We start from the raw sequence: 45,591 nt of genomic DNA on the forward strand, positions 1-45,591 counted from the left end.
CGGCTCGACCCTCTCGCGGCGCCCCTGGCGGATCCTGGCCGCCGGCGGGAGGTCCGGGCCCCTCGCCCGCCTGCGCCCGCTTCGGGCCGGCGGCGCGCCTGCACAGGCGACAGGGCAAGATCCGAGGGCCATCCGCGGCCCCCGGACCGGCCTGGCGTCAGACGGTTTCCGGCGCGCCGAGGACGGCCGTCACCTGGCTCGACAGGAAACCGCCGTTGGCGTGCGACAGCGCGAGCTTCGCGCCCTCGATCTGCCGTTCGCCCGCGGTTCCGGCCAGCTGCTCCACCGCCTCGACCACCGTGAACAGGCCATACATGCCCGGATGCACACAGCTCAGCCCGCCGCCGTTGGTGTTCACCGGCAGCGACCCGCCCGGCGCGATCCGGCCGCCCGACACGAAGTCTCCACCCTCGCCCTTCTTGCAGAACCCCAGATCCTCGAGGAACAGCAAGGTGTTGATCGAGAACGCATCGTAAAGCTCGACCACGTCGAAGTCCGAGGGTTTCACCCCCGCCTGCGCCATTGCCCGCGGCCCCGACTCGGCCGCGGCCGACACGGTCAGATCGGCCATCGAGCTCACCTGCATATGCGTCGTCGCCGCCGCGATTCCCAGCACATGCGCGGGGACCTTCGCGTGATCCTTCGCGCGATCCGCCCGGGTCATCACGATGGCCGCCGCGCCGTCGGTCACCAGGCAGCAGTCGCGCACCCCCAGCGGATCGGCCACGCGCCGGGCGGACAACACGTCGTCCACGCTCAGATCGCCGCGCATGAACGCCTCGGGGTTCAGCTTCGCCCAGCCCCGGGCCGCCACCGCAACCTCGGCCAGCTGCTCGGGCGTCGTGCCGTACTGGTGCATGTGCCGCGCGGCGGCGAAGGCGTAGGCGGCCACCGGCAGCACCGGCTTGTAGGGCCCGTCCCAGGGATCGGGCCGCGCGGTGGAGACCAGCTTGCCGGTCGAACTGCGCTGGTTCGACCCGTAGGCGATCAGCGCCACGTCGATCAACCCGGCGTCCAACGCCAGCGCCGCCTCATGCATGTGGGTCAGGAACGAGGACCCGCCGACCCGGTTGTTGCCGATGATCCTGGGATGAATGCCCAGATACTGCGCGAAGCTCAGCCCCGCCAGCATGTCGGTGGGCTGGGCGATCCACAGCCCGTCGACGTCGGCGGGCGTCAGACCCGCCCGATCCAGCGCCTTCAGGCCGGCATGGGCGGCGAGGTCGGTCTCGTGAAAGCCGGGGCATTCGCCGATGCCATGCGTGGCGGCGGCGACGATGGCGGTGCGTCCGCGGGGAAATCCGGTCATCTCGCTCTCCTTCACGCCGGATCGAAGACGACCAGCGGGCCGTCCTCCGACTGCGCGATGCGGGCGCTCACCTTCATGCCGATCGCGACCTCCTCGGGGGCCGGGCCCTCGACCCGCGACATCATCCGCGCGCCCTCGGCCAGGTCGATCAGCGCGACGTTGTAGGGCGCGGCCGGCGGGCGCGGGCGCATGACGGTGGTCGAGTAGACGACCCCCTCGCCCGAGGCCTCGACCCACTCGAGGTCCCGGTCGCCCGTGCGCGGCTCGGCCACGCGCGGCGGCCAGAAGCAGCGGCCCGAGCCCTTTGCGCGCAGGATCATGAAGCGCCCCTGGGCCAGGTGCGCCTGAAAGTCGGCCTCGGGCCGTATCTCCTGGGACATGCGGTTTCCTCCTTGCATTTCTTGTCCGTGTCGCCGGGGCGGCGAGCCGCCCCCGCGCTCAGCCGACCACCGCGTAGCCGTTGTCGAGCGCCACCTTGTCCCGCGCGGGAACGCGGACCCGGAAGAACACCTCCTTGCCCTCGAGCCAGAGGTCGGTCTCCAGCGTCTCGCCGGGGAACACCGGCGAGGTGAAGCGCGCGTCAAGCCGTTTCAGCTTGCCCGGCTCCAGCCCGCAGGCGCCCTTGAGCACCGCGAAACCGCCGATCCCGAACGTGCACAGCCCGTGCAGGATCGGCCGCGGAAAGCCCGCCTTCTGCGCCACGCGAGGATCGGAGTGCAGCGGGTTGTAGTCCCCCGACAGCCGGTAAATCAGCGCCTGTTCGGGCCGCGTCTCGCGCGCGAGGGTCAGGTCCGGCGCCCGCTCGGGCATCGTGGCGGGCCGGCGCGAGACCTCGGTCGGGCCGCCGAAGCCGCCGTCGTCGCGCGCGAAGATGGTCTGGCGGACGGTGGCGAGCAGCTTGCCGGTCGCCGTGTCGGTGATCTCGCGCTCGCCGATCAGCAGGGCGCCGCGGCCCTCGCCCTTGTCGACGATCTCGGCCACCCGGGTCTTGCCGACCACGGTCGCGGCCACAGGCAGGGGCGCGTGCAGGGTCAGCGACTGCTCGCCATGCACGACCTTGAGGTAGTTCACCCCGGTGTCCAGGTCCCGCACCCAGGAGCCCTTGGCCCCCAGCACGTTGGCCATCATCGGCAGGGCGGCGAGCCCGTCCTCGAAAACGAAGCCGAGTTCGTCGAGGTCGGTCGGGTCCGCGCCCAGGCCAAGACCCAGCGCATAGAGCATCGTGTCGCGCTCGGAATAGGTCTGCTCGACCGCGGGAATGTCGAGCTTCATCAGCGTGTCGTAGTCGATGGCCATGTCGACCGGTTCCTCCCACCTCGTGTCGCCGCGTCATGATCGTCCGCGCGGCCTCCGCGGCCCTGGCGGCCGCCGCGCGCATGATAAGGCGGACTTGCCAGTTCGTCTCGCCCCGCGAACGTGCGGCCGCGGCGGCCGTCGACATCGCCGGGTCATTCTCCGAAAACGCGTCAGCCGCTAGGGTGGTCCCGCCCGCGCCATGTTCTCGCCAGGAGCCGGATGCCGATCCAAGCCCCCCGACCCGAGCCGCTCGACCTGCCGCCGCGGGGCGCCGCGCGCGAGTCGTGGCTGGACGCGGCGCGGGGGATCGGCATCCTGCTGGTGGTGCTGGGCCACGCGCTGCGGGGGCTCGAGGACTCGCCCGTCGCGCTGGACCCGGGGCTGTTCGCGACCCTCGACGCGGCGATCTACCTGTTTCACATGCCGCTGTTCTTCGTGCTGGCCGGGATCACCTTTCCGCGCTCGGCGCAGCGGCGGCCGGCGACGGCGTTTCTGCGCACGCGGCTGACCCGGCTGCTGCTGCCGATGCTGCTGTGGACCTATGTGTTCCTGGCCTTCCGGGCGCTGGCCGGGTCGGCGGCCAACCACCCCGCCGGACTCGAGGATCTGCTGCGCTGGCCGCTGCCGCCCTATCAGCACCTGTGGTTCCTGTGGGCGCTGTTCCTGATCCAGATGGCGGCTTTCGCGGGCTTCGCGGGGTCCCGGCGGCTGGGGTGGATCCTGCTTGCGGTCCTGTCGGTCGCAGGGCCCGCGGCGCTGGCGCTCTATCTTGTGCCCCACGCCGTCATCAAGTCGGTCGAGCCGGCGCTGAGCCATCTGCCGTTCTTTGCCGTGGGCGCGCTGATCGGGGTTCCGCTGCTTGTGGGGCGCTGGCGCCCGTGGCTCGGCTGGGCGGGGCTGGCCGCCTTCGGGGCGAGCCTGGCGCTCGCGGACCTTTCGCCGGCGCCGGGCGACCGGCCCGCCTTCCTGCTGTCGCTGGCGGCGGCCGTGGGCCTGATCGCGATGGTGCGGGGCAGCGCGCTGGGGCGCACGCGCTGGGCCGTGACCCTGGGGCGCAACTCGTTGTTCATCTACCTCGCCCACACCCTGTTCTCGAGCGCCACGCGCATCGCGCTGCTGGCCGTCGGGATCGAGGATGTCGCCCTGCATGTGACGCTGGGGGTGGCGGCCGGCGTCGCCGGGCCGCTGCTGGCCGCCCCGCTGCTGCGCCGCACCCGGATCGGCGCGGCGCTGGGGGCGTGAGGGGCGTCGGGGGTCCGCGCCGTCCTTCGGCAAAGATATTGCCGCCACGGCGAGCGCATACTAACTAACCCCCGGTCGACGCGGCCGGGGAGGCGGTCGACCGTCCCGCCCTTTCTCGCCCCCCATGCGGAGACCCAGATGATCGACGAAATCTTCAAACGCAACAAAGCCTGGTCCGAGCGGATCCGCACCGCCTCCCCCGACTTCTTCCCTCGCCTCGCCGCCCAGCAGACGCCCGAGTATCTGTGGATCGGCTGTTCGGACAGCCGGGTGCCGGCCAACCAGGTCGCCGGCCTCGATCCGGGGGAGGTGTTCGTCCACCGCAACGTGGCCAACGTGATCCACTCGGCCGACATGAACATGCTCTCGGTGCTGGAGTTCGCGATCTTCGGCCTCGGCGTGAAGGAGATCATCGTCACCGGCCACTACGGCTGCGGGGGCGTGCGCGCCTCCCTGTCGGAACCGACCGGCGCGCTGGTCGACCACTGGCTCGAGCCGGTGCGGCGCCTCTCGCAGATCAACGCCGAGGAGCTCGACCGCATCGAGACCCACGAACAGAAGATCGACCGCCTGTGCGAGCTCAACGTGCTGGAAAGCGTCCGCAAGCTCGCCGACACGCCGATCCTGCGCGAGGCGTGGAAGCGTGGCCTGACCGTCAGCCTGCATGGCCTGTGCTACGGGCTGAAGGACGGGCTCTTGCGCGACATGCGCTGCTCGATCACCCCCGAGGACGCGAAGACGCGCTGATCGCGGCGGCCGGCCGGGCGCGCTGTCGGCGCCTGGCCACACGGCGCGCCCCGGGCTCGTCCCGGGGCCCCCTCCCCCCTTGTCCGCAAGGCGAACGGCGGGACCGATCGCGAGATCCAGCCTTCAGGCGCAGGGCCCGGGTCGAGGGGAGCTGTCGGAGGGAGCTTGCTGGCGCCCCGCGCGCCGTCCGGCGAGGCCGTCCGGACAGGGCTGGCCGGACAGGGCCGGCGCCCGGTCGCCGGTCAGGCCGGCATGAGCGGCGGGGGCGCCCTCAGAAGGGCACGTCGTCCGCGGCGGTGACGAACTTCGCCACCACGTGCTTGAAGCCGGCCTTCTCGAAGTCGATGCCCAGCTTGTCGCCCTCGATCCCGGTGACCGCGCCGTAGCCGAACTTCTGGTGGAAGACGCGGGTTCCGATCTCGAAGGCGGGGACCGCCTCGGCGTCGATCACCAGGTTGGCCGATTCCCGCGGCTGGCTCAGGCCCCGGCCGCCGGCCTGGCGCGCCTGCAAACGCCGCCAGCCCGGAGAGTTGTAGGCATCCGCCCGCGACGCCCGATCCTCGAGCTGCGAGCCCTTCATCACGCCGGGGATCTCGGTCGCCGCCCCGGCCCGCCCGCCGCCATGACCGTAAAGGCCCGGCGGGGTCAGCACCTCGACATGCGCCTCGGGCAGCTCGTCGATGAAGCGCGAGGGCAGCGCGTTGTTCCAGCGCCCGTACATCTGCCGGTTGGCCGCGAAGGACACCGTCAGATGCTCCCGCGCGCGGGTCAGGCCGACATAGGCGAGGCGGCGCTCCTCCTCCAGCCCCTTCTGCCCGCTCTCGTCCATGCTCCGCTGCGAGGGGAACAGACCGTCCTCCCACCCCGGCAGGAACACGGCCGGAAACTCCAGCCCCTTGGCGGCGTGGAGCGTCATGATCGAGACCTTCTCGCCGCCGTCCTCGTTCTCGTTGTCCATCACGAGGCTGACGTGCTCGAGGAAGCCCTGCAGGTTCTCGAACTCGCCGACCGCCTTGATCAGCTCCTTGAGGTTCTCGAGCCGCCCAGGCGATTCGGGCGAGGGGTCGGCCTTCCACATCGCGGTATAGCCGCTCTCGTCCAGCATCAGTTCGGCGAGCTCGACATGCGAGGCGCCGGCCAGCACCTGGGCGTGCCAGCGCCCGATGCTCTCGAGCAGTTCGCGCAGGGCGTTGCGGGCCCGCGCGGTCAGTGTCCCGGCCTCGAGCACGCGCTTTGCGCCCTCGACCAGCGTCACGCCGGCCTCGCGGGCGGCGAGCTGGATCTGCTGCTGGGCCTTGTCGCCGAGCCCCCGCTTGGGGACGTTGACGATCCGCTCGAACGCGAGCCCGTCGTCGGGCGAGACGGCGAGGCGGAAATAGGCCATCGCGTCCCGGATCTCGCGCCGCTCGTAGAAGCGGGGGCCGCCGATCACCCGGTAGGGCATGCCGATGGTCAGGAAGCGGTCCTCGAAGGCGCGCATCTGGAAGCCGGCGCGCACCAGGATCGCGATGTCGTCGAGCCCGACCCGATCATGGCCGCGGGTTCCGCCCTGGAAGGCCTCGATCTCCTCGCCGATCCAGCGGGCTTCCTCCTCCCCGTCCCAGTGGCCGATCAGGCGCACCCGCTCGCCGGCGGCGGCCTCGGTCCACAGGGTCTTGCCCAGACGCGTCTCGTTGGTGTGGATCACGCCCGAGGCGGCGGCGAGGATATGGGGGGTCGAGCGATAGTTCTGCTCCAGCCTGATCACCTTGGCGCCGGGAAAATCCTTCTCGAAGCGCAGGATGTTGCCGACCTCGGCGCCGCGCCAGCCGTAGATTGACTGGTCGTCGTCGCCCACGCAGCAGATGTTCTTCGCGCCGCCGGCCAGCAGGCGCAGCCACAGGTACTGGGCGACGTTGGTGTCCTGGTACTCGTCCACCAGGATGTAGCGGAAGCGCTTGCGCCACCCCTCCAGCACGTCCTCGTGGCTCTGGAAGATGGTGGTCATGTGCAGCAGCAGGTCGCCGAAATCGCAGGCGTTCAGCGTGCGCAGGCGGGACTGGTAGAGGGCGTAGACCTCGCCGCCGCGGCGGTTGAAGGCGGCGTGCTCGGCCGCGGGCAGCTGCTCGGGCCGCCAGCCGCGGTTCTTCCAGCCGTCGATCAGGCTCGCCATCAGACGGGGCGGCCAGCGTTTCTCGTCGATGCCCTCGGCCTGCAGGATCTGCTTGAGCAGGCGCAGCTGGTCGTCGGTGTCGAGGATGGTGAAGTTCGACTTCAGCTCCACCAGCTCCGCGTGCCGGCGCAGCATCTTGGCGCACAGCGCGTGGAACGTGCCCAGCCACGGCATGCCGTCGGCGGGCTGGCGGGTCAGGTCCGCCACGCGATGCTTCATCTCGCGCGCGGCCTTGTTGGTGAAGGTGACCGCCAGGATCTCCCACGGGCGGGCGCGGCCCTGGGCGAGGATATGGGCGATCCGCGCAGTCAGCGCCCGGGTCTTGCCGGTGCCCGCGCCGGCCAGCACCAGCACGGGGCCGTCCAGCGTCTCGACCGCCTCGCGCTGGGGGGGGTTGAGCCCGTCCAGGTAGGGGGTCGGCCGCGCCGCCATGGCCCGCGCCGAGAGGCTCGGCCCGGCCGCGGCTTCGAAGGCCTGCAGCTCGTCGCCGAATCCCTCTCCGTCGAAACCGTCGTCGAATGATCCACGCCCGCTCATGACCCTCAGCCTAGCGCGGGCGGCGTCCCGGCGAAAGAGGGTGTTCGCGTTGCGTTCCGCCCCGTGGCGGCCCGTCGCGCCCTGCGCGGCGACCGAGAGCGCCCACGCCCCTGCGCCTTGCCGCATCCGTGAAGCGCAAGCGTCTAGGATTGCGGCGGCCGCGCGCCTAGATTGGAGCCCAAAGCAGGAGGAGACCGCTCATGTTCTTTTCGCGCCGCACGCCCGAATTGCCGACGGCCGCCACCGCGCTGCCCGGCCGCCCCGACCCGATCCCCACCGCCGAGCTTCACCACGTCAACGGCAACCCCCTGAAGCCGCCCTTCCCCGAGGGTCACCGCACGGCGATCTTCGCCGCCGGCTGCTTCTGGGGGGTCGAGCGCAAGTTCTGGGCCCTGCCCGGCGTCTGGACCACGGCGGTGGGCTACATCGCCGGCGTCACCCCCAACCCCAGCTATCGCGAGATCTGCACCGGCCGCACCGGCCACACCGAGGCGGTGCTGGTGGTCTACGATCCTGCCACGATCTCCTACGACGCGCTGCTCAAGGCTTTCTGGGAGGGGCACGATCCGACCCAGGGCATGCGCCAGGGCAACGACGTGGGCACGCAGTACCGCTCGGGCGTCTACACCGCCTCGGCCGAGGAGAAAGCCGCCGCCGAGGCCAGCCGCGACGCCTACCAGGCGCGCCTGCAGGCCGCCGGCTACGGCAAGATCACGACCGAGATCCTGCCCGCGCCCGAGTTCTACTACGCCGAGGACTATCACCAGCAGTACCTCTCGAAGAACCCGGCCGGCTACTGCGGCGTCGGCGGCACCGGCGTCGCCTGCCCCATCGGCGTCGGCGCCTGACCCCGGCCGCCCCCCGGCGCCCGCAACAACGCGCTCCCGGCGCCCGCAACCAGGCCCGCCGGGAGCGCCTGTTCTCCGGAGCCGTCCGTCGCTGATGCCGTAAGGAGCGACTCGCCCGCCCCGGTCAGGGATCGCCGCAGGCGACCGGCGAAGCCGGCTTGTCCTTGACCGGGGCGGGCGAGTCGCTCAGGCATCACTCAGCGACGGACGGCTGCGGAGAACAGGCGCGGCCTCTGTTCTTGGGTGAGTTCAGAAGCGCCCTCCCGCGCCGCAGGCGCGCATGCCAGGCCCGCCCGCAGGGCGCCCCCTCTCCCCTCCGCCGCCCTTGACCTCGCGCCCCCCAGCCGCCAAAGCGCCCCGGACCCCTGCGCCCATGGCCCCCGGAGCCCCTCGTCATGACCACCTGGACCGCGCTTACCACCCTGCCCGGAGAGGCCCCCGCCTACACGCTCGGAGACGCGGTCGAGGGCCTGCCCCTCTCCCCCCTCGCGCTGGCGGTGCTCGAGATCGAGGACGGCTCGGGCCTGTGGGAGGTCGGCGCCTACTATGACGAGAAGCCCGACGGCGTGGCGCTGGACCTGCTGGCCGCCGCCCATGGCGCCCGACCCTTCGCCGTCTCCAAGCTCGAGGATCGCGACTGGGTCGCCCAGGTGCGGCGAGAGCTGACGCCCGTGCATGCCGGCCGCTACATCGTCTTCGGCACCCATGACGCCCAGACGATCCCCCTGAACCGCGTCGGGCTCGAGATCGAGGCCGCCATGGCCTTCGGCACCGGCCACCACGGCACCACCCGCGGCTGCCTGCTGGCGCTCGAGGGGCTGGTGCGCGAGGGCTGGGTCTTCGACCGCACGCTGGACGTGGGCTGCGGCACCGGCGTTCTGGCGATGGCCGCGGCCGCCACCTTCCGCCGGCTGGCGGTGGCGACCGACATCGACGGGGTGGCGGTGCGCACCGCACGGGCCAACGCGCGGGCCAACGGCCTGCTGCCCTGGATGCGCGTCGGCCAGGCCGACGGGCTCGAGGCGCCGCTGGTGCGCGACGCCGGCCCCTACGGTCTGGTCTTCGCCAACATCCTCGCCCGCCCGCTGAAGCGCCTCGCGCCCTCGATCGCGCGGGCGACGACTCCGGGAGGGTTCGCCGTCCTTTCGGGCCTGCTGGACCGCCAGGCGCCGGGGGTCGAGCAGGTGTTCCTCGCCAACGGCTTCGTGCGCCATCGGGTGGTGAAGCTCGAGGGCTGGACCTCGCTGGTGCTGCGCCGCCGCTGAGCCTGCGCCCCCCCGCACGGCCGCACCCCTGCGCGGGCGGCGCCCCTGCGCGGGCATCGTCTGCCGCCGGCCCCGTGGAGGCCACCCCGCCCCGGAAATGGAAAACGCCGCCCCCGCTTGCGCGAGGACGGCGTTCCGCCGGACCCGAAGGGGGGTCGGATCAGCGGCGCAGGCGGGCCGCGACGGCGTCCAGGTCAGCGCCCAGCAGGCCGATGTCGGCAAGCTGGCGGTCGGACAGGCGCGACAGGGCGCGGGCGGTGTTGCGGCGGGCGTTCCACAGCGCGATCTCGGCGATCAGCGACTCGAGGGCGTTGATGGCCGAGTGGATGGCCAGCGCGCCACGGGGCAGCGCAGGGGCGTTCACGTTGATCTGGGTCATGGTCGGTCTCCTTCGGGCCGGCGATCATACCGGTTGGCGGGACGCGGCGTCGTCCCGTGAGGGCGCATCTAGAGGGCGCCGAATTCTTGTGCAACTGTGCAAAACGCATGGGCGCCTTGCACGGCGCGCATAGCAAAAAGCTTTAGGTTTTCAGACCCTTGCCATTCCCCGACGCCACGTCGGATTCAGAGCATCCGATGTCGGTTGCGGATCGCAAACGTGGCGGAATCCGGGCGAAGCGGCCGTGTTCCTCTGGTCCGATGTTCGCGGTTCGTGCTAGCCTGACGAAAATCGAGCGGAAGAAGGCGGGACAGATGCGGGTGATCGGGGTCGATCCCGGCCTCCGGAAGATGGGCTGGGGGGTGATCGAGACCTCCGGCAGCCGAATCCGGCACGTGGCCAACGGGGTCTGCGAATCGCGGGGGAGCGATCTCGCCACCCGCCTGCTGTCGCTGTTCGAGCAGCTCTCGGAAATTGTCGCCGCCCAGGCCCCCGAGGTCGCCGCCGTCGAGCACACCTTCGTCAACAAGGACGCAGCCGGCACGCTGAAGCTGGGCCAGGCGCGCGCGATCGCCCTGCTGGTCCCCGCCCGAGCCGGGCTGGCGGTGGCCGAATACGCCCCCAACGCGGTGAAGAAGGCCGTGGTCGGCGTCGGCCACGCCGCCAAGCCCCAGGTCGAGCACATGGTCCGCCTTCAGCTCCCCGGCGCGAAGCTCGCCGGTCCCGACGCCACCGACGCGCTCGCCATCGCGCTCTGCCACGCCTTCCACGCCCGCGCCGGCGGCAAGCTCGAGGCCGCGCTCGCCGCCGCCGCCGCCGGGGCCGCGCGATGATCGGCAAGGTCTCCGGCCGGCTCGACTACATCGCCGAGGATCACGCGCTGATCGAGGCGGCGGGCGTGGGCTATGTCATCTACGCCTCGCCCCGAACCCTCGCCGCCCTGCCCGAACCCGGAGAGCCCTGCGCCCTCTACACGGAACTGGTGGTGCGCGAGGACCTGATGCAGCTGTTCGGCTTCCCCACGCTCGCCGAGAAGGAGTGGCACCGCCTGCTGACCTCGGTGCAGGGGGTGGGGCCGCGCAGCGCGCTGGCCATCGTCGGCCTGCTGGGCCCCGAGGGCGCCGGGCGCGCCATCGTCACCGGCGACACCGCCGCGGTGCGCAAGGCGCCGGGCGTGGGCCCCAAGCTCGCCCAGCGCATCGTGCTGGAGCTGCGCGACAAGGCTCCCGCCGTCATGGCGCTGGGCGGACGCGGCGCCCGCGCCGCCGCCCCCACCCTCTCGCCCGTCGCCGACGCGCCGGACGCCCCCGCCCCGAAACGCCGCGCCCGCAAGGCGCCCGAGGCGCCCGACGCCGGCGCCGCGTCCGCCGCAGCCCAGGCCGACGCCCTTTCGGCCCTGGTCAACCTGGGCTACCCCGAGGGACAGGCCGCCGCCGCCGTGGCGGAGGCCGCGGCCGAGGGGGACGCCCCCCCGACCTCCGCCGCCCTGATCCGCGCCGCCCTGCGCGCCCTGGCCCCGAAGTGAGCCCCTGAATGGCCTCCGACGCCCCGCCCTCCGGCCGTCTCACCGACCGAGAGCCCCTGCCCGGGGACGAGGCCGACCGCGCGCTTCGCCCCAAGGCGCTCGACGATTTCGTCGGCCAGCCCGAGGCGCGGGCCAACCTGCGCGTCTTCGTGGAATCCGCCCGCCGGCGGGGCGAGGCCATGGACCACACGCTGTTCCACGGCCCCCCCGGCCTGGGCAAGACCACCCTCGCCCAGATCGTGGCGCGCGAGCTGGGGGTGAACTTCCGCATGACCTCGGGCCCCGTGCTGGCCAAGGCGGGGGACCTGGCCGCGATCCTGACCAACCTCGACGCCCGCGACGTCCTGTTCATCGACGAGATCCACCGCATGTCCCCGGTGGTCGAGGAGATCCTCTATCCCGCGATGGAGGACTACGCCCTCGACCTCGTCATCGGCGAGGGGCCGGCCGCGCGCACCGTGCGCATCGACCTGCCGCCCTTCACCCTGGTCGGCGCCACCACGCGCCTCGGCCTGCTGACCACGCCGCTCCGCGACCGCTTCGGCATCCCGGTGCGGCTCGAGTTCTATTCGGTCGAGGATCTGGTGAAGATCGTCGACCGCGCCGCCCGCCTGCTCAACGCCCCCGCGTCCCCCGACGGCGCGCAGGAGATCGCGCGCCGCGCCCGCGGCACCCCGCGCATCGCCGGCCGCCTGCTGCGCCGGGTGGTGGATTTCGCGGTGGTCGAGGGCGACGGGACCGTCACCCAGGCGCTCGCCGACCGGGCGCTGACCCGGCTGGGGGTGGACGACCTTGGGCTCGACGGCGGCGACCGGCGCTATCTGCGGCTGCTGGCCGACCACTACGGCGGCGGGCCGGTGGGGATCGAGACGATCTCGGCCGCCCTCTCCGAGGCCCGCGACGCGCTCGAGGAGGTGATCGAGCCGTTCCTCCTGCAATCGGGCCTGATCCAGCGCACCCCGCGCGGGCGGATGCTGGCGGCCAAGGCCTGGCGCCACCTGGGGCTGGAGGCGCCCAGCCCGCCCGAGGCCCCGCGCCCCGCCCCCGACCTGTTCGACGAGCCATGACCGAGCATCGCCTGACCGTCCGCGTCTACTATGAGGACACCGACCTCGCCGGCGTGGTCTTCTACGCCAACTACCTGCGCTACTACGAGCGCGGCCGCTCGGACGCGCTGCGCGAGCTCGGCGTGGACCAGAGCGCGCTGAAGGCCGCCGGCGTGGTCTTCGTGGTGCGCCGGATCGAGGTCGACTACCTCGCCCCCGCCCGCTTCGAGGACCTGCTGGAGGTCGCAACCCGGGTCGAGACGCTGAAAGGCGCCTCGGCCACGATGCTCCAGGAGGTCCGGCGCGACGGGCGGGTCCTGAACCGGGCGAGGGTCTCGGTCGCCTGCATGACGCTCGACGGCCGCCCCGTCCGCCTGCCGCCCGAGGCCCGCGCGGCGATGGAGCGCCTCGCGGGCTGATCCCCCGCGCCCCGCCCGAACGCCTGCCCCGAACGCTCGCCCCGGGCGCCGCTCGCCCCCCGCGCCGACGCCCGCCACGCGCCGCGGGCGGACCCGCGGGCCCGGCGCCCGGCCCGACGCGGCGCCTCCGCCGGCGCCGCCGGGGGCGCCGCCCCTCCGAAAGCGCCGCAGCGAGGCCCCTGCCCCCCCGAAATCGCCCGCGCTTCGCCGTCGCAGGGCGCCGATCCGCCATAATGCCGCCGCGCTGCTGTTTCACCGCTCGCGCTTGCTTTATACTGCGCCCGTGATAACCGCCCGGGGTGGGCGGAGACGGCGGGCGCGCGCGGACCAAGGGCCCCGAAAGACGGGTCGACCGCGATGGGCAGAGGCGGAGACGAGGCATGAATCCCGAGCAGGCGGCCGACGCGATCGCCGCGGCGCACGAACTTGATTTTTCCCTGGCGGCGCTGTTCCTGCGCGCCACGCTGACGGTGCAGATCGTGATGATCCTGCTGGTCATGGCCTCGATCTGGTCATGGGCGGTCACGATCTCGAAGTATCTCGCCTACCGCCGGGCCCGCAGCGACGCGGAGCGGTTCGAGACCGCCTTCTGGTCCGGCCAGCCGCTCGACGAGCTGCACGAGCGGCTGGGCGAACGCCCGCGTTCGGCGCTCGAGCGGATCTTCACCGCCGGCATGAACGAATGGCGCAAGTCCCACGCGACCGGCGGCAAGCTGATCGCGGGGGCCGAGGCGCGCATCAACCGGGTGATGAACGTCGCCATCGGGCGCGAGGCCGAGGCGCTGGAATCGCGTCTCTCGAGCCTCGCCACCGTGGGCTCGGTGACGCCGTTCGTGGGCCTGTTCGGCACCGTCTGGGGCATCAAGAACAGCTTCGAGGCGATCGCGATGAGCCAGAACACCAACCTCGCCGTCGTGGCGCCGGGCATCGCCGAGGCGCTGGTCGCGACCGCCCTCGGTCTCGTGACCGCAATTCCGGCCGTGATCTTCTACAACATGCTGTCGGGCGACGCCGACAGGCTGGTCAGCCGGATGGAGGCCTTCTCGGACGAGTTCGGCGCCATCCTCGACCGGCAGATGCAGAAGCGGGAGAGCTGAGCCATGGCCGCCACCGTCCAGCGCCGCAGCGCCGGGCGCGGGACCCGGCGGGCCCGCCACCGGCCGATGGGCGACATCAACGTCACGCCGATGGTCGACGTGATGCTGGTGCTGCTGATCATCTTCATGGTCGCGGCGCCGCTGCTGACCACCGGGGTCCCGCTCGAGCTTCCGCAGACCGCCGCCGACCCCCTGCCCCACCAGCAGGAGGAGCCGCTGACCGTGCAGCTCGCGCCTGACGGCAAGGTCTACGTGATGAACGCCGAGGTGCCGCCCGAGGATCTGCTCGTGCGCCTGACCGCCATCGCGGCCGAGCGGCGCGACGACCAGGTGTTCCTGCGCGCCGATCAGGGGCTGAGCTACGGCGCCATCATGCAGGTGATGGGCGCGCTGAACGCGGGCGGCTTCTCGTCGATCGCGCTGGTCACCGATTCCGCGCCCGCCCGCCCCGCCGGAACCCAGGCCGCGCCGGGGACGCCCAGCGAATGAGCGCCCGCCGCGCCCCCCGCAGCGCCCGGCGTCCTCCGGTTCGTCCGGTGGGACCCGAGCCCGAGGAGAAGCGGGGCCTTCTGGTCTCGACCGGCGCGCATGTCGCGGTGCTGCTGCTGGCGATCTTCGGCGGCCCGCTGTTTCGCGGCGACGAGGCGCAGGCCGTGCGCATCGCCGACGTCGACCTGATCTCGTCCTCCGAGTTCGACGCCATGGTCTCCCAGGCGCCCGAGGGGCCGCGGGGCGAGGTCGCCTCGCTGGTCCCCCCGCGCCCGGGCGAGGACAAGCCCGCGCCCGAGGCCCCGGCCGCCGACACGCCCCCCGACCGCGCCGAGACCCGACCCTCGGAGAGCGCGCCCGCCCCCACGCGCCCGCCGGAGCGCCAGGAGACCGCCGCCCCGACGCAGACCGCGACCCCCGCCTCGCGCCCCGAGGCGCCCAGCGCCCCCGACGCGCCGGTGGCGCCGCCGCGCGGGGTGACCGCCTCGGGTCCGCCGCTGCAGGCTGGCCCTGAGAACCTCGACGCGCCCCAGCGCGACGCGCCGGTGACCCCGGACGCGGCGCCGCCGCGCGACCTCGACCGCGTGGCGCCCACGCCCGCGCCGCCCAAGCAGACCATCGCCGAGGCCGACACCCCCACGCCCGCCACCCGGCCCGCCGAGCAGCAGGCCCAGACCCCGCCGCCGCCCGAGCAGCCCGCCGCCGCCCCCCAGGAGGCGACCACCCAGATCGTGACCGAGGCCGACGAGACCTCGGAGCAGGACACGCTCGCCCCCGTGGCCTCGGCCCCCCCGCGCGGCCGCCCCGAGGCGCCCGAGCGCACCCGCGCGCCCGAGCCCGAGACCCAGACCGCCGCGGCCGATCCCGCCCCGACCACGCCCGCCCCGACCGCGCCCGCCCAACCCGACCCCAAGCCCGCGGCCCAGCCTGCGGCGAAGCCCGACCCCAAGCCTGCGCAGCCGACGGCCGCGTCGAACTCCGGCTCGTCGGGGGCCACGACCAACGCGCCGCAGGGGCCGCGGCTGACCTCGGGCCAGGTCAACGGCGTGAAGCTTGGCGTGCAGAAATACTGGCGCATGGACCGGGTCACCAGCCTGCCCAACTTCGAGGAGCTGGTGGTGGTGGTCCAGGTCCGGCTCGACCAGTCGGGCAAGATGGTGGGCAGCCCGAAGGTGGTGCAGCCCAACGGCGTTCCCGACGCCCGCTGGCGCGTGGCGATCCAGGTCGCCGAGATCGCGGCCGCCCGCGCGGCCACCTCCGGCTTCGACCTGCCGCGCGAATCCTACGGTCGCTGGCAGGTGATCGAGTTCAAGTTCAACCCGGGCAGAGGGGTGGAGATGTGATGCGCATCGCCCGTCCCCTCGGTCCCGTCGACGAGAAACGCAGAAGAGGTGCCGCTCCGATGACCGCCCGACGCCGCCCGTTCCGGTCCCTCGCGGCCGTCTCGCTCGCCGCGCTCGTCGCGGCCGGCGCCGCGCTCGCTCCCGCGCCCGGCGCCGCCCAGGAGCCGCTGCGCATCGAGATCACCGAGGGCGTGATCGAGCCGATGCCGATCGCGATCCCCGCCTTCGTCTCGAACGGCGGCGCCTCGGCCTATGCGCAGGAGATCCGGCAGGTGGTGGTCGACGACCTCGCCGGCTCGGGCCTGTTCCGGATCATCGATTCCTCGGCCTACCTCGGTCGGATCGGCTCGGTCGACGAGCGGCCCGAGTTCGAGAACTGGCGCGTGATCAACGCCGAGGCGCTGGGCATCGCCGAGGCGGCGATGACCGAGGACGGCCGCCTGCAGGCGCGCTTCCAGCTGTGGGACGTCTACGGCGGCAAGCCGCTGGGCGACGGGCTGGGCCTGCGGGCCGCGGCGGGCGACGCCCGGCGCATCGGCCACAAGATCGCCGACGCCATCCACCTCGCCCTGACCGGCGAGCCCGGCTATTTCGACAGCCGCGTCGCTTTCGTGTCCGAATCCGGGCCCAAGAACGCCCGCCAGAAGCGCATCGCGGTGATGGACCAGGACGGCGCCAACCTGCGCTACGTGACCGACGGCGGCTCGCTGGTGCTGGCGCCCGAGTTCTCGCCCGCCGGCGACAGCCTGGTCTACATCTCCTGGGGCAGCGGCGCGCCGAAGGTGGTCTACCAGGACCTGCGCGGCGGCGGCTCGGAGGTGCTGGGCTCGTTCCCCTCGATGTCCTTCGCGCCCAAGTTCTCCCCCGACGGGGGGCGGGTGCTGATGTCGCTGACCGACGGGGCGAACACCGACATCTACTCGATGTCGCTGTCCTCGCGGCAGCTGACCAAGCTGACTTCGGGCCCGGCGATCGAGACCTCGCCCGACTTCTCGCCCGACGGCGCGCAGATCGTGTTCGAGTCGGACGCCGGCGGCACGCCGCAGCTCTATGTGATGCCGGCCTCCGGCGGGGCGCCGCGGCGGATCTCCTTCGGGGACGGGCGCTACGGCACGCCGGTCTGGTCGCCGCGCGGGGACCAGATCGCCTTCACCAAGCAGCTCGGCGGGCGCTTCCATGTCGGGGTGATGCGCACCGACGGGTCGAACGAGCGCCTTCTGACCGCCTCTTTCCTCGACGAGGGTCCCACCTGGTCGCCCAACGGCCGGGTGCTGATGTTCTTCCGCGAATCCCCCGGCGCCAGCGGCGCGCCCCAGATCTGGCGCGTCGATGCGAACGGGCGCAACCTGCGCCGGGCCCCGACGCCGGGCGCGGCCTCCGATCCGTCCTGGTCGCCGCTGCTCCCCTGAGCCGCGGCGCCGGTGCGCAACAAGATGGCGGGCAAACCGCCGGACCACCCCCCATCGCCTGGCGGAACGTCCGCCAGGCCTGAGCCAAGGACCTGAGATGACCGTGCTCAAACCCCTCGCCGCCCTGCTCCTCGTTGCGGGCCTCGCGGCCTGTTCGACCGATGTCGAGGACACGGACGCCACCGCCGGCGCCACGCCCGGCTACGGCGCCGGCCAGTTCGACCCCGCGTCGGTCGAGTATTTCAACCAGTCGATCGGCGACCGCGTCTACTTCGCCACCGACAGCTCGCTGCTGGACGCGGCCTCGCAGGCCACCCTGCGCGCCCAGGCCGACTGGCTCCGCCAGAACGCCGCGCGCACCGCGACCATCGAGGGCCACGCCGACGAGCGCGGCACCCGCGAGTACAACCTCGCGCTCGGCGCCCGCCGCGCCGCGGCCGCGCGCTCGTTCCTGATCGGCGAGGGCATCGACGCCTCCCGCCTGCGCATGGTCACCTACGGCAAGGAGCGCCCCGAGGCCCTGTGCTCGAACGACAGCTGCTGGTCGCAGAACCGTCGTTCGGTCACCGTCATCGCCGGCGGGCCGATCAGCTGATGAGCGGGCGCCTGCGTGACGGCGCCCGGGGGGCGCGCCGGCCGCGGCGCGCCTCGCCGGTCGCGGCGGGGGAGGGCCTGGCGGTCCTCCTGCATCCCGCCCTTGCGCCGCTCCGGGGCCTTGCCCTGGGCGGACTGATCCTTGCGGGGGCGGTCGCCGCCCCCGCCCTGGCGCCGACGCCCGCGCTCGCCCAGCAGGGCGGCGCGGCGGCGGCCCAGATCCAGTCGCTCGAGGAGGAGGTGCGCCGTCTCAACGGCCGCATCCAGGAGCTCGAGCACAAGATCGACCAGATCGCCCGCGACGGCGGCCAGCGGATCAACGACCTCGACTGGCGGATGACCACGCTCGAGGGCGGCGACTCGTCGCTGGTCGGCGATCCGGCGCCGCTGGGCCAGGCCGGACCGCGGCCCTCGTCGAGCGGCGGCGGCGGCGGCGCGGTGGCGGTGTCCGAGCAGGTGGCCCTCGACGACGCCAAGCAGGCGATCGCCACGGGGGACTACGGGGGCGCGCGCTCCCGTCTTCTGCAGTTCCTGGCGCAGTATCCCGACGGGCCGCTGACCCCGGAGGCCGAGCACCACCTGGGCCGCGCCCAGCTCGAGCTCGGCCAGAGCCGCGAGGCCGCGCAGACCTTCCTGACCAACGTCACCGCCTATCCGCAGGCCAAGACGGCGCCCGATAGCCTCGCCTATCTTGGCGTGGCGCTGGGTCGGCTGAACCAGGTCAACGAGGCCTGCCTGACGCTGGCCGAGGTCGGCTCGCGCTATCCCGGATCCTCGGCCGTCTCGACGGCGCAGACCGAGCGCAGCCGCCTCGGCTGCCAGTGACCCGGTGAGCGGCGGCGCCGGGACCCCGCGCCCGGCCCCCGCCGGGCGCGACGCCGAGGGCGCCGCCGCTCGACCGGACGCGGAGGCGCCGACCGGGGCCCCCGGTCTCGCCCCGCCGTCCGGGGCTTCCGCTCCCGCCCCGCCCGGGGGGACCCCTCCCCTGGGCGCGCCCGCGCCTCGCGGCGAAGCGACCTCCGAGCCTTCCGCGCCGCCCCCCGCTTCCACGCCCCAGCCCCCCGAAGCGGCGCGCCCCATCGACCTCGTGTTTCACCCCGCCCGGCCCGGCGACGCCGAGACCGCCGCGTCGACCCGCGCCGCCCTGCGCGCGCGGCTCGAGGCGCTGGCGCCCGAAACTCTGGGCCTCGCGGTTTCCGGGGGCGGCGACAGCCTGGCGCTGTTGCTGGCGGCCCTCGATCTGTCGCGCGAGCGCCCCCTGCGCCTCGAGGCGGTCACCGTCGACCACGGTCTGCGCGCGGAGGCCGGCGTCGAGGCCGCCTGGACCGCCGCCCTCTGCGCCCGCCTCGGCGTCCCCCACGCCACCCTGCGCTGGACGCAGCGCCCCGAGACCGGCAACCTCGCCGAGGCCGCGCGCGAGGCCCGCGCCGGGCTGATCGCCGGCTGGGCCTCGGCCCGCGGCCTGCGGGCGGTGGCGCTCGCCCACACCCGCGACGACCAGGCCGAAACGCTGCTGATGCGGCTGGCGCGGGGCTCCGGCCTCGACGGCCTGTCCTCGATGCGCGAAGTGTCCGAGCGCGCCGGCGCCAACTGGCTGCGCCCCGCCCTCGCGCTCGGGCGCGAGGATCTGCGCGCCCTGCTGCGCGACGCCGGCCAGGGCTGGATCGAGGACCCCTCGAACGAGGATCCGGCCCGCGACCGGGTGAAGGCCCGCCGCGCGCTCGCCGCCCTGCGGCCCGTGGGCGTCACCGCCGAGGGGATCGCCGCGGCCGCCGCGCGGCTCGCCGAGGACAGCGACGCGCTGCGCGACCTCGCCGCGGGTTTTCTGCGCGGCCGCCTGAGCGTCGGCGGCGCCGGAGAGCTGCGCCTGCCCCGCGCCGCGCTCGCCGAGGCCCCCCACGCCCTGCGCCGCCGGGTGCTGGCCGAGCTGTTCCGCGCCCTTGCCGGCGCCGCCCACGCGCCGCGCGCCCGGGCGCTGGCCGAGATCGAGGCCGCGATCCTCGCCCCCGGCCCGCTGCCTCCCCGCACGCTGGGCGGCTGCGTTATCCGCGCCGAGGGCGACGCCCCCTGCCCCGACGCCCGCCACGAGATCGTGCTCTACCGTGAGCCCGCCGCCCTCCCCCCGCCCGGCGCGCCGCTGGACGCGCCCTGGGACGGCCGCTGGCGGCTGGAGGGGACCGGCCCCGCCTTCGCCGCCGCGGCCGAGCGCGCGGTGATCGGCCCGCTTGGCGCCACCGGCCTCGCGCTGCTCGCCGCCGAAGCCCGGGCCGGCGCCTGGACCCCGACCGAGGCCTGGTCGCGCGCCCCCCGCCCCGCCCGCGCCGGCGCGCCGGCGCTGCGGATCGGGGGCCGCCTGGCGGCCGCGCCGCTGGCGGCCTGGGGGGTTGACCCCGGTCAAGGCGTCGCGCCCCTTGCGCAGGCGACCTTGCGAGACCTTCTTTTGGAAAGGATTCTGCGGTAGACGCCCAAGGTCATGCGACCCGGCGGCCCCGCCCCGAACCCGAGGCGACCGTCGGCGCGCGCGCCCGCGCGTTGACCGTCGCCGTGTGATACCTATGTGAGGGGTCAGTCCCCGCGCACCGAATCGGAGATCAGCCTTGGGCAACGCCAAGAACCTGGCCTTCTGGGCCGTCGTGATCCTGCTTCTGGTCGCGCTTTTCAGCGTGTTCCAGGAAGGCGGCGGCAGTTCCCAGGGAGCCCGCATCACCTACTCTGACTTCCTGCAGAGGGTGGAAAGCGACCAGGTCTCCTCCGTCGTCATCGACGGCGAGCGCATTTCGGGCCGCCTCGGCTCGGGCGCGGAGTTCCAGACCATCCAGCCGGGCGGGGCCGACGTGATCCCCGACCTGCGCCAGCACGGCGTCGAGATCCGGGTCGAGCCGCAGCAGTCCTCGGGCCTTCTCTCGACCTTGGGCTTCTGGCTGCCGATGCTGATCCTGATCGGCGTGTGGATCTTCTTCCTCAACCGCATGCAGGGCGGCGCCCGCGGCGGCGCCATGGGCTTTGGCAAGTCCAAGGCCAAGCTGCTGACCGAGCGCTCGGGCAAGGTCACCTTCGACGACGTCGCCGGCATCGACGAGGCCAAGGAGGAGCTCGAGGAGATCGTCGAGTTCCTGAAGGACCCTCAGAAATACTCCCGCCTCGGCGGCAAGATCCCCAAGGGCGCCCTGCTGGTGGGCCCTCCGGGCACCGGTAAGACGCTTCTGGCGCGCGCCATCGCGGGCGAGGCGGGCGTGCCCTTCTTCACCATCTCGGGCTCCGACTTCGTCGAGATGTTCGTGGGCGTCGGCGCCAGCCGCGTGCGCGACATGTTCGAGCAGGCCAAGAAGAACGCCCCCTGCATCGTGTTCATCGACGAGATCGACGCCGTCGGCCGCCACCGCGGCGCCGGTTACGGCGGCGGCAACGACGAGCGCGAGCAGACCCTCAACCAGCTGCTGGTCGAGATGGACGGGTTCGAGGCGAACGAGGGCGTGATCCTGGTCGCCGCCACCAACCGTCCCGACGTGCTCGACCCCGCGCTGCTGCGCCCCGGCCGCTTCGATCGCCAGGTCGTGGTCCCGAACCCCGACGTGGCCGGCCGCGAGAAGATCCTGCACGTCCACGCCCGCAAGGTGCCGCTGGCGCCGAACGTGGACCTGAAGGTCATCGCCCGCGGCACGCCGGGCTTCTCGGGCGCCGACCTCGCCAACCTGGTGAACGAGGCCGCGCTGACCGCCGCGCGGCTGGGCAAGCGCCTGGTGACGATGGACGACTTCGAGAACGCCAAGGACAAGGTCATGATGGGCGCCGAGCGGCGCTCGATGGTGATGACCCAGGACGAGAAGAAGCTGACCGCCTACCATGAGGCCGGTCACGCCGTCGTCGGCCTCAACGTCCCCGAGCACGACCCGATCCACAAGGCCACCATCATCCCGCGCGGCCGCGCGCTGGGCCTGGTGCTGAGCCTGCCGGAGCGGGACCACCTCTCGGTCAGCTACACCAAGTATCGCTCCAAGATCGCCATGGCGATGGGCGGCAAGGTGGCCGAGGAAGTGATCTTCGGCCCGGACAAGGTGACCTCGGGCGCGGCCTCGGACATCCAGCAGGTGACCAAGATCGCCCGCGCGATGGTGACCCAGTTCGGCATGTCCGAAAAACTGGGCAACATCGACTACGCCAACGAGCAGCAAAGCTACCTCGGCCCGGGCATGGGGCAGTCCAACGCCTCGCCCGAGACCCAGCGCGTGATCGACGCCGAAGTCCGCCGCCTGGTGGACGAGGGCTACGAGACCGCCAAGCGGATCCTGACCGAGCGCAGCATGGACCTCGAGCGTCTGGCCCAGGGCCTGCTGGAGTACGAGACGCTGACCGGCGAGGAGATCGGCAAAGTGATCCGCGGCGAGACGCTGGACCGCTCCAACGACGAGCCGCCGCCCCCGGTGTCGGGCGAGGGGTCGGGCATCGCCTCGATCCCCAAGGCCGGCAAGCGCCGTCCGGGCGACGATGGCGGCATGGCCCCCCAGCCCCAGGGCTGAACGCCGTGCCAGACGAGACCAGAACGGCGGCCCCCGGGCCGCCGTTCCGCTTTTGAGGAGGCCGGCCGGGATGCCGGCCGGGATGCGGCGTCGAGGTCGGCGACCAGTTTGCCGGTCGGAGGCGCCGCGTCAGGCGTCTCGCGGGTCGAGGGGTCTTGCCCGCGGCGCATGGCGGGCGCGGCGCCCGGCCGGACCGTCTCCCCAGTCAAGACCGCGCGCCGGCGTAGGGCCGGGCGGCGCCCTGCGGCGAGGGTCCGGCCTCAGGGCTCCGAGCGCCCGTGCGTTTCCTGCCGCGCATCCTGCTTGCGGATCGTGCGCCGGAAGGTGGCGACCCGGTAGAGGTAGATCGCGCCGATCGCGACCAGCACGCCCGTCGCCACAGGATCGAGCCAGGCCGACACCGCCTCGTACTCGCGCCCCAGCGCCCAGCCCGCGCCGGCCAGCAGCGACACCCACACCGTCGAGCCCGCCGTGGTCAGCGCCAGGAACGGCCACAGCCGCATCCCCGAGACGCCCGCCGGAACCGAGACGAAGGTGCGCACGGTCGGAACCAGGCGCCCGAGCAGCACCGCCCAGCCGCCATGCCGGTCGAACCAGGCGTCGGCCTTGTCGACGTCGCCGGGGGTCAGCGTCAGCCAGCGCCCGTGCCGGCGAGAGAAGCGCTTCAGCCCGGCCGCCCCGATCCGCAGCCCCACCCAGTACCACAGCGTCGCCCCGGCGACCGAGCCCACCACACCGCCGGCGATCATCGCCGCCAGCGCCGGCGCGCCGCCCTCATGCATCTGCGCGACATATCCCGCCAGCGGCATCACCAGCTCGGAGGGGATCGGCGGGAACAGGTTCTCGAGGAACATCAACGCCGCCACGCCCAACGCTCCGGCCGCCTCGATCACCCCTGTCATCCACTCGACCATCCGCCGTCTCCCTGCCCATCCGCCGCCCTGCGCGCCGGCGACAGCTAGGCCGACCGGGCGGCGCCTTCATGGCGAGGCTGGGGCGGCGCGGGGTCGGACGGGCTCGGCGCGGATCAGAACCGCACGCAGGACAGTCCCTCGACCTGCATCACGCTCTCCTGGTCGAAGCGGCGCATCCACAGCGCCCGGATCTCGGCCAGCGCCGCATCCGCCTCGGCCGAGGGCGCATGCCAGAGCAGCAGCACGAAGCTCCCCTCCCGCGCCACCGCGCCATCCGCGCCGCGCCACTGGCCCGAGGCGGGGAAATGCGTCAGCCCGTCGGGGAAGCGCGGGGTGATCTCGGCGTCCACGAAGGCCTGCCACTCGGCCTCGCTCACCGGCGGGGCCGCGGCGCGCCCGGTCCCGAAGAACAGCTCGCTCCGCGCCATCGGCACGGCGCCCTCCGCGCAGGGCGCGGCGGCGAACCCCGCCCCCGCCATCCCGACCCACAGCAGAAGGGCCAGACAAGCCCCCACCCCACGGCGCACACCTGCAGTCATGACAGCCTCCCGGACAGGACAGCCCCCGCCCCCCTCTCCCCGCCGCCCGGACGCGCCGAGGGTGGGCGGGTGGGGAGGCGTGGCCGGGGGGCGGGGAGAGGGGGGCGGCGCCGTCAGGCGCCCGCCGCGTTCAGCAGCGCCATCTGCTCCGCGCTCAGCGCCATCGAGGCGGCCCGCGCGAAACTCTCGACCTGCGCGACCGAGGTGGCCGAGGCGATCGGCGCGCTCACCCCGTCGGTCGCGATCAGCCAGGCGAGCGCCACCTCGGCGGGCCTCGCCTCCTGCGCGCCCGCCACCTCGTCGAGCGCCGCCAGAACCTTCATCCCCTTCGCGTCGAAATATTTCTCCAGCCGCGCCCCGCGCGGCCGCCCCTCGGCGTCGGCCGCCGAGCGGTACTTGCCCGACAGGAACCCCGAGGCCAGCGAGAAATACGTGGTCACCCCAACGTCCGCCTGCGCGCACACCGCCTTCAGCTCCGCGTCGAACCCGGCGCGATCATAGAGGTTCAGCTCGTTCTGCAGCGCCCCGTAGGCCGGCAGCCCCGCGGCCTTCGAGGCCGCCAGCGCCGCCCCCAGCAGCTCGGCGTCGTAGTTCGAGGCCCCGATCGAGGCGATCTTCCCCGCCTTGAGCAGCTTGGCATAGGCGCCCAGCGTCTCCTCGTGGGACACGGTCGGATCGGGCCAGTGCGAGAAATACAGGTCGATCCGCTCGATCCCCAGCCGGACCAGCGAGTCCTCGACCGCCTTCAGGATATGGTCCTCCGACAGGTCCCGCTTGCCCTGCCCCATGTCCGAGCCGACCTTGGTGAAGATCGTCACCTTCTCGCGCATCCCCGGCCGGGCGGCGAGCCAGCGGCCGATGACCGTCTCCGACTCGCCCCCCTCGTTGCCGGGGAACCAGCGCGAATAGACGTCGGCCGTGTCGATGGCGTTGAAGCCGTGATCGACGAAGGCGTCCAGCACCCGAAAGCTCTCGGCCTCGTCGATGGTCCAGCCAAAGACGTTGCCCCCGAACACGATCGGCGCGATCGAGAGGCCCGTGGACCCCAGCCTGCGTTTCTCCATCGAAACTCTCCTGCCTGGCCCCGGCCGCCCGCCCCCTCGGCGCGCGGCCCCCGGCCGGGGCTGCGCGTCCGGGCGACGGGCGCTCGGGGCGAAATGGGGGGCCGCGCGCCGGGACCGGCCGCGGATCCTGCGACGCCCCGATCATGGGCCGGGCCGGCCGGCGAATCCAGCCTGCGCCCGAACCGATCGGTCGCGCTTGCCCCCCGGCCCCCCGAGGAATACCTCCAGGGTCCAACAACTCCAGGGGAGGCCGCGCCATGGACCATCACCACAAGACCGACCGGGTGGAGCGCTGGCTCGACCTTCCCGTCCCGGCCGCCGAGGTCTGGGCGCTGATCGGCGACTTCTTCCGCCTCGACCTCTGGCACCCCGGCGTCGAGTCCTCGGAGAAGGTCGAGCTCGAGGGCGAGTTCTACCGCCATGTCCGGGCAAAGGGCGGCGCCACCTTCCTCGAGAAGCTCGAGACCTCGGACGGCCGCCTGCAGCGCTACTCGATCGCCGAGAGCCCGCTGCCGGTGGAGAACTACCTCGCCACCCTGACCTGCTTCGACCGGGAGGAGCCGGGCGAGACCGGGTCCCGCGTCTACTGGTCCGCAAGCTTCGATTCCGACAGCCCCAAGGCCGACGAGATCATCGCCGGCGTCTTCGAATCCGGCCTGCGCGGCCTGCGCGACCGCTTCGGCGGCTGACCCGGCCCCCCGCCTCCGGTCTCCCGGGGGCGGACCCCGCTCGGATGCCTCCAACTTTAGCGGTGAAACCGTTGCACGGGGCGACGGCGCCGGCTACTTCGCCGTCAAGTTGTGTGAGGTGTCCGGACAAAGATGAGCAACCATTCTGCATTTGACCGTATCGAGCGGTGGGTGGACCTCCCCTGCTCGGCCGAGGAGGCGTGGCCGAAAATCGGCGGTTTCCTGAGCATCGTCGACTGGCACCCCGCCCTCGCCTCGGGCGAGGAGCTGCAGATCGAGGGAGTGCGCCACCGCCGCCTGACCACCACCTACGGCGCCGGGATCCTCGAGCGTCTGGTGGCGCGCGGCCCGCGTCTGCTTCGCGTCTCCGTCGTCGAAAGCGCGCTGCCGATGGAAGGCCACCTCGCGACCCTGAGCTGCGCCCACCGCCCCGGCGGCTGCCGCGTGACCTGGACGGCGGAGTTCGCCTCCCCCAGCGCGCGGACCGGCGAGATCGTGGCCAATATCCACGAGATCGGCCTCGCCGCCCTGGCCGTGCGCTTCGGCGCGAAGACCGCTCCCGACGCCCTGCCGGCCGAAGGCGCCGCGCTCTCGGCCCGGTCCGGGACCTGACCGGACCCGGGCCCGGGCCCGGCCTCAGCTCCGGTCTCAAAGCCGGTCTGGCGCCCGAGACCGGGCCGGAGATCGGGCCTGAGGTCGGGCCTGAGGTCGGGCGAGCGCCCCGGGGCGGCCGAGGGACGCTTGCCGCCCGCGACAGGATGCACCGCCGCAAAACGGGGCGCCCGCCGTTCATCTGCTTGCGGGCGCGCCGGCGCCTGTGCCTAATGCCTCCGCTGTCGGCAGAACCACCGCGAAAGGGGCCCCCGATGATCCGATTCCGCACGCTCGCCTTCGCCGCCGCGACGCTCGTCGTCGCCGGCGCGGCGCATGCCCAGACCAAGATCGCCTTCGCCAACGACTGGAAATGGGAGGGCCCCGCCGCCCCGTTCCTGCTGGCGCTCGACAAGGGCTATTTCGAGGAGGCGGGCCTCGACGTGACCATGGATACGGGCAAGGGCTCGCTCGACGCGATCCCGCGCGTGGCGGCGGGCACCTACCAGATGGGCGCCGCCGACATCAACACGCTGATCAAGTTCCGCGACCAGAACCCCGACCTGGACGTGAAGGCGATCTTCATGATCTACAACCAGCCGCCCTTCGCGGTGGTCGGCCGCAAGAGCCTCGGGATCGAGACCCCCAAGGACCTCGAGGGCAAGATCCTCGGGGCCCCCGCCCCCGACGGCGCCTACGCCCAGTGGAAGGCCTTCACCAAGGCCAACGACATCGACGCCTCGAAGGTCACCATCGAGAACGTCGGCTTCCCGGTGCGCGAGCCGATGCTCGCCCAGGGCAAGGTCGACGCAATCACCGGCTTCAGCTTCTCGTCCTACATCAACCTCAAGGCGAACGGCGTGCCGGAGGACGACATCACCGTCCTGCTGATGACCGAGAACGGTCTGGACCTTTACGGCAACGTGGTGCTGGTGAACCCCGCCTTCGCCGAGGAGAACCCCGAGGCGGTGACCGCCTTCCTGACCGCGCTGGTCAAGGGCTTCAAGGAGACCGTCGCCGACCCCGCCGCCGCGGTGAAATACGTCACCGCCCACAACGACGTGGCCCGCGAGGAAGTGGAGCTCGAGCGGCTCGAGATGGCGCTGCGGGACAACATCGTCACCGACGAGGTCCGCGCCAACGGCTTCGGCGCCGTGGACATGGAGCGTCTGACCAAATCCATGGACCAGATCGCCGACACCTACGACTTCCAGTCGCGCCCCGCGGCCGAGGACATCTTCGACCCCTCGTTCCTGCCCCCCGCCGAGACGCGGATGCTGGACTGATCGCGCGCCCGGGATGTTGAACACAGGACCCCGACGATGAGCTTCGTCGAGATCTCCGACGTCGCCCTCCGCTACGCCCCCCAGGGCGCGGCGGAGGGGACGCTCGCCGTGGACGGCCTCTCCCTCTCGGTCGAGAAGGGGGAGTTCGTCGCCGTCGTCGGGCCCTCGGGCTGCGGCAAGTCCACGCTGATGAAGCTCGCCACCGGGCTGAATTTCCCCACGAAGGGGACGGTCTCGGTGGCGGGGGCGCCGGTGAAGGGGCCGGTGTCGATCGCCGGCATGGCCTTCCAGAACCCGGTGATGCTGCCCTGGCGGCTGACCCGCGACAACGTCCTGCTGCCGCTGGAGGTGGTGCAGCCCCACCGCCGCCAGATGCGCGCCCGCAAGGCCGAATACCAGGCCAAGGCCGACGCGCTGCTGGCTTCGGTGGGCCTCGAGGGGGCGGGCGACAAGTATCCCTGGCAGCTCTCGGGCGGCATGCAGCAGCGCGCCAGCCTGTGCCGGGCCCTGATCCATGAGCCCGAATTGGTGATGCTGGACGAGCCCTTCGGCGCGCTCGACGCCTTCACCCGCGAGGAGCTGTGGTGCGTGATGCGCGACCTGCACGCGGAAAAACGGTTCACCACGATCCTCGTCACCCATGACCTGCGCGAGGCGGTGTTCCTCGCCGACCGGATCTTCGTGCTCTCGGCCCGTCCCGGGCGGGTGGTGAAGGTCCGCGACGTCGACCTGCCCCGCCCGCGCCCGCTGGACGTCACCTATGAGCGGCAGTTCACCGACATCGTGCACGAGCTGCGCGGCCTGATCGCGGAGGCGCGCCAGTGAGCGAGGCCAGCGAAGAGGCGGTCGTCGCCGCCTACAAGTCCGACCCCTGGGTGCGGCTCGCCCCCTGGATCTGCACCATCGGCCTGTTCGTGGTGTGGGAGCTGGCGGTGCGGGTTCTGGAGGTGCCCTACTACATCCTCCCCGCCCCCACCGCGGTCGCCTACGCGGCTTACGAATTCGCGGGCGGGCTGCTGGAGAACTCGCTCCAGACCCTGTGGACCACGCTGGCGGGCTTCGGGCTCGCCATCGCCTTCGGGCTGGCGCTGGGGCTGTTCATCGGCTGGGACCGGCGGATCTATGCGGGGCTCTACCCGCTGATGATCGGCTTCAATTCGATCCCCAAGGTCGCCGTGGTGCCGATTCTGGTGCTGTGGTTCGGCACCGGCTGGCTGCCCGCCGTGCTGACCGCCTTCCTGATCTCGTTCTTCCCCATCGTGGTGAACGTCGCCACCGGCCTTGCGACCATCGAGCCGGAGATGGAGGACGTCCTCCGCGCGCTGGGGGCCAAGAAGATCGACATCATGACCAAGGTCGGGATCCCCCGCTCGCTGCCCTATTTCTTCGGCTCGCTGAAGGTGGCGATCACGCTGGCCTTCATCGGCTCGGTGATGTCCGAGACGGTGGCCGCGAACTCCGGCGTCGGCCACATGATGCTGACTGCGCAGGCGAATTTCGAGGTGCCGCTGGTCTTCGCCTGCCTCATCGCGCTCGCCATCGAGGGGATCGTGATGTACGCGGTGATGGCCTGGCTCGAGAAGCGGATGACCGGCTGGGCGCACCGCTCGGGCTTCAATCGCTGAGGCGGGTTGAGGGCGGGGGAGGCGCGTCCCTCTCGCCCTCGCGCCCGTCTTGCCCCCGGGCGCGGGCGCTTGTAGCGTCCGCCCTCCCGCTCCGCCCCCGACTCGGATGGCCGACATGCTCGACGACGACGACAACGATTTCTCGACCACCACCGTCTCGGCCGGCCAGCTCCGCGCCATCGTCGAGCGCATCGAGCGGCTGGAGGAGGAGAAGAAGGAGGTCTCGGAGCAGATCAAGGAGGTCTACGCCGAGGCCAAGGGCAACGGGTTCGACGCCAAGACCCTCCGCAAGATCGTGGCCCTGCGCAAGAAGAAGCCCGAGGAGCGCTCCGAGGAGGAGGCGATGCTCGAGCTTTACATGAACGCGCTGGGCATGCTTCCGGGCTGACCCGCAAGGCGCATTGAAATGCGCCCTACGACGCCGGCTGCCGGGCTGAGGCCCGGACCGGACCCGACGACCGGCGCCCCGGGCGCCTCCCCGAGCGGGCGCGCGGCAAGCGCGCCCTTTCTGTTTCCCGCGCAGCCTCCCGCGAAATCTGAGGACCTGTTTCCATGACCCGCACCCGCGGCCTGATCGTCGGCGCCATCGCCATGACGGCGACCGTCGTCGCCTCCAACATCCTCGTGCAGCGCCTGCTGGGCGACTGGCTGACCTGGGGGGCGCTGAGCTACCCGATCGCGTTCCTCGTCACCGACCTGACCAACCGCGCGCTGGGCGCGAAGGCGGCGCGGCAGGTGGTGCTGGCGGGCTTTGCGGCCGGCGTCGCCTGCTCGCTGGTCGCGGCCGGAATGGGGGCCACGACGCTGCGGATCGCGGCGGGCTCGGGGCTCGCGTTCCTCGTGGCGCAGATGCTCGACGTGGGGGTGTTCGACCGGCTGCGCGGGGAAAGCTGGTGGCGCGCGCCGCTGGTCTCCTCGCTGGTGGGGTCGGCGGCGGACACGGCGATCTTCTTCACGGTGGCCTTTTCGGGCGCGCTCGGCCCGCTGGTTCCCTGGGACGACGTCTCCTGGGCGAACGAGCTGGTTCCCGTGCTGGGCATCGGGCGCGAGGCGCCTCTGTGGGTCAGCCTGGCGCTGGCGGACTTCGCGGTGAAGATGGCGCTGGCGCTGCTGGCGCTGGCCCCGTTCCGCGCCGCGCTGGCCTGGATGCGCCCGGCGCGGCCCGATTCCGCCTGACCTGCGCGTCGCCTCACGATCGGTGTGATCGTCCGAATTTTTCTCTGGACCGGCAGGACCTGCGGCGGCATGCTCGTCCCCAGGTTCAACTTAAGGAAAGGAGGTGATCCAATGTCGAGTGGCACGTTGGAGCTGAAGGTCGGGTTCACGTTCGAGGTGATCGCCTAAGGGGCAGCCTCCTTTTCCGACGCTTCGGGCGCGAGGGGTTCAGTCCCTGCCCGCCTGAGGCTCCACGGCTCACGGGACCGCGGCGAAAGCCGCGGTCCTTCCGTTTTCAGGGGTCAGCGTTTTCCGAGCCTTCCGGACCGTCGCCCTTGAGGATCGCCCTTGAGGATCGCCCTTGAAGGATCGCGCGGGGGGTGCATTCTGCCCCGCGACAGCCGCCCGCCCCTTCCCCCGACCTGGCAGCGATCGACATGCTCTGGATCACCGACGCCGTCACCCTTGCCGACTGGGAGTTGACCGAGCAGTTCACCCGCGCCTCCGGGCCCGGCGGGCAGAACGTCAACAAGGTCTCCTCGGCCGTCGAGCTGCGCTTCGAGGCCGAGCGCTCGCCCAACCTGCCCCCCGACGCCAAGGCGCGGCTGCGGCGGCTGGCCGGGCGACGCTGGACCTCGGACGGGGCGCTGATCATCCGGGCCGAGACCCACCGCTCCCAGGCGCGCAACCGCGAAGAAGCGCGCGAGCGGCTGGCCGAGCTGGTCGCCAAGGCCCTGCACCGGCCCAAGCGGCGGGTGGCGACCAAACCGACGCTGGGCTCCAAACGCAGACGCCTCGCCGCGAAGACGCGGCGAGGCGAGGTCAAGTCCCTCAGGCAGGCGCCCGGGAGCGATGACGCGTAGCGGGCCCGGCTCAGGCCGCGCGGGACAGGTGGCGGCCCTCCAGCACCTCCTCGGCGATCTTGCTCACGAAGGCGTCGAGGTCGTCGGGCTTGCGCGAGGTGACGATGCCCTCGTCGCAGATCACCGCCTCGTCCTCCCAGCGCGCGCCGGCGTTGATCATGTCGGTGCGGATCGAGCCGAAGGAGGTGGCGCGGCGGCCGCGCACGATGCCCGCCTCGATCAGCAGCCACGGGCCGTGGCAGATGGCGGCGATGGGCTTCTTGGCGTCATGGAAGGCCTTCACGAAATCCACCGCGCCGCGGTTGGCGCGCAGAAGGTCGGGGTTGATCTGGCCGCCAGGGATGACGAGAGCGTGGAACTCGTCGTGGTTCACGTCCTCGAGCCGGCGGTCGACCTCGGCGCTCTCGCCCCAGTCCGAGCCCTTCCAGCCGCGGATCGGGCCGGCTTCGGGCGAGACCACGTGCACCTCGGCGCCCATCTCGCGCAGACGGTCGCGGGGGACCATCAGCTCGGACTGCTCGAAGCCGTGGGTGGAGAGGATGGCGATGCGCTTGCCGGTCAGGTCGGCCATGGGAGCCTCCTTTGGTTTCAATCGGTTCTGGGCTTGATCTGCGCAGCCGGAGCGAGGATTCAAGCGCTGTCGGGAAATCGCCCGGAAAGGGTCACGATGGCTCCGCCGCGTGGAACGGGCGCCCGATGAGCGACGCCGAGCGGCCCGGTCCCGACTGGGACGCGAAATACGCCGCGGCGCGCGGGGGCCTGTTTGGCGAGGCGCCCAACGCCTGGCTGGCGATGTGCCTGGCCCGCCCCGGCGCGGCGCCCCGCTCGGCCCTCAGCCTCGCCGACGGGGACGGGCGCAACGGGACCTGGCTGGCGGGGCGGGGGCTGGAGACGAGCGCCGTCGACCTCTCGGCCGAGGCCACGCGCCGGGCCGAGGCCCGCGACCGCGCCGCCGGCGTCAGGGTGGCGCGGACCGCCGCCGACCTCCTTGACTGGTCGCCCGGCGCGCGGCGCTGGGACCTCGCCGCGCTGATCTGCCTGCAAGGCCCGCCCGCCCTGCGCCGCCGCGGCCTGTCGCTGGCCGCCGAGGCGCTGGCCCCTGGCGGCTGGCTGGTGCTGGAGGGGTTCGGCCCGGGCCCCGCAGGCGCCCCGGCCGAGGGGCCCGGCCCCCGCGCCCCCGACCTGCGCTGGAGCGTGGACGAGAGCCTCGCCTGGCTCTCCGGCGAGGGGCTGGAGGTGCACGAGGCGCTGGAGGGCGCCGTCCGCCTGGACGAGGGACCGCTCCACCAGGGCCTCGCGCGGATGACCCGGCTGCTCCTGCGCCGACCGCCGCTGGGCTGACGCGGGCGCCCTGCCTGCGCGAGGCCCGGAGACAGGGTGGCGTCCTCGGGGGCATCGAGCCCCCTCGGCCGCCGTCGGCTGCGCCGACGCGCCCCCTCTCGGGCCGGGCGCTTCAGGCGCCTGGTCCGGCCGGGCCTCCTGTCCGCGAACGGTCGCCGCGCGGTCCTGCCGCGGGACAGAGGCGACCGGACGGCTTAATGGTCTGGACAAGCGTGGCCCTGCGCCTTAGGGGCTCGCCTCCCGGTTCGACGCGGGCCGCCGCGGGCGCAGCGCGCGAGGGGGCCAGAGGCCGCCCGGCGCGGCCGCCCCGGTGGCGCTGCGCTTTTCCGCACTCACTCTCGCCGCAAGGCCGACATGCCCGTTTTCAAACCCGATCCCGTCCAGGAGGACGCCGCTCCGACCGCGCCCGCGCTCTCGCCCCTGGCGCTTGCCGGACGCTGGGTGGCGATGGCCGCACTGTCGGCCGCGCTGGGGGGGGCGTTGAACGCCGCGGGACTGCCCGCGGCGATGCTGCTGGGGCCGATGATCGCGGCAGCGGCGATGGCGCTCTCGGGCCGCTCGGTTCCGCTGCCGCGGGCGGCGCATTTCGCGGCGCTCGGCGTGGTGGGCTGCATGGTCGGCGAGGCGACGCCGCCGACGGTGCTGGGCGACATCCTCGACCACTGGGTCGTGTTCCTGATCGGCGTCGGATCGGTCGTGGGGCTGGCGGGGGGGCTGGGCTGGCTGCTGGCCCGCGCGCAGGTGCTGCCGGGCACCACCGCGGTGTGGGGGGCCTGGCCGGGCGCGGCCTCGGCGATGGTGATCCTCTCGGACGCGCATGGGGCCGACATGCGGCTGGTCGCGGTGATGCAATATCTGCGGGTCAGCCTGGTGGCCGCGAGCGCCGCCCTGATCGCCCGCTTCTGGGTGGGCGTGCCCGAGGGGGTCGAGGCCGCGGCCGTCGACTGGTTCCCCGCGCCCGACCTGCTGGGTCTCGCGGTGACCGCGGCGGTGGTGACCGCGAGCCTCGCGATCGGGCGGATCGTGCGGATGCCCTCGGCCCTGTTCCTCGCGCCGATGGCGATCGCGATCGCGCTGAACGCCTCGGACCTGCCGACGCCGGCGCTGCCGCCCTGGCTGCTGACCGGGGCCTACGCGGTGGCGGGCTGGGGGATCGGGCTGCGCTTCACCCGGCCGATCCTGGCCCATGCCGCCCGCGCCCTGCCGCAACTGCTGATCGGCATCGTGGCGCTGATCGGGCTGTGCTTCTGCCTGGGCGTGGCGCTGGCCGCGGCGACGGGCGAGGACCTGCTGACCGCGGTGCTGGCGACCAGCCCCGGTGGCATGGACTCGGTCGCGATCATCGCCGCGTCCTCGGACGTGGACATGCCCTTCGTGATGGCCATGCAGACCGCGCGGTTCCTCGCGGTGCTGTTCCTGGGGCCGTGGCTGGCCCGGCTGATCGCCTCCTGGGTGCCGAGGGCCTAGCCCTTCATCACCCCGGCCAGCGCCGAGCGGGGCAGCACCACGTGGCAGCCCTGCTCCTGGTTGACCATCTGGGTGACGCGCACGTCCGCGGCGAGGCTGCACAGCATGTAGGCCTCGGTCCGGGTCAGGGTGGTGAGCCGCTCGATCCAGTCCAGCATCCGGCGCAGCGCGGCGCGGGCGGCCTCGTCGAGCGCGTAGTGCGTGCCGAAGGAGATCAGGGCGTCGGGCGTTTCGGCATGCGGGAAGTCGAAGGGCAGGTCGCGGCGCAGCAGGATCTCGAACTCGCCCTGCAGCGCGGTCTCGATGGCGGTCACGCAGACCTCGCCGTCGCCCTGGCGGCCGTGGCCGTCGCCGACCGAGAACAGGCCGCCCTCGGCCAGCACCGGCAGGAACAGGGTGGCGCCGGCGCGCAGCTCCTTGCAGTCGATGTTGCCGCCGTGAGCGCGGGGCTGGATGGTCGAAATCGGCCCCCAGGCCGGCGGCGGCGCCACGCCCATCACGCCGAAGAACGGGTCGAGCGGCAATTCCGTGCCCCAGGGCAGCGTCGCGGTCCCCGCGGCCTCGTCGAGGCGCGTGAAGATGAAGCCCGCCTCGATCTCGCGGGCCAGCGCGCCCGCCAGCGGGCGGACCAGCGTGTAGCCCCAGTCCTGGCGCAGGCCGACGCGGCGGATGCGGATCTCGAGCACGTCGCCGGGTTGCGCGCCGCGCACGGCGACGGGGCCGGTCAGGATGTGAGGGCCGATGGCGTTGCGGGGGGCGTGCGCGTGGATCTCATGGAGTTCGGGGGGGATGTGGAAGCCTTCGCCCGGCAGGTTTCCCTGCACGCCGGAGACGGAGTCGATGGTGACCACGTCGCCGCTCTCGATGGTCAGGGCGGGGGTCATGCCCGCCTCGAACCAGCCCCAGTGGGCCGTCTGAGCGCTTGCCTCAAGGTGATGCTTGGCCATCTCGCCGCCTCCGCTGCCGATGGGGAGCATTGAGCGGCGGCGCGCGGCCGCGCGCAAGCCCCCGACGCGCCCCCGTGACGATGGGCGGCGAAGGGGGACGCGCGCGGCGCCCCGGGGCGGTCGCGTGCCGGAGGGTCGACACCGGCCGAGCGGCGCGCAGGGTCAGTGCGCCCGGGCGCGCCAAGGCGGCGCGGCGGGCGCCCGGGCCCGGCGTGGCGCACGAGGCCCCGGATCGGGTCCGGGGCGCGCGCGTGGCCGGCCGGTCGCGCGGGCCGGGTGCGCCGGCGCCCGTTCAGACGGCCAGCGAGTGCCGCGCCTCCGAGCGGGCGAGGCGCGCGTCGAAGGCCGCGGCCGCGACGCGGACCAGAGGCCGGCCGCGCGGAGTCATCCGGACGCGGTCGCCCGTGATCTCGACCATGCCGTCGGCGCGCAGTTCGGCCAGCCGGCCCAGCGCCTCCTCGGCCCAACCGGCGGCAGCGTCGTGACGGCGCCCGGCCTCCGCCAGATCCACCTCGAAATCGCACATCAGCCGCTCGATCGCCCAGGCGCGCAGCCGGTCGTCGGCGTCCACGGCAAGCCCGCGCGCCACCGGCAGGCGGCCGGCCGCGATCTCGCGCGCCCAGGCGCCCGTCTCGGTCAGGTTCTGCGCAAAGCCCTGCGGCGTCCGGGTGATCGCGGTGGCGCCGAGGCCCAGCAGCGTCTCGGCCGTGTCGGTCGTGTAGCCCTGGAAGTTGCGGCGCAGGGTCCCCTCGCGCGCCGCCACCGCCAGCGGGTCGTCGGGCAGCGCAAAATGGTCGAAGCCGATGCGCTGGTAGCCCAGCGCCTCGAGCGTCCGGGCCGCCGCTTCGGACTGGGCGGCGCGCTCGCCGGGGCCGGGCAGCGCCTCCTCGGGCATCATCCGCTGGTTCTTCGCCATCCAGGGCACGTGGGCGTAGCCGAACAGCGCGATGCGCTGCGGGCCCATCTCGGTCGCCTGGATGACGGTGCGGCGCAGGCTCTCGACGGTCTGGAAGGGCAGGCCGTAGATCAGGTCGTAGCTGACCTCCTCGACCCCTGCCGCGCGCATCGCCTGCGTCGCGGCCTCGACCATGGCGGGCGGCTGCACGCGGTTGATCACCTGCTGGACGCGGGGGTCGAACTCCTGCACGCCGAAGGAGGCGCGGGTGAAGCCCAGGGCCCCCAGCCGGACGGCCATCTCCTCGGTCAGGGTGCGGGGATCGACCTCGATCGCCAGTTCCGAGCCCGGGCGCACATCGAACCGCGCGCGCACGGCGGTCATGATCCGCGCCAGGTCGTCGGGGCTCAGCGAGGTCGGCGTCCCCCCGCCCCAGGCGAGATGCGAGACCGCCATGCGCCCCGGCAGCGCCGCGGCCGTCAGCTCGAGATGCGCCAGCAGGCTCTCGACATAGTCGGCCACAGGCTCGTACCGGCGGGCGAGCTTCATGTTGCAGCCGCAGTACCAGCACATCTTCCGGCAGAACGGCACATGGAGATAGAGCGAGACCGGATCCCCCGGCGCCAGCCCCGAAAGCCAGCCGCCCAGCGCCGCCGCCTCGAAATCCGGCCGGAAGTGCGGCGCGGTCGGATAGGAGGTGTAGCGCGGCGCGGCGCGGCGGGCGTAGCGGGCGATGACCGGGTCCATGGCAGGCTCCTCGCGGCTGGGGCACGGGGAGCGACTTAGACCCGAAACAGTTGCGGGTTGATGACCTGGATCAAACGGATCGAAGTTAACCGCCCCTCTCAGCCGTGCTTGATCACCAGCGTGCGCAGGGTGGTGAACTCGCGCAGGCCCTCGAAGCCCTTCTCGCGGCCATGACCGGACTTGCCCATGCCGCCGAAGGGCAGCTCGATGCCCCCGCCCGCGCCGTAGGCGTTGACGAAGACCTGCCCCGCCCGGATCCGCCGCGCCACCCGCAGCGCGCGCGAGCCGTCCTTCGACCAGACCCCGGCCACCAGGCCATAGTCCGTGCCGTTGGCCATCGCCACCGCCTCGGCCTCGTCGCGGAAGGTCAGCATCGCGAGCACCGGGCCGAACACCTCCTCGCGGGCCAGCGCATGGTCGCGCGGGGTGGGGGCGAACAGGCGCGGACGCACGTAGAACCCGCCCTCGGGCGCCTCGGCCGCGATCTCGCCGGCCGCCGCCAGCGTCACGCCGTCGGCCTGCGCCCGCTCGCAGAAGCCCTCGACGCGGGCGCGCTGGCGGGCGTTGATCACGGGGCCGAGGTCCAGGTCCGCCTCGGGCGGGCCGGCGCGCATCGCCCGGAAGCCCGCGGCCAGCCGCTCGGCGAGCTCGTCGGCGAGGCTCTCGTGGACCAGCGCGCGGGAGCCCGCCGAGCAGGTCTGCCCGCAGTTCTGGATGATCGCGTTCAGGATCACCGGGGTCACCGTGTCGAGGTCGGCGTCCTCGAACAGGATCTGGGGCGACTTGCCGCCCAGCTCCAGCGTGCAGCCGGCGTGGTGGGCGGCGGCGGCGATCTGCACCTGGGCGCCCGTCTCGGGGCTGCCGGTGAACGAGACGAAGTCGACGCCCGGATGCGCGGCCAGCGCCGCGCCCGCCACCCGGCCCAGCCCCGGCACCACGTTCAGCGCCCCCTCGGGCAGGCCCGCCTCGGCCAGCATCTGCGCCATGCGCAGGAGGCTCAGGCAGGCGTCCTCGGCGGGCTTGAGCACGCAGGCGTTGCCGGCGGCGAGCGACCCGCCCACCGAGCGGCCGAACATCTGCGCGGGATAGTTCCACGGGATGATGTGGCCGGTGACGCCGAAGGGCACGCGCTCGGCCACGGCCAGCACGCCCTCGATGGTGGGGATCGCCTCGCCATGCAGCTTGTCGGCGGCGCCGGCGTAGAACTCGAAATACCGCGCGCAGGCGGCGATGTCGGCGCGGGCCTGGCGGATCGGCTTGCCGGTGTCCTGGCTCTCCAGCAGGGCCAGCGCCTCGGCCTGGTCTTCGACCATCCGCGAGAACCGCGCCAGGATCCGCCCGCGCTCATAGGCGGTCATCCGCCCCCAGGGCCCCTCCTCGAAGGCGCGCCGGGCCGAGCGCACGGCCCGGTCCACGTCCTCGCCGCCCCCGGCCGCGATCCGCCCCAGCGCCCGGCCGTCGCCCGGCGCAAAGGTCTCCAGCGTCTCGCCGGCCAGCGCGGGAACCCAGGCGTTGTCGAGAAACACCCCGTCCGAAGCGGGCCGGACGGCGGAAAGCGGGGACTGCACGTTCATGGGACCCTCCCTGGATCGCGATTTGGCGCGAGCCTACCCCGCGCTTCGCGCCGGCTCCAGAGGCGCCGCCGCGCCTGGAACGCGAACGGCCCGCGCCGGACAGGCGCGGGCCGCAGCAAGGAAACTCCGGCCCCGACCTCAGTGCGAGACCAGCACCGGCACGCCGGGCGCCTCGAGCACCGAGCGGCTGACGCCCGAGAAGATCGCCTCCCGCAGGCGCGAGTGGCCGTAGCCGCCCATCACCATCAGGTCGGCGCCCATCTCCTGGGCCGTGCTCAGCAGGCGCTCGGCGACCGAGGCGCCGGCCCGCGCGATGGTCTTCACCTCCACCGCCACGCCATGGCGGGCGATCACGGTGGCGATGTCGGCGCCCGGCTCCTCGCCGGTGCCGTCCACGCCCGGCTCGGGATCGACCAGCGCGACGGTCACCGCGCCGGCGGCCTTGATGAAGGGCATCGCGTCCTGCAGGGCGCGGGCGGCGACATGGCTGCCGTCCCAGCACAGCATGACTTTCGTGCCCACCGGCTTGCTCCAGCCCTCGGGCAGCATCAGCACCGGCCGGCCCGAGCCGAACAGCGCCCCCTCGAAGGCGGCCTCGGCGGCCTCGCCCGCGGGACCTTCGCCCCCCGCCGGCCCGACAATGGCGATGTCGGAGTGGCGCGCCGCGCGCGCCGCGGTCTCCTCGAGCCCCGCGGCGATCGACGAGGCCCAGCGCGCGTCGGCCGAGACGCCGGCCGCCTGCATCTTCGCCTCGGCGCGCTTGGCCAGTTCCTTGGCCTCGCCGCGCGCGGTGTCGATGGCGCTCAGGTCCATGGCCATTTCGGCGCCGGGCATCGCGTAGACGCCCATGTCGAACTGTCGGGCGAAGGCGACGGCGACCACATGGGCGTCGTGCTTGAGCGCCATCTCGCAGGCCGCGGCCAGGCGCGCGTCAGACGCCGCGCCGCCGTCGACGAAAACGGTGATGGTCTTGATGGACATCGGATCCTTCTCCCCGGATCGTTGTTACAGCAAAGTGTTGACCGATGGCCCCGCCCGGCGCCTTGCGGTGGATCAAGCGGACGCGGCGGAACCCCGGGCCCGGCCTCAGACCTGCACCCGCCCGGCCTCGGCCTGGCCGTTGGCAAAGCCGCCAAGGAAGCTCGAGAGGTTCTCGCCCAGCTCCTGCGAGAGGTATCCTCCCTCCTGCACCAGCAGGCTCGGCAGGCCGAAGCGTCCGATCGCCTCGCCGATCCGCGCAAAGCCCGGCGTGGTCACGCCCAGGCCCGCCAGCGGATCGCCCTCGTAGGCGTCGAGGCCCAGCGCCACCACCAGCGCGTCGGTCCCGAAGCTGCGGATCCGCGCCAGCGCCGCGCTCAGCGCCTCGAGGAAGCCGTCGTCCGCCGTGCCGCGGGGCAGCGGCAGGTTCAGGTTGCAGCCCTCGCCCTGGCCGACCCCGCGCTCCTGCGCATGTCCCCAGAAGAAGGGGTAGAACACCGAGGGGTCGCAATGGATCGAGACGGTCAGCACGTCGCCGCGATCGTAGAAGATCGCCTGGGTGCCGTTGCCGTGGTGCACGTCCACATCCAGGATCGCCACCCGTCGCCCCGCCGCCCGCAGCCGCTGCGCCGCGATGGCGGAGTTGGCCAGGAAACAGAAGCCTCCCGCCGCGTCGGCCAGCGCATGATGCCCCGGCGGGCGGCACAGCGCATAGGCCGAGCGTTCGCCCTCCAGCACCAGCTCGGCCGCGGTCAGCGCGCTCTGGGCCGACCAGTAGGCCGACTCCCAGGTCTGCGCGCCCACCGGGCAGGCGGTGTCCTGCAGGTGCCAGCCCGCCTGCCCCACCGGCGAGGCGGGATAGGAGGCCGCGCGCCGGTCGGGGTGAATGTTGGGCACCACCTCGGCGTTGGCCTCGGGCAGCGCCGACCAGCGGGCGTGGATGGTCTCGAGGAATTCGAGATACTCGGAGGTGTGCACCGCCGCCAGCGGGCCGCGCCCGTAGTCGGCGGGCGCGATCACTTCCAGCCCGGCGCTCCGGGCGCCCGAGAGCAGCACCTCGGCGCGGCGCGGCTGCTCGGGGCTGGGGCGCAGGCGGCCGGCGACAAGGAAGGTCTGGGGATCGTGGGCGATCTGTCGGGCGTCGTACACGCACTCCATGGGGACTCGGGCCTCCTGCTTCTTGCGAGGGGACCCTAGACCCGCGAGGGGCGGCGCGGAAAGCGGAACCTCGCGTCGATGGGGACGGGCGGCGCGGGCGGCGGACGCGAGCCTCAGCCGGCGCTTGCCTGACCGGCCGCACGGGAGGATGCTGCGCCGGGAGAGACCGGATCACCGGCGACGGGAGGAGACGACCATGGACGGAGACGCGCGCGCGACGCGGGCCCCGAGCCCCGACTACGACTGGATCCTGGAGGCCGACACCCGCGCCTTCGTCGAGACCAGCCAACGCAATTCGAAGGTCGAGGGCGAGGTCACGGCCGCCAGCCGCCGCGCCGCCTACGACGCCAACTGCCGCTACTGGCGCAAGGATCGCCCCGAGGGCATGACGGTCGAGGACCTGACCTGCGAGGGCCCCCGCGGTCCGATCCCGCTGCGCCGCTATCTGCCCGCCGCGGGGCCGGGCTCGGCCTTCATCCTCTATCTCCACGGCGGCGGCTTCGTGGTCGGCGGGCTCGACAGCCACGACGACATCTGCGCCGAGATGGCCGAGCGCGCGGGCTATGAGCTGGTCTCGGTCGACTACCGCATGGCGCCCGAGTTCCAGCACCCCGCCTTCTTCGAGGACGCCCTCGCCGCGTGGGACTGGGCGACGGGCGCGGCTGGCGGGCGACCGATCGTGATCTCGGGCGACAGCGCCGGGGGCACGCTGGCCGCGGCGGTGGTCCATGCCACGCGCGGGCGGGCCGGCGCGCCGGTCGGGCAGGTGCTGATCTATCCCTCGCTGGGCGGCGACCCGACGCGGGGCAGCTTCGCGCTGCACGCCGACGCGCCGCTGCTCTCGAAGGCCGACCGGGCCTTCTACCACGCCCAACGCGACATGAGCCTCGTGCCCGACGACGATCCCCGCGCCTATCCGCTGCGCGACCCGGACTTTTCCAACTTGCCGATGACGGTCTGCGTCAACGCCCAGTGCGATCCCCTGGCCGACGACGGCAAGGCCTATCGCGACCGGATCCTGGCGGCGGGCGGTCGGGCGCTGTCGGTCGAGGAGCCGGGCCTGACCCACGGCTTCCTCAGGGCGCGCCACGCCTCCCGCCAGGCCGGCCTCGCCTTCGACCGCATCGTCGAGAGCCTGCGCGCCCTGGGCGCCGGGGAACGTCCGAAGCTCTGAGCCCGCCCCGGCCCGCGCCACCCGCAGGAGGCCCCGGGTCAAGCCCGGGGCCTCCCCCTCCGTCGGAGGGGACGCAGACCGCCGCGGGGAATTCCGCGCGCTGAAACGCGCCCCCAGACGCGCGCCCCGGAAGACGCGCCCCCGCCCCCCGCCGAAACGCCCCTCGACTCGGGGCCCCGAAACGCGAACGGCGCGCCGGGGGGCCGGCGCGCCGTGTCATGGGATCGCGTCGGGCGGCTCAGCCCTCGGCGACGTTCCCGGCCGCGAGATCCTCGAGGAACCGGTCCACGTCGCCGTTGCGCCGGTCGATCATCGCCGCGAACTCCTGGCGCTGGGTCTGCAGCAGCGACACGCCCTCGGCCACCACGTCGACCACCTGCACCGAGCCGGAGCGGTCCGAGACCTGCCACTCGACCGTCGAATCCTCGACGCTCGCACCCCTGGCGCGGCTGGTCACCAGCACGCCCTTGGCGCCGAAGTCCTGGGCGCCGGTCACCTCCAGGGTCTGGCCCTGGTAGTCGTTCAGCAGCCCCGCGTAGACCCGGCCCACGTAGCTCACCAGCGCGTTCTCGGCCTTGGCCTTCTGGGCGTCGCTCATCTCGCGCCAGGCCTGGCCCATCACGAAGCGGGTGATCTCGGGCACGGCCGCGTTTCGGCGGAAGATCTCTGAGAACTCCAGGCGCTGCGCCTCGGCGCTCTTGCCCGACTGGATCAGGCCGGTGATCTCGCCCACCACGCTCTCGATCAGGGCGCGGGCCTCGCCCACCTCGACCGCGCGGGCGGAGGTCGGCAGGGACAGCCCCACGGCGGCGGCGATCGCGCCGGCCAGCGAGGCCTTGAGAACAGTGCGTCGGTTCATGGTCATCGCATCACCCCTTTGCGGTGTCACGCGCCCGTCCCCTCCCCCAAGGGCTCGACGGGCGCGTCGGATCGTCAATCGGCAAACACGTCGGTCAGCGACTCTTCCGTCGCTCCGCCGGCCAACTGCCGGCGGCGGTACTGGATATAGCCCGCCCGCGTGGTCACGTAACTGTCCTCGCTCTCGTAGAGCGCCTGGTCGATCACGTTCGTGTTGTCCGCGCGCAGGCGGGCGAGGTTGCCCACCGCCAGGCTGCGACGGGCAAGCTGGAGCCCCTCGTACCCGGTGAAGAAGCCGAACGGATCGAGCACGATCTCGGCCACCCGGCCAAAGCCGTCGCGGGCCGAGGCCGGTCCGAACAGCGGCAGCTCGACATAGGGGCCTTCGTCCACGCCCCAGACATAGAGCGTCTCGCCGATGTCGGTCTCGACCTGGGGCAGGCCGAACTCGGTGGCGGGATCCAGCACGCCGAGGCCCATCACCAGGTTGATGCCGGTGCGCAGCACGTCGGCGCCGGCCTGCTCGAACTCGCCCTGCGCGGTGTGGTTGATGAAATTCATCGGCATGCGCAGGAAGTTGACCGCGTTGGTCAGCAGCAGGTCGCCCAGTCCCGGCATGGCGAGGTCATAGACCTGGCTCGCCGGGCGCAGCAGCACCGTGTCCACGCCCTTGTTGAACTCATGGAAGCCGCGGTTGGTCGACTCGTAGGGGTCGGCGATGCCGCCCGGCTCGACAGGCTCGCCCGAGGCGCAGCCGGCCAGCCCCGCCGCCGCGACAACCATGAGGATCGAGCGCCACGGACCGCGGCGCGGAGCGCGGCGGCGGGCGAGAACGGACGCAGAGGCCCTGGAAGGGGATTCGGTCAAGACGCCTCTCGATTCTGATGGGTGCGGCGCGTCACAGCGCATATGCAACTAGTCCAGCCAGCGGCGCGGCGCAATCGCGCGGCGGGATTCGGCCCGCAGCCCGCCCTGGCAACCTTTCCTTGTGGCCTGTGCGCGACAAGAAGGGTTCACGCTGCGGAAAACGCTTCGATTCGCCCTCGACGGGCGGATCTGTCCGCTGGCGCCATGGGAATGCGGGGCGTAAGACACGCGGGCCGCCGTCGATGAACCGACGGTCAGCCCATTTGAACACACGTCGTGCGGGCGCTTTCGACCCGCGAGGTCCGGGGACCGGGGGTTCACGTTGCGAGGCAAGACGGAGAGTGGACGGGACGAGCTGCGGTCGGTCCTGCGCGAGGGGCGGACGCTGTTCGTTGCGGTTGCGGTGTTCAGCTTCTTCGTGAACCTGCTGATGCTGACCGGGCCGATCTTCATGCTCCAGGTCTACGACCGGGTGCTCAGCTCGCGATCCGAGGCGACGCTGGTCGCGCTGACCGTGATCATGGCCTTCCTGTTCCTGATGATGGGCGTGCTCGACTACGCCCGCGGGCGGGTGCTGGCGCGGGCCGGCGCGCGCTTCCAGGCGCGGCTCGACAACCGGGTGTTCGAGGCGATCCTGCGACGCTCGGTCTCGCCGGTCGAACGCGCGCGGCCCGCCACCGGCCTGCGCGACCTGGAATCGATCCAGCGGCTGATGTCGGGGCCGGCGCCCTTCGCGGTCTTCGACATGCCCTGGACGCCGGTGTTCCTGGCCGCGATCTTCATGTTCCACTGGATCCTGGGCTGCATCGCCATCGCCGGCGGCCTGCTGCTGGTCTGCCTGACCTGGATGAACCAGGTCTTCTCCAAGAAGCTGCAGCTCGACGCCAACGTCGCCTCCTCCCAGTCGGAAGGGTTCACCGAGGCCGTCCGCTCCCAGGGGGAGACGGTGCAGGGCCTGGGGATGCGCCGCTCGGTGCTCGAGCGCTGGCAGAAGCTGCGCGGCCGCTCGCTGGAGACGACGATCCAGGCCTCGGACCGCACGGGCGGCTTCTCGACCGCCTCCAAGACGCTGCGCTTCTTCCTGCAGTCGCTGATGCTGGGCGCGGGCGCGTGGCTGGCGATCCAGGGCGAGCTCAGCCCCGGCTCGATGATCGCGGGCTCGATCCTGATGGGCCGGGCGCTGGCCCCGATCGAGCAGGCCATCGGCCAGTGGGCGCTGGTGCAGCGCGCCATGCAGGGCTGGAAGTCGCTGGTCGAGCTGCTCGACAAGACCCCCGCCCCGGAGGAGCGCACCAAGCTCCCCCAGCCCCGCTCGATCCTCGAGGCGCAGCAGGTCACCGTCGTGGCGCCGGGCGAGCAGACCGCGGCGATCCGCATGGTCTCGTTCCGGATGGAGCCGGGGCAGGCGATGGGCGTGATCGGGCCCTCGGCCTCGGGCAAGTCGACGCTCGCCAAGGCGATCACCGGCATCTGGAAGCCCGCGGCGGGCAACGTGCGCCTCGACGGCGCGGCGCTGGAGCAATACGGCGACGACGACCTCGGCCGCCACATCGGCTACCTGCCCCAGGAGATCGCGCTGTTCGACGGCACCGTGGCCGAGAACATCGCCCGCCTGACCGGCGCCCCCGACTCGGCCGCCATCGTCGAGGCCGCGCGTCGCGCGGGCGCCCACGAGATGATCCTGGGGCTTCCGGGCGGCTACGACTACCAGGTGGCGGCGGGGGGCGGGAAGCTCTCGGGCGGGCAGCGCCAGCGCATCGGGCTGGCGCGCGCGCTCTACGGCGACCCGGCGGTGGTGGTGCTGGACGAGCCGAACTCGAACCTCGACGCGTCGGGCTCCGACGCGCTCAACCACGCGATCCAGGACATCAAGGCGCGCGGCAAGGCGGTGATCATCATGGCCCACCGCCCCGCGGCCATCCAGCATTGCGACCTGATCCTGATGATGGAGGACGGGGTGCGGAAGGCCTTCGGGCCCAAGGACGAGGTGCTGCGCCAGCACGTGCGCAACTACCCCCAGGTCGTGACCCCGGCCGGAGAGTGACGCGAGCATGACCGAGATGCAGGGCGATGAGCGCCGGACCGGTTCCGGCGAAGCGACCGGGGGCGGCGAGGCCGGGCCCCGCCGCGTCGACGCGTTTCCCGAGCGCCCGGAGGTGTCCGAGATCCTCGACACGCCCCCCCGACGCCGCCCCCACCCGGACGCGGTCGACGCCGAACCCGCCGGCGCGCCGCTTCCCGATCCGGCCTCGGACAGTCCTGCGCCCCTGAACCCCACGCCTCACCGCGCCGCGAGCCCGCCCGACCCCGCCGCGCTGGCCGCGGCCCGCGCCCGGCTGGCGGCCGCGCGCGCCGCGCAGTCCGGCCCCGAGGGCTCCGCGCCCCGCCGCGACGACGGCGCTGCGACGGCCTCCGGCGGCGGCGGGCAGACGGCGTCCTTCGGCGGCGAGGCGACCGGGCCCGGCGCAGGCGCCGCCCCCCGCCGCGCGGCGGATCCCGATGCGGCCGCGGCCGCGGCGGCGGCGATCGCCGCCGCGATCTAGATGGATCGCAGAGGAGCGCTCGACTGGGCCGAGGCCCGAGCCCATGCGGCCGAGTTCGTGCTCGCCAAGATCCGCGCCGTGGTCGGGGCCGAGGTGCGGAAG

45 protein-coding genes are annotated in these 45,591 nt (G+C 73.0%); 29 read left to right on the forward strand and 16 right to left on the reverse strand.

Annotated elements, in window-relative coordinates; translation table 11 throughout:
• Positions 1-157: 157 nt before the first annotated feature.
• From AAC134_RS16605 to AAC134_RS16615, 3 genes are read right to left on the reverse strand one after another with little or no spacing between them, the layout of a single operon-like run.
• On the reverse strand, positions 158-1,309 hold the full coding sequence (locus AAC134_RS16605; protein ID WP_339950238.1) for an acetyl-CoA acetyltransferase: 1,152 nt from the start codon (positions 1,307-1,309) through the stop codon (positions 158-160).
• Positions 1,310-1,320: 11 nt separating this feature from the next.
• Positions 1,321-1,689 carry an OB-fold domain-containing protein gene (locus AAC134_RS16610; protein ID WP_339950239.1) on the reverse strand — a complete coding sequence of 123 codons (369 nt, stop codon included), beginning with the start codon at positions 1,687-1,689 and terminating at the stop codon, positions 1,321-1,323.
• Between the two features lie 58 nt (positions 1,690-1,747).
• Positions 1,748-2,605 (reverse strand): MaoC/PaaZ C-terminal domain-containing protein, encoded by an 858-nt coding sequence (locus AAC134_RS16615; RefSeq protein ID WP_339950240.1) that lies wholly within the window; start codon positions 2,603-2,605, stop codon positions 1,748-1,750.
• Positions 2,606-2,824: 219 nt separating this feature from the next.
• Between AAC134_RS16615 and AAC134_RS16620 the strand changes: the two genes are divergently transcribed.
• Both AAC134_RS16620 and AAC134_RS16625 read left to right on the forward strand, forming a co-directional pair.
• Positions 2,825-3,847: an acyltransferase family protein gene (locus AAC134_RS16620; protein WP_339950241.1), complete on the forward strand. Its 1,023-nt coding sequence runs from the start codon at positions 2,825-2,827 to the stop codon at positions 3,845-3,847.
• 138 nt (positions 3,848-3,985) lie between these two features.
• Positions 3,986-4,594 carry a carbonic anhydrase gene (locus tag AAC134_RS16625; RefSeq protein ID WP_339950242.1) on the forward strand — a complete coding sequence of 203 codons (609 nt, stop codon included), beginning with the start codon at positions 3,986-3,988 and terminating at the stop codon, positions 4,592-4,594.
• 271 nt (positions 4,595-4,865) lie between these two features.
• Here AAC134_RS16625 and AAC134_RS16630 read toward each other — a convergent pair whose 3' ends face one another.
• Entirely contained in the window at positions 4,866-7,283 is a 2,418-nt protein-coding gene (locus AAC134_RS16630; RefSeq protein WP_339950243.1) for a UvrD-helicase domain-containing protein, read from the reverse strand.
• A gap of 200 nt (positions 7,284-7,483) precedes the next feature.
• On the opposite strand from AAC134_RS16630, the gene msrA reads away from it, so the two are divergent.
• Together msrA and AAC134_RS16640 are read left to right on the forward strand one after the other, a co-directional pair.
• Entirely contained in the window at positions 7,484-8,131 is a 648-nt protein-coding gene (gene msrA, locus AAC134_RS16635) for a peptide-methionine (S)-S-oxide reductase MsrA (RefSeq protein ID WP_339950244.1), read from the forward strand.
• Positions 8,132-8,526: 395 nt separating this feature from the next.
• Positions 8,527-9,396, forward strand: coding sequence for a 50S ribosomal protein L11 methyltransferase (locus AAC134_RS16640; protein ID WP_339950245.1), 870 nt, complete (start codon positions 8,527-8,529; stop codon positions 9,394-9,396).
• Between the two features lie 160 nt (positions 9,397-9,556).
• Here the strand turns inward: AAC134_RS16640 and AAC134_RS16645 are convergent, their stop codons facing one another.
• Complete coding sequence (locus AAC134_RS16645; RefSeq protein ID WP_339950246.1) at positions 9,557-9,775, reverse strand: DUF1127 domain-containing protein; 219 nt, start codon at positions 9,773-9,775, stop codon at positions 9,557-9,559.
• Positions 9,776-10,089: 314 nt separating this feature from the next.
• Between AAC134_RS16645 and ruvC the strand changes: the two genes are divergently transcribed.
• From ruvC to ftsH, 12 genes are all read left to right on the forward strand, one after another.
• Positions 10,090-10,608 (forward strand): crossover junction endodeoxyribonuclease RuvC, encoded by a 519-nt coding sequence (gene ruvC / locus AAC134_RS16650; protein WP_339950247.1) that lies wholly within the window; start codon positions 10,090-10,092, stop codon positions 10,606-10,608.
• Positions 10,605-11,300: a Holliday junction branch migration protein RuvA gene (gene ruvA, locus AAC134_RS16655; RefSeq protein ID WP_339950248.1), complete on the forward strand. Its 696-nt coding sequence runs from the start codon at positions 10,605-10,607 to the stop codon at positions 11,298-11,300. The genes ruvC and ruvA overlap by 4 nt, the downstream gene beginning before the upstream one ends.
• An 8-nt stretch (positions 11,301-11,308) precedes the next feature.
• A complete protein-coding gene (gene ruvB / locus AAC134_RS16660) occupies positions 11,309-12,367 on the forward strand; it encodes a Holliday junction branch migration DNA helicase RuvB (protein WP_339950249.1) in 1,059 nt (352 codons plus the stop codon).
• Entirely contained in the window at positions 12,364-12,765 is a 402-nt protein-coding gene (gene ybgC, locus AAC134_RS16665) for a tol-pal system-associated acyl-CoA thioesterase (protein ID WP_339950250.1), read from the forward strand. The genes ruvB and ybgC overlap by 4 nt, the downstream gene beginning before the upstream one ends.
• 380 nt (positions 12,766-13,145) lie before the next feature.
• A complete protein-coding gene (gene tolQ / locus AAC134_RS16670) occupies positions 13,146-13,862 on the forward strand; it encodes a protein TolQ (RefSeq protein ID WP_339950251.1) in 717 nt (238 codons plus the stop codon).
• Between the two features lie 3 nt (positions 13,863-13,865).
• Positions 13,866-14,351 carry an ExbD/TolR family protein gene (locus tag AAC134_RS16675; RefSeq protein ID WP_339950252.1) on the forward strand — a complete coding sequence of 162 codons (486 nt, stop codon included), beginning with the start codon at positions 13,866-13,868 and terminating at the stop codon, positions 14,349-14,351.
• Positions 14,348-15,694: a hypothetical protein gene (locus tag AAC134_RS16680; RefSeq protein WP_339950253.1), complete on the forward strand. Its 1,347-nt coding sequence runs from the start codon at positions 14,348-14,350 to the stop codon at positions 15,692-15,694. The genes AAC134_RS16675 and AAC134_RS16680 overlap by 4 nt, the downstream gene beginning before the upstream one ends.
• 59 nt (positions 15,695-15,753) lie before the next feature.
• Positions 15,754-17,103 (forward strand): Tol-Pal system beta propeller repeat protein TolB, encoded by a 1,350-nt coding sequence (gene tolB, locus AAC134_RS16685; protein ID WP_339950254.1) that lies wholly within the window; start codon positions 15,754-15,756, stop codon positions 17,101-17,103.
• A 97-nt stretch (positions 17,104-17,200) separates the two neighbouring features.
• Positions 17,201-17,698, forward strand: coding sequence for a peptidoglycan-associated lipoprotein Pal (gene pal, locus AAC134_RS16690; protein ID WP_339950255.1), 498 nt, complete (start codon positions 17,201-17,203; stop codon positions 17,696-17,698).
• Positions 17,698-18,522: a tol-pal system protein YbgF gene (gene ybgF / locus AAC134_RS16695; protein ID WP_339950256.1), complete on the forward strand. Its 825-nt coding sequence runs from the start codon at positions 17,698-17,700 to the stop codon at positions 18,520-18,522. The genes pal and ybgF overlap by 1 nt, the downstream gene beginning before the upstream one ends.
• Before the next feature lie 262 nt (positions 18,523-18,784).
• On the forward strand, positions 18,785-20,158 hold the full coding sequence (gene tilS / locus AAC134_RS16700; protein WP_339950257.1) for a tRNA lysidine(34) synthetase TilS: 1,374 nt from the start codon (positions 18,785-18,787) through the stop codon (positions 20,156-20,158).
• A gap of 136 nt (positions 20,159-20,294) precedes the next feature.
• Entirely contained in the window at positions 20,295-22,214 is a 1,920-nt protein-coding gene (ftsH, locus tag AAC134_RS16705) for an ATP-dependent zinc metalloprotease FtsH (RefSeq protein ID WP_339950258.1), read from the forward strand.
• A gap of 260 nt (positions 22,215-22,474) precedes the next feature.
• Here ftsH and AAC134_RS16710 read toward each other — a convergent pair whose 3' ends face one another.
• The 3 genes from AAC134_RS16710 to AAC134_RS16720 form a co-directional block, all read right to left on the reverse strand.
• Positions 22,475-23,128 (reverse strand): DedA family protein, encoded by a 654-nt coding sequence (locus tag AAC134_RS16710; RefSeq protein ID WP_339950259.1) that lies wholly within the window; start codon positions 23,126-23,128, stop codon positions 22,475-22,477.
• Positions 23,129-23,241: 113 nt separating this feature from the next.
• Entirely contained in the window at positions 23,242-23,667 is a 426-nt protein-coding gene (locus tag AAC134_RS16715) for a DUF3574 domain-containing protein (RefSeq protein ID WP_339950260.1), read from the reverse strand.
• A 113-nt stretch (positions 23,668-23,780) separates the two neighbouring features.
• Positions 23,781-24,731 carry an aldo/keto reductase gene (locus tag AAC134_RS16720; RefSeq protein ID WP_339950261.1) on the reverse strand — a complete coding sequence of 317 codons (951 nt, stop codon included), beginning with the start codon at positions 24,729-24,731 and terminating at the stop codon, positions 23,781-23,783.
• A 257-nt stretch (positions 24,732-24,988) separates the two neighbouring features.
• On the opposite strand from AAC134_RS16720, the gene AAC134_RS16725 reads away from it, so the two are divergent.
• From AAC134_RS16725 to arfB, 8 genes are all read left to right on the forward strand, one after another.
• Positions 24,989-25,420 (forward strand): SRPBCC family protein, encoded by a 432-nt coding sequence (locus AAC134_RS16725; protein WP_339950262.1) that lies wholly within the window; start codon positions 24,989-24,991, stop codon positions 25,418-25,420.
• 132 nt (positions 25,421-25,552) lie between these two features.
• A complete protein-coding gene (locus tag AAC134_RS16730) occupies positions 25,553-26,032 on the forward strand; it encodes an SRPBCC family protein (RefSeq protein WP_339950263.1) in 480 nt (159 codons plus the stop codon).
• Positions 26,033-26,286: 254 nt separating this feature from the next.
• Positions 26,287-27,297: an ABC transporter substrate-binding protein gene (locus AAC134_RS16735; protein ID WP_339950264.1), complete on the forward strand. Its 1,011-nt coding sequence runs from the start codon at positions 26,287-26,289 to the stop codon at positions 27,295-27,297.
• A gap of 36 nt (positions 27,298-27,333) precedes the next feature.
• Positions 27,334-28,122, forward strand: a complete 789-nt coding sequence (locus tag AAC134_RS16740) for an ABC transporter ATP-binding protein (RefSeq protein ID WP_339950265.1) — start codon at positions 27,334-27,336, stop codon at positions 28,120-28,122.
• Positions 28,119-28,922: an ABC transporter permease gene (locus tag AAC134_RS16745; RefSeq protein ID WP_339950266.1), complete on the forward strand. Its 804-nt coding sequence runs from the start codon at positions 28,119-28,121 to the stop codon at positions 28,920-28,922. Before AAC134_RS16740 ends, AAC134_RS16745 begins: the two co-directional genes overlap by 4 nt.
• 106 nt (positions 28,923-29,028) lie before the next feature.
• Positions 29,029-29,310, forward strand: a complete 282-nt coding sequence (locus AAC134_RS16750) for a DUF2312 domain-containing protein (protein ID WP_339950267.1) — start codon at positions 29,029-29,031, stop codon at positions 29,308-29,310.
• 164 nt (positions 29,311-29,474) lie between these two features.
• Positions 29,475-30,098 (forward strand): VUT family protein, encoded by a 624-nt coding sequence (locus AAC134_RS16755; protein ID WP_339950268.1) that lies wholly within the window; start codon positions 29,475-29,477, stop codon positions 30,096-30,098.
• Between the two features lie 416 nt (positions 30,099-30,514).
• Positions 30,515-30,940 carry an alternative ribosome rescue aminoacyl-tRNA hydrolase ArfB gene (gene arfB, locus AAC134_RS16760; protein WP_339950269.1) on the forward strand — a complete coding sequence of 142 codons (426 nt, stop codon included), beginning with the start codon at positions 30,515-30,517 and terminating at the stop codon, positions 30,938-30,940.
• A 10-nt stretch (positions 30,941-30,950) separates the two neighbouring features.
• Here arfB and AAC134_RS16765 read toward each other — a convergent pair whose 3' ends face one another.
• Positions 30,951-31,511 carry a type 1 glutamine amidotransferase domain-containing protein gene (locus AAC134_RS16765; RefSeq protein ID WP_339950271.1) on the reverse strand — a complete coding sequence of 187 codons (561 nt, stop codon included), beginning with the start codon at positions 31,509-31,511 and terminating at the stop codon, positions 30,951-30,953.
• A gap of 125 nt (positions 31,512-31,636) precedes the next feature.
• Here AAC134_RS16765 and AAC134_RS16770 point away from each other — a divergent pair, with 125 nt between their 5' ends.
• Together AAC134_RS16770 and AAC134_RS16775 are read left to right on the forward strand one after the other, a co-directional pair.
• Positions 31,637-32,281, forward strand: coding sequence for a class I SAM-dependent methyltransferase (locus AAC134_RS16770; RefSeq protein WP_339950273.1), 645 nt, complete (start codon positions 31,637-31,639; stop codon positions 32,279-32,281).
• A 354-nt stretch (positions 32,282-32,635) separates the two neighbouring features.
• Positions 32,636-33,748 (forward strand): AbrB family transcriptional regulator, encoded by a 1,113-nt coding sequence (locus AAC134_RS16775; protein WP_339950274.1) that lies wholly within the window; start codon positions 32,636-32,638, stop codon positions 33,746-33,748.
• Here the strand turns inward: AAC134_RS16775 and AAC134_RS16780 are convergent.
• The 5 genes from AAC134_RS16780 to AAC134_RS16800 form a co-directional block, all read right to left on the reverse strand.
• Positions 33,745-34,695, reverse strand: a complete 951-nt coding sequence (locus AAC134_RS16780) for an acetamidase/formamidase family protein (protein WP_339950275.1) — start codon at positions 34,693-34,695, stop codon at positions 33,745-33,747. The two genes, AAC134_RS16775 and AAC134_RS16780, sit on opposite strands and share 4 nt — an antisense overlap.
• 292 nt (positions 34,696-34,987) lie before the next feature.
• Positions 34,988-36,337, reverse strand: a complete 1,350-nt coding sequence (gene hemN / locus AAC134_RS16785; RefSeq protein WP_339950276.1) for an oxygen-independent coproporphyrinogen III oxidase — start codon at positions 36,335-36,337, stop codon at positions 34,988-34,990.
• 98 nt (positions 36,338-36,435) lie between these two features.
• Positions 36,436-37,911: an aldehyde dehydrogenase family protein gene (locus AAC134_RS16790; protein WP_339950277.1), complete on the reverse strand. Its 1,476-nt coding sequence runs from the start codon at positions 37,909-37,911 to the stop codon at positions 36,436-36,438.
• A 138-nt stretch (positions 37,912-38,049) separates the two neighbouring features.
• Positions 38,050-38,892 carry a universal stress protein gene (locus AAC134_RS16795; RefSeq protein ID WP_339950278.1) on the reverse strand — a complete coding sequence of 281 codons (843 nt, stop codon included), beginning with the start codon at positions 38,890-38,892 and terminating at the stop codon, positions 38,050-38,052.
• Between the two features lie 105 nt (positions 38,893-38,997).
• The gene (locus AAC134_RS16800; protein WP_339950279.1) at positions 38,998-40,047 is read right to left on the reverse strand and encodes a histone deacetylase family protein; all 1,050 of its coding nucleotides are present in this window, start codon (positions 40,045-40,047) and stop codon (positions 38,998-39,000) included.
• A 196-nt stretch (positions 40,048-40,243) separates the two neighbouring features.
• Between AAC134_RS16800 and AAC134_RS16805 the strand changes: the two genes are divergently transcribed.
• Positions 40,244-41,221 (forward strand): alpha/beta hydrolase, encoded by a 978-nt coding sequence (locus AAC134_RS16805; RefSeq protein ID WP_339950280.1) that lies wholly within the window; start codon positions 40,244-40,246, stop codon positions 41,219-41,221.
• Positions 41,222-41,459: 238 nt separating this feature from the next.
• Here the strand turns inward: AAC134_RS16805 and AAC134_RS16810 are convergent, their stop codons facing one another.
• A complete protein-coding gene (locus AAC134_RS16810) occupies positions 41,460-42,080 on the reverse strand; it encodes an ABC transporter substrate-binding protein (protein ID WP_339950281.1) in 621 nt (206 codons plus the stop codon).
• 74 nt (positions 42,081-42,154) lie between these two features.
• Entirely contained in the window at positions 42,155-42,862 is a 708-nt protein-coding gene (locus AAC134_RS16815; protein WP_339950282.1) for a VacJ family lipoprotein, read from the reverse strand.
• Between the two features lie 406 nt (positions 42,863-43,268).
• On the opposite strand from AAC134_RS16815, the gene AAC134_RS16820 reads away from it, so the two are divergent.
• Both AAC134_RS16820 and AAC134_RS16825 read left to right on the forward strand, forming a co-directional pair.
• Complete coding sequence (locus tag AAC134_RS16820; protein WP_339950283.1) at positions 43,269-44,990, forward strand: type I secretion system permease/ATPase; 1,722 nt, start codon at positions 43,269-43,271, stop codon at positions 44,988-44,990.
• A 7-nt stretch (positions 44,991-44,997) separates the two neighbouring features.
• Positions 44,998-45,489, forward strand: coding sequence for a hypothetical protein (locus AAC134_RS16825; protein WP_339950284.1), 492 nt, complete (start codon positions 44,998-45,000; stop codon positions 45,487-45,489).
• Positions 45,490-45,591 lie beyond the last annotated feature (102 nt).

Source organism: uncultured Albimonas sp. (genome assembly GCF_963977235.1).
In the GTDB taxonomy this organism is placed as follows: Bacteria; Pseudomonadota; Alphaproteobacteria; order Rhodobacterales; family Rhodobacteraceae; genus Albimonas.

What these genes read in the sequence shown, in the direction of transcription:
- AAC134_RS16615 (WP_339950240.1), bottom strand. Translation starts at nt 2,605, where the DNA reads ATGGCCATCGACTACGACACGCTGATGAAGCTCGACATTCCCGCGGTC.
- hemN (WP_339950276.1), bottom strand. Translation starts at nt 36,337, where the DNA reads ATGGACCCGGTCATCGCCCGCTACGCCCGCCGCGCCGCGCCGCGCTAC.
- tolB (WP_339950254.1), top strand. Translation starts at nt 15,754, where the DNA reads ATGACCGCCCGACGCCGCCCGTTCCGGTCCCTCGCGGCCGTCTCGCTC.
- AAC134_RS16765 (WP_339950271.1), bottom strand. Translation starts at nt 31,511, where the DNA reads ATGGCCGACCTGACCGGCAAGCGCATCGCCATCCTCTCCACCCACGGC.
- tolQ (WP_339950251.1), top strand. Translation starts at nt 13,146, where the DNA reads ATGAATCCCGAGCAGGCGGCCGACGCGATCGCCGCGGCGCACGAACTT.
- ruvB (WP_339950249.1), top strand. Translation starts at nt 11,309, where the DNA reads ATGGCCTCCGACGCCCCGCCCTCCGGCCGTCTCACCGACCGAGAGCCC.
- AAC134_RS16825 (WP_339950284.1), top strand. Translation starts at nt 44,998, where the DNA reads ATGACCGAGATGCAGGGCGATGAGCGCCGGACCGGTTCCGGCGAAGCG.
- AAC134_RS16790 (WP_339950277.1), bottom strand. Translation starts at nt 37,911, where the DNA reads ATGAACGTGCAGTCCCCGCTTTCCGCCGTCCGGCCCGCTTCGGACGGG.
- AAC134_RS16680 (WP_339950253.1), top strand. Translation starts at nt 14,348, where the DNA reads ATGAGCGCCCGCCGCGCCCCCCGCAGCGCCCGGCGTCCTCCGGTTCGT.
- AAC134_RS16625 (WP_339950242.1), top strand. Translation starts at nt 3,986, where the DNA reads ATGATCGACGAAATCTTCAAACGCAACAAAGCCTGGTCCGAGCGGATC.
- AAC134_RS16805 (WP_339950280.1), top strand. Translation starts at nt 40,244, where the DNA reads ATGGACGGAGACGCGCGCGCGACGCGGGCCCCGAGCCCCGACTACGAC.
- AAC134_RS16795 (WP_339950278.1), bottom strand. Translation starts at nt 38,892, where the DNA reads ATGTCCATCAAGACCATCACCGTTTTCGTCGACGGCGGCGCGGCGTCT.
- ruvC (WP_339950247.1), top strand. Translation starts at nt 10,090, where the DNA reads ATGCGGGTGATCGGGGTCGATCCCGGCCTCCGGAAGATGGGCTGGGGG.
- AAC134_RS16640 (WP_339950245.1), top strand. Translation starts at nt 8,527, where the DNA reads ATGACCACCTGGACCGCGCTTACCACCCTGCCCGGAGAGGCCCCCGCC.
- AAC134_RS16780 (WP_339950275.1), bottom strand. Translation starts at nt 34,695, where the DNA reads ATGGCCAAGCATCACCTTGAGGCAAGCGCTCAGACGGCCCACTGGGGC.
- AAC134_RS16715 (WP_339950260.1), bottom strand. Translation starts at nt 23,667, where the DNA reads ATGACTGCAGGTGTGCGCCGTGGGGTGGGGGCTTGTCTGGCCCTTCTG.
- AAC134_RS16775 (WP_339950274.1), top strand. Translation starts at nt 32,636, where the DNA reads ATGCCCGTTTTCAAACCCGATCCCGTCCAGGAGGACGCCGCTCCGACC.
- pal (WP_339950255.1), top strand. Translation starts at nt 17,201, where the DNA reads ATGACCGTGCTCAAACCCCTCGCCGCCCTGCTCCTCGTTGCGGGCCTC.
- msrA (WP_339950244.1), top strand. Translation starts at nt 7,484, where the DNA reads ATGTTCTTTTCGCGCCGCACGCCCGAATTGCCGACGGCCGCCACCGCG.
- AAC134_RS16630 (WP_339950243.1), bottom strand. Translation starts at nt 7,283, where the DNA reads ATGAGCGGGCGTGGATCATTCGACGACGGTTTCGACGGAGAGGGATTC.
- AAC134_RS16750 (WP_339950267.1), top strand. Translation starts at nt 29,029, where the DNA reads ATGGCCGACATGCTCGACGACGACGACAACGATTTCTCGACCACCACC.
- AAC134_RS16610 (WP_339950239.1), bottom strand. Translation starts at nt 1,689, where the DNA reads ATGTCCCAGGAGATACGGCCCGAGGCCGACTTTCAGGCGCACCTGGCC.
- ruvA (WP_339950248.1), top strand. Translation starts at nt 10,605, where the DNA reads ATGATCGGCAAGGTCTCCGGCCGGCTCGACTACATCGCCGAGGATCAC.
- ybgC (WP_339950250.1), top strand. Translation starts at nt 12,364, where the DNA reads ATGACCGAGCATCGCCTGACCGTCCGCGTCTACTATGAGGACACCGAC.
- AAC134_RS16645 (WP_339950246.1), bottom strand. Translation starts at nt 9,775, where the DNA reads ATGACCCAGATCAACGTGAACGCCCCTGCGCTGCCCCGTGGCGCGCTG.
- AAC134_RS16755 (WP_339950268.1), top strand. Translation starts at nt 29,475, where the DNA reads ATGACCCGCACCCGCGGCCTGATCGTCGGCGCCATCGCCATGACGGCG.
- AAC134_RS16620 (WP_339950241.1), top strand. Translation starts at nt 2,825, where the DNA reads ATGCCGATCCAAGCCCCCCGACCCGAGCCGCTCGACCTGCCGCCGCGG.
- AAC134_RS16725 (WP_339950262.1), top strand. Translation starts at nt 24,989, where the DNA reads ATGGACCATCACCACAAGACCGACCGGGTGGAGCGCTGGCTCGACCTT.
- AAC134_RS16720 (WP_339950261.1), bottom strand. Translation starts at nt 24,731, where the DNA reads ATGGAGAAACGCAGGCTGGGGTCCACGGGCCTCTCGATCGCGCCGATC.
- AAC134_RS16710 (WP_339950259.1), bottom strand. Translation starts at nt 23,128, where the DNA reads ATGGTCGAGTGGATGACAGGGGTGATCGAGGCGGCCGGAGCGTTGGGC.
- AAC134_RS16810 (WP_339950281.1), bottom strand. Translation starts at nt 42,080, where the DNA reads ATGAACCGACGCACTGTTCTCAAGGCCTCGCTGGCCGGCGCGATCGCC.
- ybgF (WP_339950256.1), top strand. Translation starts at nt 17,698, where the DNA reads ATGAGCGGGCGCCTGCGTGACGGCGCCCGGGGGGCGCGCCGGCCGCGG.
- AAC134_RS16735 (WP_339950264.1), top strand. Translation starts at nt 26,287, where the DNA reads ATGATCCGATTCCGCACGCTCGCCTTCGCCGCCGCGACGCTCGTCGTC.
- AAC134_RS16730 (WP_339950263.1), top strand. Translation starts at nt 25,553, where the DNA reads ATGAGCAACCATTCTGCATTTGACCGTATCGAGCGGTGGGTGGACCTC.
- AAC134_RS16675 (WP_339950252.1), top strand. Translation starts at nt 13,866, where the DNA reads ATGGCCGCCACCGTCCAGCGCCGCAGCGCCGGGCGCGGGACCCGGCGG.
- arfB (WP_339950269.1), top strand. Translation starts at nt 30,515, where the DNA reads ATGCTCTGGATCACCGACGCCGTCACCCTTGCCGACTGGGAGTTGACC.
- AAC134_RS16770 (WP_339950273.1), top strand. Translation starts at nt 31,637, where the DNA reads ATGAGCGACGCCGAGCGGCCCGGTCCCGACTGGGACGCGAAATACGCC.
- AAC134_RS16605 (WP_339950238.1), bottom strand. Translation starts at nt 1,309, where the DNA reads ATGACCGGATTTCCCCGCGGACGCACCGCCATCGTCGCCGCCGCCACG.
- AAC134_RS16740 (WP_339950265.1), top strand. Translation starts at nt 27,334, where the DNA reads ATGAGCTTCGTCGAGATCTCCGACGTCGCCCTCCGCTACGCCCCCCAG.
- AAC134_RS16800 (WP_339950279.1), bottom strand. Translation starts at nt 40,047, where the DNA reads ATGGAGTGCGTGTACGACGCCCGACAGATCGCCCACGATCCCCAGACC.
- AAC134_RS16815 (WP_339950282.1), bottom strand. Translation starts at nt 42,862, where the DNA reads ATGGTTGTCGCGGCGGCGGGGCTGGCCGGCTGCGCCTCGGGCGAGCCT.